This is a genomic window from Streptomyces sp. NPDC007945 (assembly GCF_042958885.1).
Taxonomy (GTDB): domain Bacteria; phylum Actinomycetota; class Actinomycetes; order Streptomycetales; family Streptomycetaceae; genus Streptomyces.
The window spans coordinates 1-55,258 of the sequence record NZ_JBIBJV010000004.1; the positions used below are offsets into that span (position 1 = coordinate 1).

Genomic DNA, 55,258 nt, shown 5'->3' on the forward strand with positions numbered 1-55,258 from the left:
GGTACTGCAGGGGGGACCCTGTGGGAGAGTAGGACGCCGCCGAACAATCATTGTGGGAAAGCCCCGCACCTTATGGTGCGGGGCTTTTCTGCGTTTCAGGGCCGGGTGTTTCCACTCCTGTGAAGTGCCCACGGAACGAGGGGCGTCGCCCTCCCTTCGTCAGGAGCCGGCCCCAGCGTCGGCAGCCGGCGCGCACTCATCCACCCGGTCGCCGAGGGCGAGCCGCCGCCTGGCCGCCACCCTCGCCACGGTGCCGCTGGCGGGCTTGGCGCCCGTCGCCCGGGCCGTGGAGTTACCCCTCGCGCCCCGACACCGGCTCGTCGACTCGCCCGCCCAGCACCCCCACCTTGCCCCCAACGGCCGCAGCGGCATGCACGCCGACGGCGCCGACAACGGCACCCACCACCCGTATCCGGGACCGCTGGAGCGCAGCCCCGAAATGCACAGCGAGCGGATCGTCCCGTCGGCGGCGAACCTCTTCCCCAGCGGGGTGCGCGACCCCCGTCACCTCCCGTCATGCGGGACCAGGGCCGGCGCGTCTGGGTGGGTCACCCGGCTCGGGCGCGTTGGGACCGTCGACCCCGCCACCGGGAGGCTGAGGGCGATCCGGCGCGAGGACGGCGGCTCCGTCGTCACCGGCCTCGCGCTGTACGCGTTCCGGGCCGACGGCGACGGGACGGCGCGGGTCGTCTGGCGGGAGGCGTACGACCGGGGGCGGGCACCAAGCCGGGTTCGGTGAACCATCGTGCGGGAGAGCGACGTGCGGTGGCCGTCCACCGTGCCGAGGGGCCCCGATCACGCGCAGGCCCGGCGGGACCGCGTGCATCGGGGTCCCGCCGGGCTCGTCGCAGTCCGCGACAGCGTCTTGGCCCGGGTCGCCGGGTCACTCCATGGGCGGCACCTCGCCGACCGTCGTGCGGACGTCGATCACCGCGAACGGGGCGCCCTGCGGATCGAGGAGGGAGGCGAAGCGGCCGAAGGGGCTGTCCATGGGGCCGAAGACCTTGCGGCCGCCGAGGCGCTCGGCCGCGGTGACGGCCAGGTCGCAGTTGTCGACGGCGAAGTAGACCTGGATGTAGTCCGGGACCTCCGGCGGGGAGTCGTCGGGGGTCATCCTCATCCGGCCGAGGAGCGGGTCCCCGCCGAGGTCGAAGACCTTGTAGTCCATGTCCTCGCCGGTCATCCTCTTCGCGCGGTAGCCGAAGACCTCGGTGAAGAAGGGATCCGACGCCTCGGGCCGGCGGGTGAAGACCTCGGCCCAGATGTAGGAGCCGGTCTCCCCTTCGAGTTCGAAGCCCTCGTGGACACCCGACTGCCACAGTCCGAAGACCACGCCCGCCGGGTCCGAGGCGATGCACATGGAGCCGAAGTCGCCCACCCGCATCGGCTCCATCAGGATCGTGCCGCCCGCCGCCCGGATCTTCCGCGCCGTGGCGTCGACGTCGTCCGAGGCGAAGTAGAGACACCAGGCGGACTGCGGCGGGGTGTCGCCGCCGGGCATCGGAGGGACTAGGGCGGCGACCGCCTTGCCGTCCTTGTACGCCTGGGTGTAGTTGCCGAATTCCGTCGACGCCTCGCCGAACGTCCAGCCCAGCACGTCGGCGTAGAAGGTCTTGGCGCCTTCGGCGTCGGTGAACATCGCGTCGGTCCAGACCGGGGTGCCCTCGGGTCGTGCGGCCATGACGAGACTCTCGCTTCCCATCGGGGACGTGGTGTGTGGCGCGGGGCCTTCGATCCACGCTAGTCACGACCGGCCTGGGCCGCGCGGTGGCGCGCAGGCTCGCTCAGCGCGGGAGCCGGGTGAGGCCGTAGCGGTGGAACGGTGCCTCCGGCAGGGCCAGGTCGGGGCGCCAGGCGGCGAGGACCTGCGCGGACGGCAGGAACAGGGCCGTCGGGAGCTCCTCGGGCGAGGTCCAGCGCCAGCACTCGATCTTCTCGGGCTCCGCCACGGCCGGGGTGCCCGTGAAGACGCGGACCACCGTCGCCGCCGTCAGCCGCGTCAGTTCCGAGGACGTCACGGTGTCCAGGAGGAGGCCGACGACCTCGACGTCGGAGGGTTCGGCGGTGAGCGTGGTTTCCTCGGACAGCTCGCGGGCCGCGGCCTCCTCGATCGACTCGCCCGGCTCGACCCCGCCGCCGGGGAGCTCCCAGACGCCCGAACGGTCCAGGCCGAGCAGGACCCGGCCGTCGGCGTCCAGGACGACGATCCCGGCGCCCAGCGCGGCGCGTGGCGTCGGCGGGCGGGTGTTGCGGGAGGCGGCGGCGGGATCGGAGGCGTACACGTCGGGCGTCATGCGCCCTGTCTACCAGCCGGCGCCGACACCGCGTCCCGCGGCGTCGGCGGGACGACGGCGACGGGGCAGGCCGCGTGGTGGAGCACAGCGTGCGCCACCGACCCCACCAGGAGCTCGGCGACGCGGTGGCGGTGGTGCCGGCCCACGACCAGCAGCGCCGCCTCGGCGGAGGCGTCCACCAGGAGTCCCGCGGCGTCGCCCGGAGCGACCGTGCGAACCAGCCTCACGTCGGGGCGCCGTTCCACGAAGGGGCGCAGCCGGGCTTCCTGCTCCCGCCGGGCCTCGGCCAGGAGCTCCTCGGTGTCGTCGGCGAGGGGCAGCGGCGGGGGCAGCTGGAAGGCGGGGGAGGGGGCCGCGGCCAGGACGGACGGGTTCGGCGGGAGGCGGAGCCCGGTCATCGCCTCCAGGGGGACGCGGCGCAGTGCGGCCGTCGCGAAGGCGAAGTCGATCACCTCGTCCGGGGTCTCCTCCGGGTGCAGACCGAGGAGGACGCGGCCGGCGGCCGGGCCGCTGTCCAGGGAGGCGGTCCTCGCCTCGTGCGGGACCACCACCAGCGGGCAGGGGGAGCGGGCGGCCAGGGAACGTCCGGTGGAGCCGAGGAGGAGGCTGGCGAAGCCGCCGTGGCCGCGGGAACCCGTCACCAGGAGACGGGCGCCCCGGGCCGCCTCCGGCAGCACCTCGGCGACCGTGCCGTCCAGGGACTCGTAGCGCACGGGGACGGCGTGGCCGCGCTCCTCCACGACGGTCCGCACCGCGTCGAGGACGGTGTCCCGCAGCTCCGGCTCGGTGCCGAGGGAGGCGATCCTGGCGGCGCCGAGCTGGAGGGCGTCGGAGCGGACGTGGGCGACGACGAGCGGGGCGTCCACGGCCTCCGCTTCGGCCAGTGCCCAGGACAGGGCGCGCAGACTGTGGCCGGAGCCGTCCACGGCGGCCACCACGGGCGGATCGCTGTTCACGTTCATGAGGGAATGCCTCCCTCGTCCGGCGCCGCGCCACGCCGGTGGGTCAGGAGCCGGTCAGGCGTCCTGCTCGCGGGCGGCGCGCTGGGCGTTGCGCTCCTTGATGCGGACGGTCTCCTTGCGGACGTCGGCCTGGGTGGCGCGCTCCTTCACGAGCCACTCGGGGGCCTCGGCCTTCAGGGCCTCGATCTGCTCGGTGGTGAGGGCCTCGGTGATCCCGCCGCGGGCCAGGCCCGAGATGGAGATGCCCAGCTTGGAGGCGACCACGGGGCGCGGGTGGGGGCCGTTCTGGCGGAGCTCCTTGAGCCAGGCCGGCGGGTTCGCCTGCAGCTCGTTGAGCTCGGCGCGCGAGACGACGCCCTCCTGGAAATCGGCGGGGGTGGCCTCGAGGTACACACCCAGCTTCTTGGCCGCCGTGGCCGGCTTCATCGTCTGGGAGTTCTGGTGCGACGTCATGGGTCAAGGGTATCGAGCACACGGAGCTCCTCCGACCACGGCCGCCCTCCGACCTGCGCGGACGGGCTCCGGCGCAGGCGGGGCGGCGGGTAATCTTGCGGGGTGACAGACTCCCCGCTTGCCCCCGCCCCCGACGCCGCGGCCTTCCGGCTCGCCTTCGTGCCCGGTGTGACGCCCTCGAAGTGGGTGCGGACCTGGGAGCAGCGGCTGCCCGACGTACCGCTCGCGCTGGTGCAGGTGACGCCCGGCGAGGCCTTCGGGGTGCTGCGGGACGGCGGCGCGGACGCCGCGCTGCTGCGGCTGCCGGTCGACGGCGAGGACCTGAGTGCGATCCCGCTGTACGAGGAGACCAGCGTGGTGGTCGTGCCGAAGGACCACCACTTCGCCGCCGCGGAGGAACTGACCCCGGAGGACCTGGCGGAGGAGCTGGTGCTGCACCCGCTGGACGACACGCTCGGCTGGGAGGCGTCGCCGCCCGGTCTTCCGGCGTTCCAGCGGCCGGAGACCACGGCCGACGCGATCGAGCTGGTCGCCGCGGGGGTGGGCGTGCTGGTCGTCCCGCAGTCGCTGGCCCGGCTGCACCACCGCAAGGACCTGACGTACCGCACGATCACCGGCGTACCCCAGTCGCGGGTGGCGCTGTCCTGGCCGAAGGCCGAGGAGGCGCCCGACCTGGTGGAGGAGTTCATCGGGATCGTCCGGGGCCGGACCGTGAACAGCACCCGGGGGCGGCGCGCGGAGGAGCGCAAGGGGCAGAAGGCCGATCCGAAGGCGGGTCAGAAGCCCGCGAAGGCCGCTTCCAAGCCCGCTCTGAAGGCCGCCGGGGCGAAGCCGGCGCGCTCGGGGAAGCCCGCCAAGGGCAAGGGCGGTGCCGCGGGCCGTGGCGGGAAGCCCCGCCGCGGCCGCTGAGCGGGGCCCTCGGCATACTCCTCCTGTCGATCAAGCGCCCACCGCGGTGGGCCGCGAGAAGAGGAGAAGCCTTTGGCCGCCAGTTTCAGGACCGTCGTCGAGGTGGCGCCCGCCCACCTGGAGGAGGCCCGGTCGATCGACCGGGTGTTCCAGGAGGCGATCGCCCCCGCCACCGTCAATTTCGACTTCGAGGCCATCCACCGGGCCGCCGCCGCCGTCCCGGACAGCACCATCGTCCGGATGGTGCGCGGCTGGGGGCTCAGGGAGCACGCGCCGCTGCTCGTCATGGTGCTCTCGCTGAAGGAGGCCGTCCGGCAGGCGCTGCCGGCCGAGTGCGCGGAGGCGGGCTTCTGGGAGACCGTGGAGCGGGAGCTGGTCTCCGCGTTCACGGGGCTGGGCGAGCAGCTGGGCGGGCCCGGTCTGTCGTTCTACGAGGAGTCCGAGGAGCGCACCCGCTACTACCGGGACCTGTTCTTCGCGCTCCAGGAGGAGGGCGCGGGCGGTGACGCGCTGCACGCGCTCGCGTTCTGCGTGGACGTGACCGTCGACCTGCCGAAGGAGCGGGTGCTCGGGCTCGGGCTGACCGACGCGGCGCCGTTCGCCGTCGGTCTCAACGCGATCGTGCTGAGGCGTCCGCTTCCCGTCGCCGTCTGATCCCCGTCGGCGCCGGCCCGCCGTCCCGGGCCGGATCCTCAGCGGGGCCACGGACCGTAGCCGTCCCCCGTACCGTCGTCCTCGTCGCCGCCTCCGCCGTTGGTGCCGTTGCGCCGGGCCACGAACGGGACCATGAACCAGCAGAGCGCCAGCCACAGCGCCATCACGACGACCAGCCACAGCGCGATCGTGTCGGCCAGGACCATGCGCATGATCAGCAGGAACGTCGAGACCATCGTCAGGTAGAGCAGCACCACGCCCACCAGGGTCAGGCGGCCCGCCCACGCCACCGCCTCCGGCTTGAGCCGGCGCCCCGCCACGAACCGGTGGACCGCGACCGGGGCGACGAGCGCACTTGTGGTCGCCGCTCCCAGACAGACCGTCACGACGTAGATGACCCGGTCCGTGGTTCCCAGCTCGGCGAAGCGCGGCTGGAAGACGACGGCGACGAGGAAGCCGAAGAGGATCTGGGTGCCCGTCTGGGCGACGCGCAGCTCCTGGAGGAGTTCGTTCCAGCGGCGGTCGGCGCGCTGGGCCCGGCTCTCTCCGCGTCCGTCGTCGGACCGGACGGTGTCTCCGGTGGCCATACGGGGCGAGTGCCCCCACCCCCGCCCCGTATGCCCTTCCCGCTCGGGTGCGTCTTCCCCGCGCACCCGGTCCTTGTCAGCCCGCGGCCCCGCGCAGCCGGCCGCGGCGGGCCGCCGCGACCAGGTCGGGAACCGTCGCGAGCTTGACGCGCGGCCGGCCCGTCGCCGCGCCCCGGGCGCGTTCGGCCCGGTCGATGGCGGCGAGGCCGCGCGCGTCGACGAGCCGCCCGGTGCGGCGGCGGGCGAGGCGGGCGAAGGCCTTCGCGGAGCCCGTCGGCTTCGGGAGGCGGCCGTCGACCGCGTCGGCGAGCAGGCTGCCGACGGTCTCCGCCGCGCAGGCGCGGTTGGCGCCGATGCCGCCGGACGGGCCGCGCTTGATCCAGCCGACGACATAGGTGCCGGTCATGCCCTCGACGCGGCCGGCGGTGTGCGGGACGGTGCCGGTGGTCTCGTCGAAGGGCAACCCGGCGAGTGGCACGCCACGGTAGCCGATGGCCCGGACGAGGAGGCCCGCCGGGATGTCGACGCTTCCGCCGGGGCCGCCGGCGCGGACCGCGCGCACCGCGTCCTCGCCGAGGGCCTCCTCGGGGGCCGAGTGGAAGCGGAGGACGATCCTGCGGTGGCCGGCCCGGGGGGCGGCGGCCCAGTCGACTTCCTCGCGGGCGGCGTCCGCGAGGAGGGCGGCCCTGTCGCCCGGGGCCGCCGCGTCGATGGCCTCGGCGATCCGGGGGTCGTGGGTGTCGACGACGAGGTCGACGCCGGGGAGGTGGCCGAGGGCGAGGAGTTCGGAGGCGGTGTACGAGGCGTCCTCGGGGCCGCGCCGGCCGAGCAGCACCACTTCGCGGACCCGCGAGCCGCGCAGGGCGGTGAGCGCGTGGTCGGCGATGTCGGTGCCGGCGAGGGCGGCCGGGTCGGAGACGAGGATGCGGGCCACGTCCAGGGCGACATTGCCGGTGCCGACGATCACGACCCGCTCGGCGTCGCCGAGGGCGACGGCCCCGGGCGGGGTCTCCGGGTGGGCGTTGTACCAGGAGACGAGGGAGGTCGCGGAGAGGCTGCCGGGCAGGTCCTCGCCGGGGATGCCGAGGCGGCGGTCGGACGGGGCACCGACCGCGTACACGACCGCGTCGTGGTGGGCGGCCAGCTCCTCGGGCGTGACGTCCTTGCCGATCTCCACGCCGAGCCGGACGGCGGCCCGGGGGTGGGTGTGGAAGCGGGCGAGGCTGTCGCCCGCGCCCTTGGTGGCCGGGTGGTCGGGGGCCACGCCGTAGCGGACCAGGCCGCCGGCGACCGGTAGCCGGTCGATGAGGGTGACCTCGGCGTTGGTGTGCAGGAGCAGGTCCTCGGCGGCGTACATGCCGGCCGGTCCCGTGCCGACGACGGCGACCCGGATCGGGGCGAAGTCGGAGGGCAGCGAGCGGTCGAAGGAGGGCTCGCCCCAGGGGTGGAAGGTGGGGGAGGCGAGGGCGGGGGCGGGTTCGCGGCCCTCGAAGTGGGCGGCGTTGATCGCCTCGTACCGCTTCAGGGGCCCGGTGAGCCGGTCGACCGGGAAGATGGCGTCGACCGGGCAGGCGTCGGCGCAGGCGCCGCAGTCGATGCAGCTCTTCGGGTCGACGTAGAGCATCTCGGTGGTGCCGAAGTCCGGCTCCTCGGGCGTCGGGTGGATGCAGTTGACCGGGCAGACGGCGACGCAGGTGGCGTCGGAGCAGCAGGTCTGGGTGATGGCGTAGGTCATGGTGGCGGCTCGGCTCGGCTCGTCGGGGTCGGACGCGGGGCGGACTCGGGTCGGCGTCGGGTCGGAGTCGCGGTCAGAGGAGGTGGGCGCGCCGGTAGAAGTGGACGGCCGGCCGGGTCAGCATGCCGACGTCGCCGAGGAACTCCATGAGGCCGGAGCAGCTGGCGCGCAGCCGGGCCTTGTAGTGCTCGTTGGCGGCGGCCTCGCGGCGGGCGCGCTCGGGGTCGAGGCCGGCCCGGACGTACACCTCGGGGTTCACCAGGCTGGTGATGATGTAGTACGCGGCGATGGCGACGACCAGCGCCTGGAAGTGGCGGCGGGCGCGGCTCGCGCCGGCGAGCTTGCGGCGGGTCTCGTCCCGGGCGAACTTCATGTGCCGGGATTCCTCGACGACGTGGATGTTGTTGATGGTCCGCACGAAGGGGACCACCCGCTCGTCGCGCATCCAGTCGCGCTGCATGACGTCGAGGACCTCCTCGGCGACGAGGATGCCGGCGTAGGCGGCCTCGCCGAAGCCGACGGTCTTCATGACCCGGCCGAGCTCCATGACGGCGCGCTTCGGCCGGTAGGCGGGGGCGCCGAGCTTCTGGGAGCCGCGGGCGAACATGATCGAGTGGCGGCACTCGTCGGCGATCTCGGTGAGCGCCCACTGGAAGCGGGGATCGGTGTGGTCGGTGCGGTAGATGTCCCGGAGCACCAGCTGCTGGAGGATCATCTCGAACCAGATGCCGGTGGAGGCGACGGAGGCGGACTCCTGGCGGGTCAGCTCCTTCTGCTGCTCCTCGGTCATCTCGTTCCAGTAGGCGGTGCCGTAGAGGCTGTTCCACTCGGGGCTCTGGCCGTGGAAGTCCTTGTCGAGCGGGGTGTCCCAGTCGACCTCGACGGCGGGGTCGTAGCTGAGCTTGGCCGCCGACCGGAGGAGCCGCTCGGCGACGTCGTCCTGGTCGTGGTGGTCCGGGCGAACGGTGCTGCTGGCCATCGTTGCGTCTCCTTGGGTCACGCGGTCGGCTCGTTCCCTGGCTTGTTAGACGCGGCGTCTAGCAAGCTTGTTAGACGGAACGTATAGCAAGGGTGTCGCGCGGGCTACCCCTCGGTACGGACTTTCTCGCGGACTTCCGTCCGGACGCGGTGTCCGGGTACGCGAAGGGGGCCGGAGCGCAGGCGCTCCGGCCCCCAGGGAGGGATCACGGGAATCAGAAGGTCAGGTTCCAGGCGTCGATCTTCCCGGTGTCCGCGCTGGCGTTGTCGTTCACGCGGAGCTTCCAGACGCCGTTCGCCACCTCGGAGGAGGCGTTGACGGTGTACGTCTGGGCGATGTTGTCGGTGGAGCTGCCCGTCCGGTTGTGCAGGACGTAGACCGAGCCGTCGGGGGCGATCAGGTCGACCTTCAGGTCACCGATGTAGGTGTGCTTGATGTCCACGCCCACCTTGAGGGTGGCCGGGGCGTTGCCCGTGACGCCGCTGACGGTGATCGCGCTCTCGACGGTGGTGTTGTCGGGGACGGTCACGTCGGTGAGGTTCTCGAAGTACTTCCCGGGCTGCGGGGTGGTCGAGCCGCTGACGGCCTTCAGGGCGTCGACGCGGCCCTCGCCGAAGAAGCTGTTCTTCGCCGCGGTACCGGTGCAGCGGGCGTCCGACGGGCAGGCCAGGTCGGTGGCCTGCTCGCCGAGCTTGGCCCGCAGGTCCGCCGGGGTGTACGCCGGGTTGGCGCTGGCCATCAGGGCGGCGACGCCCGCGACGTGCGGGGAGGCCATCGACGTACCGCTCAGCGAGGAGTACTTGCCGCCGGGGACGGTGCTGTAGACCGACTCGCCGGGCGCCGAGACCTCGATGACGTCACGGCCGAAGTTGGAGAAGGACGCCTTGGACGTGCCGCTGGTGCCGTTGGCGGCGACCGTGACCACGCCCGGCAGCTCGGCCGGGATGTCGAGGCAGGCGTTGGTGATCGTCCGGGTCACCGGGGTCGAGTCGTTCGGGCTCGACGAGTCGGTGGTCTTGTTCGCCAGGTCGACGTTGGAGTTGCCGGCCGCCGCGACCTGGAGCGAGCCCTTGCCCTCGGCGTAGGCCTGGGCACGGCCCACGCCCTCCAGGATCGCCGCCTGGTCGAGGTTGTCGGGGCAGTTGAACTGCCACGGGTCGGTGTAGTAGCTGTTGTTGGTGACCTTGAAGCCGTGGTCACCGGCCCACACCAGGCCGCAGATGGTGTTCTCGGCGAAGAAGAGGGTGCTGCCGGGCTCGGCGATGCGCACCGAGGAGATCTTCACGCCCGGCGCGACGCCGATGGCGCCCTTGCCGTTCTTGGCCGCCGCGACCGTGCCGGCCACGTGGGTGCCGTGCTGGTCGACGTCGCGCCAGGCGCCGATGCGGGTGTCCGCCTTGCCGTAGGCGCAGGAGACGGAGTCGGCGGCGTTGAAGTTCGGCGCCAGGTCCTGGTGCTGGTCGTCGACGCCGGTGTCCAGGATGCCGACCTTGACCGTGGCGGAGCCGGGGTTGACCGCCCAGGCCTGGTCGGCCTTGATCTGCGTCATGTCCGAGCGGACGGGCTCCGTCGACGGGGCCGCCGCCTGCGAGGGGTTGGCCGGGAGCGCCGGGTTGTAGGCGTCGGCGGGGACGTCCGAGGTGCGGGTCGCGCCGACCTTCTGCACGCCGGTGACGCCACGCATGGTGGTGGCGAAGGAGGCGGAGGTCGAGTGGGCGACGATCACGCCGATGGCGTCGAAGGAGGAGAAGACCGAACCGCCGTTCGCGGCCACGGCGTTGCGGACCGCCGTGGTGTCACCGGGGGTGGTGATCACCAGGTAGGCGCGGGTGCCGGCGGCCCAGGCGGCGGACGCCGCGGGGGCCTGCTGCGCGGTCCGCGCGTTCGCGGTGAACGCCGCGAGCGGCTCGTTGTCGACCGGGGCGGCCTGGGCGAGCGAGACCGGGCCCGAGAGCGCCAGGGCCGTGCCGAGGGCGGTCGCCGCGAGTCTCATCCGGCCGGATATGTGGGAAAACAATGCGTCCTCCGATGGCCCGGTGGCGCGGGTGGCGCCGGCCGGGCCCTGTGATGTGTGGGGTGGACGCAAGATCCCAGACGGGCGGGGGCGGAGGGAAGCCTTCTGTCCGACAAGCCCGTTCATGTAACAGAATCTTGACTTGAACATGGCGAATAGGGGGCGGTTCTCCTGCGCCGCCCCCTCTTCGCGGGATCACTTGCGCGGGGTCACGTGCGCGGGATCACTTCAGGTACGGACCCGCCGTGCCGATCTTCCCGGGGCCGTTCAGGACGTACACCCGGAGGTTCCCCTTGCCGGGCGCGCCGACCGTGAGCGTGCCCTGGGAGACCGTCCGCACGTCACCGGTGACGGCGTCGGTGTACGTGCCGTTCGGGATGCCGTTGTACGTGGCTCCGCCGGAGACCGTGACGAGGGCGAAGCTGTCCGTCGATCCGCTGGTGTAGCGACGCTTGAACGCCATGCCGCCCGAGATGCCCTCGGTGGAGTACTGGCCCATCTGGAGCGCCGGGATCGCCCGCCGGATCTCGTTGAGCCGCTGGACGTGCTTGACCAGGGGCTGCTGGAGGGTGGTCGCGACCTGGCCGCTCGCCGCGGAGACCTTCGAGAAGTCGGAGGCGGTGACGGTGCCGGCGAGGTGGGCGCCGTAGTACGCGCGGCCGGTGGTGGCCAGCGGGCAGCGGGGCCCGCAGTCGATCTTCTTCCCCTTCTGGAACTCGATCTCGGAGCCGTAGTAGAGCGTCGGGATGCCGCGGAAGGTCCACATCAGCGACATGTTCTCGGCCCAGGCGTCGGTGCCGCCGGTGTACCGCTCGCTCGACTTGTTCGGGCCGTAGTCGTGGCTGTCGACGTAGACGACGTTGTAGGTGGCGTCGTTGTAACTGTCGTCCGAGTCCTTGCCGTTGGAGAAGGCGTTGAACGCGTCACCGAAGTTCATGTGCATGCGCATGTCGATGACGTTCATGCCGGAGAAGCGGCTGTGGTCGGGCGTGTGGTAGCTGTTGCCGTTCAGGAAGGCGTTGGTGGAGGTGGGCTGGTTGCCGGTGCCCTGCTGCTGCTCGTAGTCGTACATCTCCAGGGCGGCCTTCGTGTCGTCGGCGTCGTACTCCTTGCGCTCCTTCCAGGTGAAGAACTGCGCGGAGTGGTTCACCGAGCCGCGGTTCCACTTGTCGTTGACGAAGGCCGCGACCTCGCCGAAGACGAAGAAGTTCCTCGCCGCCTCGGCGCCGTGCCGCTGGGTGACCCGTTCCTGGATCGCGGGGAGGAAGCGCCGGTTCCAGGTGGTGCGCGGGATGTGCACGGCGGTGTCGACGCGGAAGCCGTCGACCCCCATGTCGATGTACTTGTCGTACGCCCCGATCAGGTGGTTCTGGACGGTCGCGTTCTCGGTGTCGAAGTCCGCCAGGTCCTCGTGCAGCCAGCAGGAGCGGGAGTCCTCGCCCTCCCAGTTGCCGATCCAGCACTGGTGGAAGAGCGCCTTGGGGAACATGCCCGAGGTGGGGGTGGGCCACTGGCAGTTGTAGAGGGTGTAGCCCTCGGCGCTCTTCCCGCCGGTGGGCTTGCCCCAGTTGACGCAGGTGTTTCCGGTGGGTTCGGCCGTCGACCACAGGTCGCCGTTGTAGTACGACTTGCCGGTCTTCGGGTCGATCGTCAGGCCGTCGTACTCGAAGCCGGACTGCTTCTCGTCGTAGTACCAGCTCCACTGGGTGTCCCGTACGCCGTACACGGTCGGTGTGAACAGGCCCTTGGCGCCCCAGCGGGACGAGTGGTTGTAGACGACGTCCTGGTAGAGCTTCATGCCCTTGGCGTGGGCGGCGTCGATGAGGTCCTGGTAGGAGGCGCCCGCCGACTCCAGGCGCGGGTCGACCCTGTAGAAGTCGTAGCCGTGGTAGCCGTGGTAGTCGTAGTCCGAGCGGTTGAGCACCACCGGGGTGACCCAGACGGCGGAGAAGCCGAGGCCCTTGATGTAGTCGAGCTTCTGGATCAGGCCCTTGAAGTCGCCCCGGAACATGGGGTCGTCGTTCGCCGCGTTCCCCGACTTCACGTGCTGGCTGCCGCCCCGGTTGTTGGAGGCGTCGCCGTCGTGGAAGCGGGCGGTGAGGACGAAGTAGATCGGGTCCTTGCGCGGGTCGGTGCCGAGCGGCTTTCCGTTCGCGGGCGCGCCGGGCCTGTCGCCGGTGGTGGCGGTGGCCGGGGCGGAGGCGGCCGAGACGTTCCCGGCGGCGTCCACGGCCTTCACCGTGTACGTGTACGCGGTGCGTTCGGCGAGGTCCGTGTCCGAGAAGACCGTCGAGCCGACGTCCGTGACGACCGTGCCGCCGGTGCCGCCGGTGCGGGTGACCTGGTACTTCGTCACGCCCCGGTCGTCGGTGGCGGCGTTCCAGGAGAGCAGCACGGAGACGCCGTCGGCGGTCGCCGTGAGGCCGGCCGGCGCGGTCGGCGCCCGGGTGTCCGGCGGGGTGGCGGCGCACGGGTCGGTGGCGTTCGCGGTCACCACCCGGTCCCGGACCGCGGAGGTGCCGGTCCCGATCGTGTAGTCGGTGCCGCCGTTGTTGTCCCACACGCCGTTGCCGTTGTTGAACGCGGCCTTGAGGGAGCCGGCCGAGCCGAGGTCCAGCTCCCGCTTCCACCAGCCGGTGCAGGCCGGTGTCATGCCGACACCGGGGACGGCCGTCCAGGTGCCGCCGGTGGGTTGGTAGTGGACGTTCACCGTCGACCAGCCGAGGGAGGCCGACGAGTAGTACACGGTCGCCTTGTTCGCGGTCGGCGGGGGCGTGCCGGCGCAGGGGTCGGAGTGGGCGACGACGCCGTCCTTCACCGTGATGCTGCCCGTGCCGAGGGCGTAGTCGGCACCGCCGTTGTTGTCCCAGGTGCCGGTGCCGTTGTTGAAGGCGGCCTTGAGCCCGGTGGCGGAGCCGAGGCGGACGGTCGTCTTGACCCAGTCGGTACAGGCGGGCTCCATCGCGGTGCCGGGGACCGCGGTCCAGGAACCGCCGTCCGGCGCCCAATGGAGGTTGTAGGCCGACCAGTTCTTCGTCCTGGTCCAGTAGTGGACGGTCGCCGTGTTCTCGGCGACGGCCGCCGCGGGGGCGGCGTCGAGGGCGGGGGCGGAGGCGCCGGGCGGCGCGGCCATCAGGCCGGCGAGGCCGGCCGCGGCGCAGAGCAGCGCGAGCGCGCGCCCGCGCCGACGGGTGCGGGTGGGGGTCATGCGGGTCTCCAGACGGGGGCGCGCCGGATCAGGAGGCCGGCGGAGCGATGGGGATCGGCCCCCTGGAAGCGCGTGCGGAAAATTGCGGAAACTTCTTGCGTCGGCGGGAAGTTACCGCCGTGGGGCGGGCGCGTAAAGAGTCCGCGTCGAAGCGGTTCGAACGCCGGGACGCGACCCGTGTCCCGGGCGCGGGCTCAGTCCCGCTTCAGGTACGGCGCGAGGAGGGTGCGCCAGGCCGCGTCGATGCGCCGGTACTCCGCCGGGCAGAGCGCGGCGCGGTCACGGGGCAGCACCCCGTCCGGGTTGCCCTCCGCGTCCACCGCGTCGGCGAACCGCTCGGGATCGGAGCCGTACAGCCAGCAGGCCCAGTCGAAGAAGCGCTGTCCGTCGAGGGAGTGGACGTCGGAGTACGCCGCCACCCCGGGGTCGCCGCCCTCGGACGCCGCCCAGAGGGCGCCCCAGGCGTTGACGGTGGAGACCGCGTAGTCGGCGTGGCGCTCGTCGCCGGAGGCGAGCAGGAGCACGGCCAGTTGATCGACCGCGTCCTCCACCCGGCCGGTGACGGGCAGGTCGTAGAGGTCGACGAGGGCGTGACCGAGCTCGTGGAAGAGGACGCCGTGGGAGAGGCCGACGACGTCCTGGTCGACGGATTCTCCGGCGGCTGTCCGCCGGCCCGGGGCTCCGTCGCCCGCGGCACGGGCGAAGACCCGCCGGGCGTCGGCCACGAACCCGTAGCAGTAGGTGATCCGGCCGGTGCCCTCGTCCCAGAAGGGGTTGGGCGCCGCACAGCCCGCCGCGCGCAGCGGTACGTCACGGGGGAGGGCGATCCGCGCGTCGGCGTACCCGGCGGCGTCCTCCAGGACCCGCCGCTCGCGCAGGAAGGCGAGGGCGGCGCGCTCCTCGCGGGTGCGCGGCTCCTCGTAGGCGACGACGAGCCGGCCCGTGCCCCGGGCGGGCGTCGCCGGGGTCGCGGCGCAACCGGCGAACAGGGCCGTCGCGATCAGGGCGAGAGCCAGGCGGCGGACGCGGGCAGCGGCGGGCATCGGCGGCACCTCGTCTCGTGGGCGTCCCTGCCGACGAGCCTGGCCGGAGCGGCTGCCGGCGGCGAGCCCGCGGCGCCGGACGGGTGAGCCGGGAGGCCCGCACCGCCGACGGCCCGCGTCTCCTGGGCCAGGCGGCAGCCGGGCCGCGTACGGGGTCGAGAGCGCCGGCCCCGGGCCCGTACCCCTCAGTTCGTTCCGTCCGCCTCCAGGGTGAACAGCGCCCCGTCCGGGTCCCGCACCACCACGCGGCGCTCGTCGCCGGCGGCTCCCGGCTCCCGGGCACCGCCCCACTCGCCGCCCGGCACCACGAGTCCGCCGTGCTCCGTCACCGCCGCCACCGAGGCGGTCAGGTCGGGCACCCGGAACCGCACGAGCCAGCGCGGCCGCAGCTGCGGCCGGGACGAGGCGGCCTCCACCGGACCGCTGTCGAGCCGCGCCACCGGCACCCCGTTCCGGCGCAGCACCACCCGGTCCTCCTCGTACGAGGTGTCGCAGCCGCCGGGGCCGTCCTCCGCCCAGCGCAGCACCCCGCCGTAGAACACGGCGGCGTCGAAGGCGTCCCGGGTGTGCAGCTCCACCCACGCCGGAGCGCTCCGCTCGCCCACGTGCCAGCGCGACACCAGGCGCCCCTCCCACACCGCGAACGCGGCCCCGTCCCGGTCCGTCGCCAGCGCCACCCGCCCCTGCGGCGGATACGCCACAGGACCCACGCCCACCGTGCCGCCCCGCTCCCGGATCCGCGCGACCGCCGCGTCCGCGTCGTCCACGGCGAAGAACACCGTCCACGCCACCGGCACCGCCAGCTCCGCCGCCAGGGCGGCGATCCCCGCGACCGGCACCCCGTCCCGCTCACCCACCACGTACGACGAGTCCGCCTCCAGCTTGCCCGGCCGGAACGTCCAGCCCAGCACCGCGCCGTAGAACCGCTCCGCCGCGCCCAGATCCCGCGTCGCAAGACTCACCCAGCACGGCGCGCCCAGCGCCTCCGCCGTCATCGGCCCCGTCACCGGAACCACCTCCTTGCCCGGGCGTCCGCCGCCCGGACGCCACCCCGCGCGCCTTCCCCGGCGCGCGGGCCCGCACACCCCGCTTCACCCGGCCGGCCGTACGGCCGGGACGGCCTCAGGGCGCCGCCGGGCCGAGCCCGCGTGCCGCGTACGCCCGCACGTCGGCGTCCGGGTCGGCCGCCGCCGTCGCCAGCGCGGCCCGCGCCTCGGGTGCCGGAGCGTGCCCGAGCAGCGCGAGCACGGCCGCCTTGCGCACATCGGCGTTCCGGTCCGCGAGCGCCTTGGCCAGCGCGGGCACCGCCCGGTCCGCGGGCGCCGCCCCCAGCGCCGCCGCCGCGCCGGCCCGCACCTGCCACGCCGGATCGTCCAGCGCCGCCACCGCGCGCCCGGCCAGCGGCGGCGGGCAGCCGGCCGCGGCGAGCGCCCCGAAAGCCGCTCCGCGCACCAGCGGATCGGGATCGCCGAGCAGGGGAACCAGCGGCTCCGCCTCCGGCGCGGACACGGCCGCGAGGCCCTTCGCCACCGCCACCCTCACCTCGCGGACCGGATCGCCGACGGCGGAGGCCAGGGCGGTGACCGCGTCCACCGACACCAGCGCCCGCACCGCCTGCAGCCGAACCTCGGGCGCCGCGTCGGCCAGTGCGCCCGCGTACACCCCGGCGTCGCCGAGCCGGCGGGACCGCAGGACCTCGACCGCGACCGCCCGCACCGAGGGATCGGGCACCTTCAGGGCGGACCGCAGGCCGGCGGCCGACTCCCCGTCGGCGGGCAGCACCTCCGCGAGCTCGCGGAGCGCCGCGACGGCGGAGGCCCGCACCCCCGCGTCCCCGTCCCGCAGCCGGGCCGTCAGCGCGGGGCCCGTCCCGGCCGGCACGGTCTCCGCCAGAACGGTGACGGCCGCCGCCCGCACGTCGGGCCGCTCGTCCGTCAGATACGGCGTGAGCTCCGCCAGTTCGGGTGCCTCCTCGGTGAGCGCGAGGAGGGACACCAGCCTCGGGTCGGTGCCGGCGGGAGCGGCCGGTGCGGCCGCCCGGCCGGGCTCCTCGGCGGGGCGGGAGGTCGGCGGCGCCTCGCGCGGGCCCGCCGTCGCCACCGGCACCAGCGCCACCTCGCCGAGCGGCCGCTCCGGCCCGCCCGGCGGGGCGTACTCGGGCACCGGCACCAGGTACGGTTCCACCGGGCGGGCCGTGAACTCCATCGCCCCGCGCGCCGACCTGCGCAGGTCCAGGTGGTACAGCCACGCCGCGTCGTCCCGCTCCGGATGGTCGAGGCGCTCGTGGTACAGCCCCCAGCGGGACTCCGTCCTCGCCAGCGAGGCGCGGGCCGCCATCTCGGCGCAGTCCCGGATGAACGACACCTCCGCGCACCGCATCAGTTCGTGCGGTGTCCGGCCGCCCATCCCCGCGATCTCCACCGACATCCGCTCGAACGCCTCGACGGCGAGGGAGAGCCGCGCACCGGACTTCGGCGGAGCGACGTAGTCGTTCACGAACCGGCGGAGCTTGTACTCGACCTGCGGCTGCGGCGGCCCGTCCGGGTTCCGCAGCGGCCGGTACACCAGCTCGTGCGCGGCCTCCAGCTGCGTCCGGTCGAGTTCGCCCTCGTACGCGCGGTACCGCGCCGCGTCCTCGCCCGCCAGATCGCCGTAGACGAACGCGCCGATCATGTAGTTGTGCGGGACGCACGCGAGGTCGCCGGCCGCGTACAGGCGCGGGACGGTGGTGCGGGCGTGGGCGTCCACCCGGACCCCGGAGGCCGAGTGCCCGCCGCACAGGCCGATCTCGGAGATGTGCATCTCGATGTCGTGGGTGCGGTAGTCGTGCCCCCGGCCGGCGTGGAAGGTGCCGCGCGTGGGCCGCTCCGTGGAGTGCAGGATCGACTCGACCGCGCCGATCGTCTCCTCCGGCAGATGGCTCAGCTTCAGGTAGACCGGTGCCCGGTCGGAGGCCAGCTCGGTCGCGAACTCGGCCATCATGTGCCCCGACCAGTAGTCCGACTCGACGAACCGTTCGCCGTGCCGGTTCACCTGGTAGCCGCCGAAGGGATTGGCGACGTAGGCGCAGGCCGGGCCGTTGTAGTCCTTGATCAGCGGGTTGATCTGGAAGCACTCGATGCCGGTGAGGGCGGCGCCCGCGTGGTACGCCATCGCATAGCCGTCACCGGCGTTCGTCGGGTTCTCGTACGTGCCGTACAGGTACCCCGACGCGGGCAGCCCGAGCCGGCCGCAGGCCCCCGTCGCCAGGATGACCGCGCCCGCCCTGACGACGACGAACTCCCCGGTGCGGGTGTGGAGTCCGGCCACGCCGACGGCCCGGCCGTCCTCCGGGTGGGTGAGGACCCTGACCGGCATGACGCGGTTCTCGATCCGGATCCGCTCCCGCATCTCGCGCCGCCGCAGCTGCCGGTACAGGACCTTCTTCACGTCCTTGCCCTCGGGCATCGGCAGCACGTACGAACCCGAGCGGTGCACCTGCCGCACGGCGTACTCGCCGTGCTCGTCCTTCTCGAACTTCACGCCGTACGACTCCAGGCGCCGCACCATGTCATGGCCGCGCAGCGCCGTCTGACGGACCGTCGACTGGTCGACCAGTCCGTCGTTGGCGCGGGTGATCTCGGCGACGTAGTCGTCCGGATCGGCCCGGCCGGGGATCACCGCGTTGTTCACCCCGTCCATGCCCATGGCGAGCGCGCCGGAGTGCCGGACGTGCGCCTTCTCCAGGAGCAGGACGTCGGCGCCGCGGCCCGCGGCGGTGAGCGCCGCCATCGTGCCGGCGGTGCCGCCGCCGACGACGAGCACGTCGCAGGAGAGCTCGACGGCCTCGTCGAGGGAGGGCGCGGTGGTCAGGGGCGTGGTCACGACGGGCCTTTCCGGAAGGGGGAGTTCGCGGGCGCGGGGGCAGGGGGGTTCCGCCTGCGCGCGTGAGGGGGTTCGCGCACCCGCGCGAGGGGTTCGGGTGCGAGGGAGGTTCAGAGGGAGTCGAGGACGTGGCGGCGCAGCGCGCGGGTCGCCGGGGCGTCCCGGGCCGCGCGGTCCCGGGGGTGGGGGACGTCGAGCAGCGTGCCCGAGGGCAGCAGGGCGATCCGGTCGCCCAGATGGACGGCCTCGTCCACGTCGTGGGTGACGAAGACGACGGTGGCGCCGGTGCCGCGCAGGATGTCGACGAGCAGGTCCTGCATGCCGGTCCTGGTGTGCGCGTCCAGCGCGCCGAACGGCTCGTCCATCAGCACCGCGCGCGGACGGCCCGCCAGCGCCCTGGCCAGCTGCACGCGCTGCCGCTGCCCGCCGGACAGCTGGTGCGGCCACTTCGCCGCGTGGCCGGCGAGGCCCACCCGGCCCAGCCATTCCTCGGCGGAGCCGCGGCGGCCGGCGCGGTCCACGCCCCGGACGGTCAGCGGCAGTTCGACGTTGGCGCGCACGGTCCGCCACGGCAGCAGGGCGTCGTGCTGGAAGACCAGCGCCCGGTCGGCGCCGGGCCGCAGCACCGGCGCCCCGTCCTGGACGACGCGCCCCGCCCGCGGCGGCAGCAGGCCGGCGAGCGTCCGCAGCAGGGTCGTCTTCCCGCAGCCGGACGGTCCGACGACGGCCAGTACCTCTCCCGGCGCGACCCGCAGGTCAAGCGGGCCGGCCGCGGCGCCGTCCGGATGTCCGAGGACGGCCGCCTCCAGGGCCAGCTCGGCGCCGTCGGCCGCGGGCGGTGACGGCACGGGGCCCGCCGTGTGGAGCGGGGTGGCGGACGAGGTCGTCGGTGCCTTCATGCGACGGGCTCCTTCACGGCGGCGGGGTCCTGGCCGGGCCCGGGTCCCGCGTGCGGAGCCGGGGCCGGAGACGCGGGTGCGGGGCGGACGGCCCTCGGCGGATGGGGTGCGGGGCGGGGGAGCCAGGCGGTCGCGTACCGGCCGGCCCGTTCGATCAGCGTCGAGGTGAGCAGCCCGAGCGTGCCGATGGTGGCCATGCCGACGAAGACGCCGGGGTAGTCCACGACCGTGTAGTCCTGCCAGGTGCGGTAGCCGACCCCGTACTCGCCGGAGATCATCTCGGCGGAGATGACGCAGATCCACGCCACCCCGATCCCGACCGAGAGCCCGCCGAACACGCCGGGCAGGGCGCCCGGCAGGACCACCGACCACAGGACCCGGGCCCGCCCGCCGCCCAGGGTGAGGACGGCCTCCTCCCAGACCGGGTCCAGGGCCCGCACCGCGTGCCGGGTCGACACCAGGACCGGGAAGAAGGCGGCGGCGCAGGTGATGAAGACGATGCCCTGCTCGTTCGTCGGCAGCAGCAGGATCGCCACCGGCACCAGGGCGATCGCCGGGATCGGGCGCACCACCTCCACCAGCGGCCCCAGCAGGTCGGCCGCCCAGCGCGAGCGGGCGATCGCCGTCCCGGCGGCCACGCCCAGGACCGCCGCGAGCAGGAAGCCGGTGACGATCCGGCGCAGACTGTGCCCGAGGTCCTGCCAGTACGCGGCCGTGCCGACCCGGTCGGCGAGCGCCGAGGCGACCTCGCCGACCGTCGGGAACTGCTCGAACCGCAGCCACACGTTCACGTCGTACGCGGTCAGCAGCTGCCACGCGCCGAGCGCGGCGGCCAGCGCCCCCGCCCGGACGAGGCGGCGCCCCGCCCCCTCGGCCGCGCTCACGAGCCCGCCGCCCGCACCGCGTCCGCGTACGCGACGATCCGGGAGCCCGGGTGCGACGCGAGCCACCGCTCGGCCGCGGCCCGCGTCACGAACGCCCGCCACTGCCCGCCGTCCGCGACCCACACCGCCCGGTCCGCGAACCACGGCGTGCCGGTCACCGCGTCCGGCACGTACGCCGCCCGCACCGCCCCCCGCGGAGCCGCCGCGACCGCCGCCAGGAGCTCGTCCGCCGTGTCGAACACCCGGGTCGCCGAACGGCCGCGCAGCCACAGTTCCGGCTTCGCCGCCCCCGCCTGCGGAAGGCCGGGGGCGGTGACCGCCCGCTTCAGCGGGGCCGGGTCGACGAAGGCGTCCACGTCGACGTCCTTCACCAGACCGGCCTCCCGCAGCACCGGCACGTCCTCCCGGAGCGCGGCCAGCAGCTCGGGCCGCAGGGCGGGGTCGAAGGTCGCGATGCCCTGGGCGCCGTTGTAGAGGTACACGACCTCCGCCGGGAGGCCCGTCTCCTTCGCCACCGCCTCCGCCGACGCCACCGGCGCGGACCGCAGCCGGTCGGTGGCCCGTCGCTGCGCCCGCAGGAACGCGTCCAGCGCCCCGGCCCGCCCGCGCGCGAACTCCTCGCGGACGGTGACCCCGTGGAAGGTCGGCAGGTCGAGCTCCGCCCCGTCGTACAGCGCCTCCGCCTTGCCCTGGAAGGCGAGCAGCCCCGGCCAGGCGACGAACTGGGACAGGGCGTCGGCGCTGCCGCCCGCGAGGGCCGAAGCACCCACGCTGGGCTGCTGGTTGAGCTTGCTGATGTCCTTCGCCGGATCGAGACCGGCCCGTCGCAGCGCCCTCACCAGGGTGCCGTCGGCGGCGGAGCCGACGCTCGTCGACACCCGCTTCCCCTTCAGGTCCGCGAGCGTGCGGAGCCCCGAACCCGGTGCGGTGACCACCGTGTTGAGGCCGCCGCGCAGGTTGTAACCGGTCACCGCGACCAGCCGGGTCGGCTCCTTCAGCTGCCGTCCCCGGGCCGCGTTCAGGAGCAGGGGGAAGTCGCCCATCGAACCGATGTCGATCTTCCCCGCGGTCATCTGGGCCGTGATGGGCGCGCCCGTCGCGTAGTCCTGCCACCGGACCCGGTAGCGGACGCCGTCCCGCCGGCCCTGCGCGGCCAGCTCCTCCTCGAAGTAGCCGAGCGAGCGCAGCAGGGTGCCGGCGGTCACCGTGTTGATGGTCTTCGACTGGTAGCCCACGGTCACCGTCACGGTCCCGCCGGCCTCGTCGTCCGCGCCCGCCGGGCCCCCGCAGCCGGCGGCGAGCGGGAGCAGCAGCGCCAGGAGAGGCGCCCCGACGCGGGTGATTCTCTTTCCGGACATGGCAGTTGGGCCTTTCAGCGGAGCAGGTAGGGCATGTTGACGGTGACCGCGCCGGTGGGGCAGCGCGCGGCGCACGGACCGCAGTACCAGCACTCGTCCACGTGCATGTAGGCCTTGCCGTCCTCCTCGCGGATCGCGAGCGAGTCCAGCGGGCACATGTCGACGCAGAGGGTGCAGCCGTCGATGCAACGGGACTCGTCGATCGTCACGGGCACGTCGGCGCGCTGGGGCACCAGAGGCATGGGGGCTCCAGGGTGAAAGTGGGGGTGAGGGGGTCGGTCAGAGGGAGCGGCGCAGGACGCCGCTCATGGTGATCCGGTCGCCGCGGAAGCGGATGAACTCCAGGTCCACCGGCCGGCCGCACGGCAGATGGGTGAGCCGTTCGAGGAGCAGCAGGGCGGCGCCGCGCGGGGCCTGGAGGACCGCCGCCGCGTGCGCGTCGGCGTTCACCGCCTCCAGGGTGATGTCGGCGTGGCCGAGCGGCCCGCCCGTCAGCTGCTCCAGGAGCCGGAACACGTCCGTGTGCTCCAGGTCGCAGCCGAGGAGTCCGGCGCCGATGTCCATCGGCAGGTACGACAGGTCGAGCGACAGCGGCAGCCCGCCGAGCCGGCGCAGCCGCTCCACGCACAGCACGTCGGCGCCGTCCGGCAGGCCGAGCCGGTGGGCCACCGGGCCCGGCGCCCGCACGGGACCCAGGTTCCGTACCTCGTTGGTGACCGTGCCGTGCTCGCGCAGCGTCTCGGCGAGGCCCTGGAGCCGGTCCAGGCCGTGCGGGTACTTCTCGCCGACGACGACCGTCCCGACCCCGGGCTGCCGCTCCACCAGGCCTTCGCCGCGCAGCAGGTCGAGGGCCTGCCGCACGGTGTTCCGGCTGGTGTGGTGATCGGCGGCGAGCACGTCCTCCAGCGGCAGCACCCCGCGGGCGAAGGCGCCGGTCAGGATCTGGTGCCGCAGCAGGTCGGCGAGCTGCCGGGCCCGGTCCGCGCGCAGCCGGCGACGGCGGGCGGCGGCGACCGGGAGGGCGGTGGGGGTGCGTTCGGCGGGCATGGCAGGGAACGTAACCGGGGTACGGCCCCGATGGTGTTGCCGCAGTATTGCGCCACCGGAAGCCCGCCGCGTACGGCGCTGACCTGCGAGGACGCATCGGCGGGGCGGACATCCGCCACCCTCGTGCCCATCAGGCGGACGGTCGGCCGCCCAGCATCCGAACACCCGGCGGCCCGTGCCCTCAGGCGGCGCGTGGCTCCGACAGCGCCCGCGTGAGGTGGTGGTGCAGCAGGCCGAGGGGCGGGCGGTCCGGAGGGAGGAGAACGGCGGCCAGCTTCCAGTAGCGGGCCATCACCGTCGTCTCCTCCCGGGCCAGCAGACCGGCGAGGCGGCCGCGGAAGGCGGGGGAGTCCGACTCGCCGAGGGCCCGGGCGTACGCCTCGGCGAAGCAGTCCAGGACGCCCCGCCCGGCGGGCGGCCGACCGGCCAGCACCTCCGCGCCCGCCAGGTCGTACGCCTCCGCCAGCCCCTCGTACAGGACCGCCGCCCGGTACCGCTCGCCCGGCAGCGGCGGGCCCGGCGCCCGCTCCGGCCGCGGGTCCGACACCAGGCCGCGCAGCAGCGCGAAGGCCCGCACCTGGTCGGGCGTCGGGTCGTCCGGCGGCAGCGGCACCACCTCGTCCAGCACCCGGGTCACCAGGGGCGACGGCAGCCGCACCGGCAGCGAACGCCGCCAGAACCGGACCACGGCGTCCGTGTCCGGCGGCAGCTCACCGGCCCCCAGCAACGGCAGCAGCTCGGCGCGTTCGGCACCCTCGCACTCCGCGAGGAGCCGCAGCGACGCCTCCCGCCACGCCAGCGCCGCCCGCTCGCGCGCCACGCCCCGCAGCTCCCCGGCCACCACGTCCGCCAGCCGGCCCTCGTCCTCGAGGGCCCGCGCCACCTCCGGCACGGCCAGGCCCAGGGCGCGCAGCGAGCGGATCTCCCGCAGCCGGACCAGCGCGCCGGGGCCGTACCGCCGGTGGCCGCCGCCACTGCGCCCGGCCTCCGGGAGCAGCCCCCGGTCCGAGTAGTAGCGGACGGTCTTCACCGTCACCCCGGCCCGCCCGGCCAGCTCGCCGATGCTCCACGTCCCGTCGTCCGCGCCCGTCACCCCGCACCTCCGCCGCCTGCCCCGGCCGTCCGCGTCCGGGGTGGAATCTCCCCCAGGGGGAGTTCCTAGTCTGCCGGAGGCCGCTGGGGCCACGAGACGCGAGGAGGCGACGATGACGACGTTCGTACTGGTGGGGGGCGCGTTCACCGGCGGATGGGTGTGGGACGGGGTCGCGGAGCGGCTGCGGGAGGCGGGGGCCGCGGTCCTTCCGGTGACCCTGGACGGCGGACCTGAGGCCGGACTCGGCACGCACGTGGAGGAGTTGACCGCGCTCCTCGACCGGACCGACGAGCCGGACGTCGTCCTGGTCGGACACGACTACGGCATCCACCCCGTCCTCGGCGCCGCCGACCGCAGGGCGGACCGCGTCTCCCGGGTGGTGTACGTGGCCGCCGGGCTCCCCTCGGACGGGGACCCGGCCCTGCTGCTCGTCCGCGACGAGGAGGTCCGCGCCCGCCTCGGCCACGACACCTCGCCGCTGCCGCCGCCCCGGGGGCGCGCGTGGGCACGCTGGGGGAGCCTCGACGGGCTCACCGCCGAGGACCTGGCCCTCCTGGACCGGCTCGCGGTGCCGCAGCCGGCCCGCACCCTCACCGAACCCCTCCGGCTCGGCGGCGGCCTCGACCGGGTGCCGGCCGCCGCGGTGATGTGCACGGGTGACGGGCCGGGCGTCGACGTCGTCGAGATGCTGGTCCGCACCGGCCCGCCGCGGTTCCGGAAACTGGCCGGGCCCGGTTACGCCTTCCTCGAACTCGCCGCCGGGCACTGGCCGATGCTGTCGCATCCGGCCGAACTCGCCGACCTGCTCCTGCGGGCCGCCTCGGGCGAGGGGCGCCGCATCACCCTGGGAGAGGACTTGCCCTCCTACGAGCAGCAGGAGTTCCTGCTGCCCACGCCGGAGGTGCCGTACGAGCGGCACGGACGCCTGGACGTGTACCCGCCCGACACGGAGGGGCGGTGGCCGGCCGTCCTCCTCGTCCACGGCGGGCCCGTCGACGCCGACCGCGTCCCCACCCCGCGCGACACCCCCTTCTACCGGGGCTACGCCCGCCATCTGGCCGGCCTCGGCGTCGTCGGCGCCACCGTGGACCACCGGCTGTACGCCCTCACCGACTACGCCCGGGCCGCCGACGACGTCACCGAGGCCCTCGAACGGCTCCGTGCCCATCCCGCGGTCGACCCCGACCGCATCGCGCTCTGGATCTTCTCCGGCGGCGGACTGCTCGCCGCGCACTGGCTGGCGTCGCCCCCGGCGTGGCTCCGCTGCCTCGCCCTCTCCTACCCCGTCCTCGCCGCCCCGCCCGGCTGGGAGACCGTCGAGTCCCGCTTCCGGCCCGTCGACGCGCTCGCGGGCGCGGGGCCGCTCCCCGTGGTCCTGGTGCGCGCCGGGCGGGAGCACCCGGCGTTCGCGGCGACGGTGGAGGCGTTCCTCGCCGCCGCGGGGAAGCACGGCTCCGACGTCGAGATCGTCGACGTGCCCGAAGGGCGGCACGGCTTCGAGGCACTCGATCGCACCGACGCCTCGCGGGACGCCGTCGGCCGCGCCGTCCGGGCCGTGCTGCACCGGGTGAACGGCGCGGCGCGACCGGCCGGGACCGTGGCGCCGCCCCCCGACGGCACCACGACCTCATGACCGGCCGGCCACCTGGGCCGGGTCCCAGCCCCTGCGCGGCACCGAACCCAACAGGAGCCGAGTGTAAGGGTGTTCGGGTTCGCTCAGGACGCGGTCGGCCGAACCCGCCTCCACCACCCGGCCCGATCTGAGGACGAGTACGTCGTCCGCGACGTGCCGCACCACCGCCAGGTCGTGGGTGACGAAGAGGTAGCCGATGCCGGCCTCGCGGCGGATCTCCCGCAGCAGCTCCAGGATCTGCGCCTGGATCGACACGTCGAGCGCGGCGACCGCCTCGTCGAGCACCAGCACCCGCGGTTCCACCGCCAGCGCGCGGGCGATCGCGACGCGCTGGCGCTGCCCGCCGGAGAGACCGCGCGGCAGCGCGGAGGCCTCCCGGGCCCCGAGTCCGACCCGGTCCAGCAGCTCGGCGACCCGGGCCTCGCGGGCGGCGGCGTCCAGCGGGGTGTGCAGGCGCAGCACCTCGTCGAGACAGCCGCGCACCGGGATCCTCGGGTCGAGCGACAGGTAGGGGTCCTGGAAGACCATCTGGATCTCCCGGGCCCGGGCGAGCCGTTCGGCCCGGCCCCGGGCGCGGGCTGAACGGTCGCGGCCGTCGAGCCGGACCGCGCCGCCGTCGGCCCGTTCCAGGCCGACCAGCATCCGCACCGTGGTCGTCTTGCCGCTGCCGGACTCGCCGACGATCGCGAGCGAGCCCCCCGCCGGGAGCGCGAACGACACCCCGTCGACGGCGACATGGTCGCCGTACCGCTTCCGCAGGCCCTCCACGACGAGCCCCGTCTCCATCGTCGTCGTCACAGCGAGATCCCTTCGTCGGCTCGGAGGCACGCGGCGAACCCCTCGCCGTGGCGCTCCAGTTCGGGCCTCTCCTCCCCGCACCGCGCCACCGCGTGCGCGCAGCGGGCCGCGAAGGCGCAGCCGGGCGGAGACTCCGCCAGCGACACCGGACGGCCCGGGATCGCGCGCGGCGCGGGCGCGCCGGCCTCGATCCGGGGCGTGCAGGCCAGCAGACCGGCGGTGTACGGGTGGCGGGGGCGGTCGAACAGCTCGCCGGTGGCGCGGGTCTCCACGATCCGGCCCGCGTACATCACGTACACCCGGTCGCAGATCGCCGAGGCCAGCTCCAGGTCGTGGGTGACGAAGAGCATGCCGGTGCCCCGCTCGGCCCGGAGCCGCGCCAGGATCGACACGACCTCGGCCTGGGTGGTCACGTCCAGGGCGGTGGTGGGCTCGTCGGCGACGAGCAGCGCCGGCTCGGCGGCGAGCGCGGCGGCGATCACGACCCGCTGGAGCATGCCGCCGGAGAACTGGTGCGGGTGGCGGCGCAGCGCCCCGCGCGGATCCCGGATGCCGACCGCGGCGAGGAGTTCCTCGGCGCGGGCGGTGGCCTTCGCCGCCGGGGTGCCGGTGGCGCGCAGGCCCTCGGTGAGGAAGTCGCCGACCCGGCGCAGCGGGTTGACGGAGGCGCGCGGGTCCTGGAAGACCATGGCGACCTCCCGGCCGCGCAGCGCGGCGAGCCGCGCCCGGTCCATGGTGAGGACGTCGGCGCCGTTCACCCGGACCTCCCCACTGGCGCGGGCCCCCTTGGGCAGCAGCCCGAGGACGCTGCGGCAGGCGACGGACTTGCCGGAGCCGGACTCGCCGACCAGGCCGACGGTCTCCCCGGCGCGCACGGTCAGGCTGACGCCGTCGAGGATCGGCCGGGCGGCCCGGTCCTCGGGGAGCCGCAGTCCGAGGCCGTCGATCTCCAGGACGGGCGGGGGTGTCTGCTGGGTCATGGGGTTCACTTCTCCCGACGGGCGACGCGGTCGGCGAGGCCCTCGCCGACGATGCCGAAGGCGACGACCGCGAGCACGACGCACACGGACGGCGCGAGGGCGGGCAGCATCGCGCCCTGGAGCACGGCGCCCTGTCCCTCGTTGATCATGGCTCCCCAGTCGGCCGTGGGCGGCTGCACGCCGAAGCCGAGGAACGACAGCGCGGCCAGGTCCATCAGCGCGTAACCGAAGTTCATCGCCGACTGCGCGAAGACCGTCGGCGCGATGTTCGGCAGCAGGTGCCGGACGCAGACCGTCCAGCCGGACCAGCCCTGCACCACGTACGCCTCGATGTACGGCCGCGCCTTCTCCTGGCGGGCGATGCCGCGCACGAGGCGCCCCACGTACGGGGTGTACGCGACGGCCATGGCGATCACGGGGGCGGTCATGCCGGGGCCGGTGACGGCGACGAGCAGGATCGCCAGCATCAGCCCAGGGACGGAGAACACCAGGTCCATCGCCCGGGACAGCAGCGTGTCCGCCCAGCCGCCGCGCCAGGCCGCCACCACACCGAGGAGGGTGCCGAGCAGGGTGGAGACGGCGACCACGAGGAGCGGTCCGAGGAGGCCCGTGCGGGCGCCGTGGAGCAGCCGGGACAGGATGTCGCGCCCGGACTGGTCGGTGCCGAGGAGGTGGTCGCCGGAGGTGCCGACCAGGCCGGCTCCCAAATCCAGGGCCTCGGGGTCGTACGGGGCGATCAGCGGCGCGCACACGGCGACGAGGACGAGCGCGGCGAGCACCGCGACCGAGGCCGTGAAGAGCGGACCCTGCCCGAGGAGGCGCAGCCTCCGCAGGCCGGGCCTGCGGTACGGCACCGTGGTGAGGGTGGTGGTCATCAGGAGCCTTCCCCGGGGGAGAGACGGGGGTCGATGAGAGGGGCGAGGAGGTCGACCGCGAGGTTGACGAGGACGAACGCCGCCACGCTGAGCAGGGTGACCGCCTGCACGACCGCGAAGTCCTGGGCGGTCACCGACTGCACGAGCAGGGAGCCGAGTCCGGGCACGTCGAAGGCGGTCTCCACGATGGCGGTGCTGATCAGCAGCCCGGCCAGCATGGTGCCGCCGACGGTGACGACCGGACCGAGCGCGTTCCGCAGCACGTGCCGGCGGACCACGGTCCGGCCGGCCACGCCCCGCGCGCGGGCCACCTCCACGTGCTCGCGCCCCAGTTCGTCCAGCATCGCCGAGCGCGTCACCCGGGCGAGCAGGCCCGCGAAGGTGAGGGCGAGCGCGACGGCCGGCAGCGTCAGCTGGTGGAGCCGTGGCCCCAGGCCGTCGGCGGCCCCGCCGCCCGGCCCGGGGAACCAGCCCAGCCGCACCGAGAAGACCGAGACCAGGGCGATCGCGGTGACGAAGGACGGGGTGGCGGTGGCCACGCCCGTGCCGATGAGGACGGTCCTGTCGACCAGGCCGGGGCGCAGCGCGGCGAGGACGCCCGCGCCGACACCGAGGACGGCGACGAGCAGCGCCGCGTACCCGACGAGGAGGGCGGTGCCGGGCAGCCGCGAACCGAGGAGCGCGGTGACGTCCTGGTGGTACTGGGCCGAGCGGCCCAGGTCGCCGCCGAGGACGCCCCCGAGCCACGTGCCGTACTGGACCACCAGCGGCTCGTCCAGGTGGTGTTCGGCACGCAACGCCGCCACGGCCTCGGGGGTCGCGGGGCGGCCGTGCAGCAGGAAGGTGACCGGATCACCGGGGGCGAGGTGGACGGTGCCGAAGACGACGAGCGAGGTCACGAACAGCACCGCCACCAGGCCGAGGAGCCGGCCGACGAGGAAGCGGGTCATGACTGCGCGGCCCCGATCGTCGCGGCCCACGGGTAGTAGAGCTGGGCGATGCCGGTCGGCGCGCCGGTGATCCGCTTGCCGAGGAAGACCGAGTAGGGCGCCTCGTACACCGGGATGACCGGCAGCTCGCGCAGGGCGATCTCCTGCACCTCGGCGGTCAGTTCGGCGCGCTTGACCGGGTCGTACTCGGTGTTGGCGCGGTCGAAGGCGAGGTCGTACTCGGCGTCGGACCAGTTGCCGTAGTTCCCGAAGTCCCCGGTGCGCAGGTACTGGTAGAACTCCAGCGGGTCCGGGGTGTTGTCGTAGCCGTTGGTGATGACCAGGTCGAGCCCGTCGCGGGCGGCCGGGTCCACGAAGATGCTGCTGTACGCGTCCGGGGAGACCGGCCGCAGCTTCACGTCCAGGCCGATCCGGCGGCCGGCGTCCTGCACGGCGTGGGCGACGACGCTGATCTCGGGGGCCATCGAGCTGGTCGCGAGGGTCACCCTCCTGCCGGTGGCGCCGGCCTCCTCGACCAGCTTCTTCGCCGCCGCCACGTCGTGGACGGGCTCGGGCAGCGTGTCGTAGAGCGCGGCCGTCTTCTCCGGGACGAGCGACCAGGCGCCGCGCGCGGCGGGGGCCTTGGCCGGGACGCCGACCCCTCCGGCGGCGGCCTTCACGATGTTCTTCCGGTCGAGCGCCATCGACAGCGCCCGGCGGACCCGCACGTCGCCGAGGGCGCCCTTGAAGTTCGTGACCGCCAGGTCGGCGGCGGCCGTGTTGGGGCCGAAGAGGAGCGAGCCCTTGCCGCTGGTGCGCAGTTGGGCGAAGGAGGAGGACGGCACCAGGTAACCGCCGTCGGCGGTGCCGGAGAGGAAGGCGTTGGCGCGGGCCGCGGCGTCCTCGACGAAGGTGAACCGCACCGACTCCGACTTGGGGCTGAGCTTCCCGTCCCAGTAGGCGGCGTGCTTCTTCAGGGTGATGCTGTCGCCCTGCGCCCACTTCTCCAGCGCGTAGGGGCCGGTGCAGTTCAGCTCGCCCTCGGGGGTGCCGTACTCCTTGCCCTCCTTCGTGAGGGAGGCGGCGCTGACGACGGTGCCGGGGGAGGCGGCGAGCATCTCGTGGAAGAGCGCGTCGGCCTTGCCGAGCCGGATCGTCACCTCCAGCGGGCCGGTCTTCTCGATGGACTCGACGGTCTTGAAGGCGGAGCCCCACGGGGAGCCGGTGGCCGGGTCCATGTGCCGCTTCAGGGAGGCGACGGCGTCGTCCGCGGTCATCACCGTGGCGTCGTGGAACCTGACGCCGGATCGCAGGGTGTAGACGAGGGTCCGCGGGTCGGGGCGCGACCACTTCACCGCGAGGCCGGGTTCGATCCTGAGGTCGGGGGTGACCCGCAGCAGCTGCTCGCAGACGTTGGCGAGGACGGTGTTCGGCGGGTAGTCGTACGCCAGGGCGTAGTCGAGCGTGTACGGCTCCGCGTACAGCGACCACGTGAAGGAGTCGAGCGGGCCCTTGGCGGCCGGCGAGGTGGGGGAGACCTTGTGGTCGGCCCCGTTGCCGGCGCCCTGGCGCGGCTGCGTGGCGCCGGAGCAGGCGGTGAGGGAGGCCGCGACGGCGGCGGTACAGACGAATGCGATGAATCTGGGCGTGCGCATGCAGACCCACCCCTTTACGGGTGTAGTGACGGGCGCTGGGGGATGCAGCGAGTATTGATGCGGGAACGTTCCCGCACAAGGGTTCCGGCAGGTTTGCGGGAACGGTTTTCCCGAGGTCAGCGGGATGGCAGCATCAGCACCATGACCGAAGCCTCAAAGCATGTCGGAGCGACCCCGGAGCGTGGCGGGCACCCCGCGGGACGGGAGGGCGGCGGGACGGGGGGACGACACCCGGGCGGTGGCCGGGCGACCGCCCCGGCGCCGCAGGCCCCACCCCGCGTCCGGCTCGTCGACGTCGCCCGCGAGGCCGGCCTCTCCAAGACCACGGTGTCGGCGGCCCTCAACGGCACCGGCCGGCTCTCCCCCGGGGTGCGGGAGAAGGCCCGCGAGACCGCGCGCCGCATGGGCTACCGGCCCAACGCCACCGCGCGCCAGCTGCGCGCGGGACGGGCCCGGCTCATCGGCTACGTGGTCGGCGAACTCGCCGACACCCCGTGGACCTTCCTGGAGTCGCCGTACTTCGCCCGGCTCACCGGCGCCACCGCCGCCACCGCGCTCGCACGCGGCTACGCGCTGGTGCTGCTGCCCGCCGGCTCGCTGCAGAGCGAGTGGGCGGCGCTGCCCCTCGACGCCGTGGTCGTCGCCGACCCCGTCGCCGACGACCGGATCGTCGAGGACCTGCTCGCCGCCCGCATCCCGGTCTTCAGCGACCGGTCCGTGGAGGGCCGTCCCGGCGCCCACTGGGTGGACGTCGACGCGGCCGCCGCCGTCGAGGAGGCCCTGGGCCATCTCCACGCCCAGGGCGCCCGTCGCCCGGTCCTCGTCGTCCCGGACAGCACCACCCGCTTCCACCGCGAGGTGGAGGCCGCGCACCGGGCCTGGTGCGCCGCGCACGGACTGCCGGAACGGACCGTACGCGCCGCCGAACCCGGCAACGGACCGGTGATCCAGGCCGTGGAGACCGCCCTGGGCACCGGAGCCGACCGGCCCGACGCGCTCCTGGTGGTCGCCGAGGCCAGCCCGCCGCTCGTCCTCGACGCGGCCCGCCGGCACGGCTACGACGTGCCCGGCGACCTCCTCCTCGTCTGCGTCGGCGAGGACGAGACCGCCCTGCACACCCAGCCGCCGGTGACCACCCTCAGCCTCCGCCCCGACGCCGTCGCCGAGGCGGGGATCGCCCACCTCGTCGCGGTGCTGGAGCAGGGGCTCCAGGAGACCGGCGGGGCGCTCGTGCCGGTCAGGCTGGAGGTGCGGGGGTCGTCGGTGCGGGTGGGGTAGACGCGCCCGGAGGGGACGCGGACCCCGGGTCCGGGCAGCCCCGTCAGCCCTCGTACACCAGCCGCCCGCCGACGTACGTGCGCTCCACGCGGGCCTCGGCGATCTCGTCGGCCGGCGCGGCCAGCACGTCCCGGTCGAGGACCACGAGGTCGGCGAGGTGGCCGGCGATCAGGCTGCCCGCGTCGTCGTGACCGTTCACGTGCGCCGCTCCGGCCGTGTACGCGGTGAGCGCGGAGAGCGGGTCGATGCGCTCCTCCGGGTAGAAGACCTTGCCGTCGGGGGACTCCGGGCCGCGGCGGTTCACGGCGACGTGGATGCCCTCCAGCGGGTTCGGGCTGGAGACCGGCCAGTCGCTGCCGGCCGCCAGCGTCGCCCCGGACCGCAGTAGCGAACCGAACGGGTACTGCCAGGCGGCCCGCTCCTCGCCGAGGAACGGGATGGTCAGTTCGTCCATCTGCGGCTCGTGCGCCGCCCACAGCGGCTGGATGTTGGCGATGGCGCCGAGCGCGGCGAACCGGGGGACGTCGGCGGGGTGCACGACCTGGAGGTGGGCGAGGTGGTGACGGTTGCCGCGACGGCCGTTCGCCGCGACGGCCGCCTCCACCGCGTCGAGGGCCTCCCGCACCGCCCGGTCGCCGAGCGCGTGGAAGTGCACCTGGAAGTCGAGCGCGTCGAGCTCGGCGACGTACCCGCGCAGCGCCTCCGGGTCGACGAAGCTGAGACCGGTGTTGCCGGTCGCGCAACCGCAGCCGTCGAGGTACGGGGCGGTCATCGCGGCCGTGAAGTTCTCCGCGATGCCGTCCTGCATGATCTTGACCGAACCTGCCCGGAACAGCCCCGAGGTCAACCGCTCCCGGCGGTCCACCAGTTCGGCGATCTGCTCGGCCCCGCGCTCGCGGTCCCACCACAGCGCACCCGTCACCCGGGCGGTCAGCGAACCGTCCTTCGCCGCCGTCAGATAGGCGTCCGACGGGTCGGGCATGCCGTTGAACGAGCCGAGCAGGGCGTCCTGCCAGCCCGTCACGCCCAGCGAGTGCAGCAGCCGCTGCGCCCGCAGCAGCCCCGCGAGCCGGTCCTCGGCGGTGCTCGCCGGCACCAGGCGAGAGACCAGACCGGTGGCGCCCTCCTGGAGCATGCCGCTCGGGGTGCCGTCGGCCTCCCGCTCGATCCGGCCGTCCGCCGGGTCGGGGGTCGCGGCGGTGAGCCCGGCCAGTTCCAGGGCCCGGGTGTTCGCCCAGGCGCCGTGGTGGTCCCGGTTCGACAGCAGGACCGGCCGGTCGGGGACCACCGCGTCGAGCAGCTGCCGCGTCGGCAGACCGCCCGCGAAGCTCTCCATCGACCAGCCGCCACCGGTGACCCACTCCCGGTCGGGGTGGGCCTGCGCGTACGCGCGGATCCTCGCGAGGTACTCCGCCACGTCGACGCTCTCGGTGAGGTCGCACTCGGCGAGCTCGGCGCCGCCGCCGACGGCGTGGATGTGGGCGTCCTGGAAACCGGGCAGCAGCAGCCGGCCCGCCAGGTCCACCACCTCGGTGCCGGGGCCGATCAGCTCGCGCACCTCGTCGTGGCCGACGGCCGTGATCCGGTCGCCGGTGACGGCGAGCGAGGTGGCCCGGCTCCGTGCCGGATCCAGGGTGAGGACGGGACCTCCGGTGAAGACCAGATCGGCCTGGGGCATACCAGCTCCCTTGCGTGCGGCCGCGCCGGGGCGGGCGCGGGGCGGGCGACGCCGGCCGCCGGGCGGGGGATGCCCCGCGGCGGGCGTCGGACGGAGTCCGGGCCGGCCGCGGCCACCGGATCGCACCGGCGCCGCCGCACGGCTGACGGGCGCCATGGAAGCCCGCGAGCCGTTTACACGTCAATGGTGTTGACGTAAGGTCCCGGCCATGTCCGCACGTGTCGTCCCCGAAGACAGCCGCCGGCGCCGCCGCCCCACCAAGCAGGGCGCCGTCCTCTCCGAACGGCTCATCGTCGACACCGCGCTGCGCCTCGTGGCCCAGCACGGCGCCGAAGCCCTCTCCGTACGCAGGCTGGGCGCGGCCCTCGGCGCCGACCCCAGCGCCCTCTACCGCTACTTCCGCAACACCGACGCGCTGCTCCTCGCGATCGCCGACGAGCTCATCGGGCGGGCGCAGGAGGGCTGGGAGGCGACCGGCGACTGGCGGACCGACCTGCGGGCGATGGGCCTGCGCATCCACCGCTCGTACCTGGCCCAGCCGCAGGCCGCCCTGCTGGCCGCGCACCGCACGACCGGCCGCCCGCACGAGACGCGGGCGGTCGAGAAGATCCTCGGCATCCTGCGCGACGGCGGCTTCCCGGATCCGCTGGCCGTCCGCGTCTACCACGCCTTCGTGGACCAGGCGTTGGCCTTCGCCGCCCAGGACGCGGCCGCGGCCGCGCTGCCGCGGGCGGCGGGGGAGGCGGACCGCGAGGTGTGGGGGCAAGTCTACGGCCGCCTCCCGGCCGAGACCCATCCGCACATCGCGGCGACGTTCCCCCTCCTCGTGGCCGACATGCGCGACAGCGGCTACCCGTTCGCCCTGGAGCTCATGCTGACGGCCCTGGAGACCCTGCACCCGGACGCGGCGGGGAGCCCGAGACGCACCCGAGCGAACCGCTCCTGAATGGACGTCAGGAAACGGGCACCGGCGTGTGCCGCCCCACCGCCGCCAGATCGGCCGAGATCAGTCCAGCCGTCTCCCGCAACTGCGGAAGGACCGCCGCGAGGCTCTCCTCGGGTCGGCAACGGCCCGCGTTCAGGGCGATGTTGAGCGCGGCGACCACCCGGCCGGCGCCGTCGCGCACCGGAACCGCGATCGATCGCAGCCCTTCCTCCAGCTCCTCCTCCACCCAGCCGAAGCCCCGTTCGGCGGTCACCGCCACGGCCTCCCGCAGCTCACCGGGACCGGTCAGGGTGCGAGGCGTCAGCGCCTCCGGCGTGATCCGGCCGAGCCGCCCGTCCCGTTCGGCCGCCGGCAGGGCGCCGAGCAGCACCCGCCCCATCGAGGTGGCGTAGGCGGGCAGCCGGGTGCCCACCACGATGTCGATGCGCATGATCCGGCTGCCGGCGACCCGTGCCACGTACCGGATGTCGTCCCCGTCGAGCACCGCCACCGACGCCGACTCCCGCACCGTCCGCACCAGGCGGACCAGGTGCGGGGTGGCGATCTCGGGCAGGGTGAGCGCGGCGAGCCGGGCGTGGCCGAGTTCCAGGACGCGCGGCAGGAGCACGAAACCGCCGGGGTCCTCGCGCACGTACCCCAGGTGGCACAGGGTGATCAGCGACCGCCGGGCGGTCGCCCGGGGCAGCCCCGCGAGGCGCGCGAGATCGGTGAGCCGGGCGGGCCCGCGGACGGCCCCGAAGGCGCGCAGCACGTCGAGCCCCCGGGCCAGTGACCGGAGGAACCCGGCCCCCAGCTCCTCCTTCGGCGCACCCCCGGTGGGCACCACCGCCCGAGGCTCCGCCTCCGGTGGTACGGCTCCGAGGGCGAGCGCCGCCTCCATCGCCGCGACGGTCTCCCGCAGGGGTGACAGGGCGAGCGCCTCCAGGGCGGCGGCGTCGTGCCGGCTGGTGTGACTGACGACGCTCACCGCGCAGACGACGGACCCGGCCGGATCCCGTACGGGCAGGGCGACGGAGACGAGCCCCGGCTCGATCAGCTGGTCGTCCACGGCCACGCCCCGCTCACGCGCCCGCCGCACCCGCTCCGCGAACCCGCCGTCCCCGCCCGGACCGCCCTCCTCGGCGGCGAACAGCGCGCCGGGCGCGCACCGCTCGGCCGGCAGCAGGTCCCCGGGCCGGAACGCGAACGCCAGGGCCCGTCGCCTGCTCGCCTGCGCCAGGAAGCGCACCCCGCCCCCGTCGGGCACGGCCAGCGACACCGGCTCGTCGAGCCGCTCGGCGAGCGCGGCGGCGTGCGGCCCGAGGAGCGCGGGCAGCCCGCAGAAGTCCAGATAGGCGTTGCCGAGCTCGGCGGCCCCGGGCGCGAGCAGCAGGTCGCGTCCCTCGGTCCGCAGCACCCCGAGGACCGTGAGGGTGGTCGCGATCCGGTCCACGGTGGCCCGTGCGAGCCCCGTCTCCCGTGCCACCTCCCCGATCCCGCGCCGGCCGCCGTCCCCGGCGACCACGGCCCGCACCACGGCGAGCCCCCGCTCCAGCGGCCCGACGACCTCGGCCGGCCTCGTCGTCATGCCCTCTCCCTCCCTCCGCAGCGCGCGGGAGCACCGTACCCGGCCTGCGGGCACGCCCGAGGGGCGGGCGTCCGCGCGGGACGCCCGCCCCGGCAGGGCGCGGTGGGGTCAGGCGTAGAAGCGGTACACCGCCTGGGCGACGCAGGCCGGCTTGTCGGAGCCGTCGATCTGCACGGTGAGGTCGACGGTGACCTCCACGCCGCCGCGGACGTCGTCGACGGAGGCGACGCGGCCGTGGGCGCGGATCTTCGAGCCGACGCGGACGGGGGAGGGGAAACGGACCTTGTTCAGGCCGTAGTTGACGGCCATCGACACGCCCTCGACCTGGAGGAGCTCGCTCCACATGGGGATGAGGAGGGAGAGGGTGAGGTATCCGTGGGCGATGGTGCCGCCGAACGGGCCGCTCGCCGCCCGTTCCGCGTCGACGTGGATCCACTGGTGGTCGTCGGTGGCGTCGGCGAAGGTGTCGACGCGGGACTGGGCGATCTCCACCCAGGAGCTGTGGCCGAGGTCGGCGCCGGCCCGGGCGCGGATCCCGTCGAGGCCGTGGACGGTGAGGGACATGGGGTTCTCCTGGGGTCAGTGGGCCGGGTCGCTGCCGTAGTGCTCCCGGAGGGGGCCCTTCAGCAGCTTGCCGGTGGCGTTGCGGGGCAGTTCGGGAGCGAGGACGACGCTCCGCGGGAGCTTGTAGCGGGCCAGCAGGCCCCCGAGGTGGGCGAGGAGCTCCTCGGCGGTGGGGGCGGTGCCGGGGCGGAGGACGACGACCGCGCGGCCCACCTCGCCCCAGCGGGCGTCGGGGACGCCGATGACGGCGGCCTCGGCGACGTCGGGATGGCGGAGCAGGGCGTCCTCCACCTCGGCCGGGTAGATGTTCTCCCCACCCGAGATGATCATGTCCTTGAGGCGGTCGACGAGCGTGACGTAGCCGTCGACGTCGACGGTGGCGACGTCGCCGGAGCGGAAGCGGCCGCCGTCGAGGAAGGCGTCGGCGGTCGCCCCGGGGAGCCTCCAGTAGCCCGGGGTCACGTTCGGCCCCGCGACCACGACCTCGCCCTTCTCGCCGGGCGCCGTCTCGGTGCCGTCCGGGCGGAGCACGGTGACGTCGGTGAAGAAGTGCGGCACGCCCGCCGTACCGGCCTTGCGGGCCGAGTCGGCGCGGTCCAGGACCAGCGCGCCGGGAGACGCCTCCGTCATCCCGTATCCCTGGACGAAGGCGAGCCCCCGTTCCAGGTACGCCCGCGCGGTCCGGATCGGGACGGGCGCGCCGCCGCACAGGAGGAGGCGCAGACCGGTGAGGTCCGCGTCCCGCCAGCCCGGGGCCGCGGCCATCGCGTCGTACATCGTCGGCACGCCGAACAGGGCGGTGACGCCGTGGAGTCCGATCAGCCGCAGGGCCCGTTCCGGGTCGAAGGCCGACTCCAGGAGGACCGTGCCGCCCTTGAGGAGGGTCGGCAGGCAGCTCATGTTGAGGGCCCCGGTGTGGAAGAGCGGGGCGGCGACGAGGGCGACCTCGTCCCCGGCGAGATCCGTGTCCACGACGACGTTGAGGCTGTTCCAGACGATGTTCCCGTGGGTGAGGACCGCGCCCTTGGCCCGGCCCGTGGTGCCCGAGGTGTACATGATGAGGCAGACGTCGTCGTGTCCCACCTCCTCGTCGATCGGCTCCGCCGACGAGGCGGCCAGCACCTCCTCGTAACGGCGGCCCGGGCCCCCGCCCTCGGCGGAGAGGAGGGCGTCGTGGGCGTCGAGCCCGGCGGCCGCGGCCAGTTCGGCGGCCTTTCCGTCCGGCTGGCGCGCGTGCACCAGCAACCGGCTGCCGGAGTCGTGCAGTTGGAAGGCCAGCTCGGCGACGGTGAGGCGGTTGTTGAGCGGGACGAAGACCGCCCCGAGGATCCCGGACGCGAACAGCGTCTCCAGGAACGCGGGATGGTTCGGGCCCAGGAACGCGACCCGGTCCCCGCGTCCCACACCCGCGCCCCGCAGGACGTGGGCGAGGCGGGTGGAGCGGTCGTGGAGCGTCGCGTAGTCGTACGCGCGCCCCTCGTGGAGGACGGCGGTGCGGCGGGGTGTCCTCCGGTTCCGGCGGGCCGGCCAGGATCCGATGCCCTGGTTGCGCATGGAGTCCCCCTCAGGTGGTGGTGAGACCGAGGAGCCGGGCCGCGTTCTCCTTGAGGATCTTCGGCCGGACCTCGTCCTTGATCGGCAGGCCGGCGAAGTCGGCGAGCCAGCGGTCCGGCGTCAGCAGCGGATAGTCCGAGCCGAAGAGGACCTTGTCCTGCAGCAGGCTGTTCGCGTAGCGGACGAGCTGCGGCGGGAAGTACTTCGGCGACCAGCCGGACAGGTCGATGTACACGTTCGGCTTGTGCGTCGCGACCGCGAGCGCCTCGTCCTGCCACGGGAAGGACGGGTGCGCGAGGACGATCCGCATGCCGGGGAAGTCCGCGGCGACGTCGTCCACGTCCATCGGGTTCGCGTACTTCAGCCGGATCCCGCCGCCGCCCGGCGCGCCCGCGCCGATGCCGGTCTGCCCGGTGTGGAAGACCGCGATCGCGCCCGCGTCCTCGATGGCCTCGTACAGGGCGTACGCCATCCGGTCGTTGGGGTGGAAGGCCTGGAGGTTCGGGTGGAACTTGAAGCCCTTGACCCCGAACTCGTCGACGAGCCGCCGGATCTGACGGACCGCCGCCTTCCCCTTGTACGGGTCGACGCCCGCGAACGGCACGATCACGTCCGGATTCGCGGCGGCCGCCTCGGCGATCTCCTCGTTCGGCACCGGCGGGGTGCCGGTGGCGGACTCCGCGTCCACCGTGAAGACCACGCAGGCCATCGACCGCTCGCGGTAGTACGCGGCGATCTCCGGCAGCGTGGGGTGGCGGTGCTCCGCCTTGAAGTACGCGCCTGCGGCGGCGTCCAGCTCGGCCGAGAGCGACGCCCCACCCTTGGCGGACACCTCGGCGTGGGCGTGCATGTCGATGGCGACGAGCGCGTCGAGGTCCACGGCGCCGCTCACAGGACCGGCGCGGGGATGCCGTAGGACTCCGGGGCGCGGCCGACCGACACCGGCCAGGCGGCGGCGATCGCCTCCGCGCTCCAGCCGCCGTCCGCGTACGCCACCGCGATCTCCCGCGGGTGCGACCAGAGGGCCAGCTTGTCGCCGCCGATGCCGATGCACTGGCCGGTGACGCCGGCGGAGGCGTCCGAGGCGAGGAAGGCCACCAGGCCCGCGACGTCCTCGGGCGTGCCGAAGCCCTCGCCCTTGCGCAGGCTGTCGGGGAACGGCGTGCCGTCCTGCTCCAGCGCCTCGACGTGCGGCGCGAAGACCGGGATGGTCTTGGTCATGGCGGTGGCGGCGACCGGGATGACGGCGTTGGCGGTGATGCCCGCGCGGCCCAGCTCCATCGCCCAGGTGCGGACCATGGCGGCGATGCCGGCCTTGGCGGCCGCGTAGTTGGTCTGGCCGAAGTTGCCGCGCTGTCCGGCGGGGGAGCCGGCGACCACGATCCGGCCGCCGTCGCCCTGCTCGCGCATGCGCTCCACGGCGGCCCGGACGCAGGTGAAGGTGCCGCGCAGATGGACCCGGACCACGGTGTCGAAGTCGTCGTCGGTCATCTTCCACAGCACGCGGTCGCGGAGCACCCCGGCGTTGGTGACCATCGTGTCGATGCGGCCGAAGGCGTCGACGGCGCGTGCGACGAGCGCCTCGGCGGCCTCCGTCCCGCCGACCGGGACCACCTCGGCGACGGCCCGGCCGCCCGCCTCGGTGATCTCCTTCACGGCCGTGGCGGCGGCGTCCGCGTCGACGTCGTTGACGACGACGGCCGCGCCGGCGGCGGCGAGGGCGCGGGCGTAGGCGAGGCCGAGACCGCGGCCGCTGCCGGTGACGACGGCCACCTTGCCGGTGAGGTCCACCGGGGGCGCCGGGTTCACCTGGGGAGAAGTCATGGACGGGTCCTTCCCGTGGGTCGAGGGTCGCCGGGGGCGGGGCGCGGGATCGCCGCCTCGCTCACGCACCGGCGGCGCCAAAGCTAGGCACATTCTCGTCTGCGGTCAATAAAATGCCGAATATTTGTCGACCGGTCCGTCCACCCGGACCCCGCCCGCCTACGCTGTCCCCGTGACCCCACCCGCCCCGCAGCGCACCCCGGAAAGCGCGCCCGAAGCCCCCGAACGCGGCTCCGCGCCCCGCCCCCAGTCCCTGATGCTGAGCTTCTTCGGCATCCATGTGCTCGGCACCGGCACCGCGCTCTCCTCGGCGAGCGTCATCGACGCCCTCGCCCGCGCCGACGTCGGCGAGGACGCCGTCCGCTCCACCCTGACCCGCATGGTCGGCCGGGGGCTCCTGGAGCGGCACCGGCGCGGCCGCCGCATGTACTTCTCGCTGACCGACCGCGCCGCGACCGTCCTCGCCGACGGTGAGGAACGCGTCCGGCGCGCCGGCGCCGTCAACCACGCCTGGGACGGCACCTGGACCCTCGTCGGCTTCTCGCTCCCCGAGTCCTGGCGCCGGGAGCGGCACGACCTGCGCTCCCGGCTCGTCTGGGCCGGCTTCGGCCCGCTCCAGAGCGGCCTGTGGGCGGCGCCCGGCCGCGTCGACGTCGGACCGATCGCCGCGGAGCTCGGGCTCGGGGACCGTATCAGGGCCTTCCACGGGCAGGCCGCCGCGCCGACCGAGGCCGGCCCCCTCCTGCGCACCGCCTTCGACCTCGACGCGATCGCCGCCGACTACCGCGCCTTCCTCGCCCGTTGGGGCGACGGCGAACCCGCCCCCGCCGAAGCCCGCGACGACCTCGGACGCCAGCTGCTGCTGCACACCGACTGGCTGGAACTCGTCCGCCGCGACCCGTACCTGCCCGCCGAGCACCTCCCCGACCAGTGGCCGGCCGAGGCCGCCGAGCACACGTTCCGGACACTCTCCGACCGGTACGACCCCGGCGCCCGCCGCATCGCGGAAGGCCTCCTCGACCGCTGGGACCCGCAGGCCTGAGGCGCCCCGCGCCCCACCGGAGCACCGCCCCCGGGTCTTACGTCAACACCATTGACCTTGTCCGGCGCGGCCGGGTCTCATGGGCGGCACCTCGGAGGGAGCCCCGCGACCGGGCTCCTCCGCGACCCGGAGGACACCCCCATGGACCACCTGCACGCGCTGCGGGACGCCGCGCCCACCCCGTTCTGGCTCGACGACGACCGCCGCCCCCGGGCCACCCCCGCCCTCGTCGGGGCCACCACCTGCGACCTCCTGGTCGTCGGCGGCGGCTACGCGGGACTGTGGACCGCACTCCTCGCCAAGGAGCGCGACCCCTCCGCCGACGTCGTCCTCGTCGAGGCCCAGGAGGCCGGCCACGCGGCCTCCGGCCGCAACGGCGGCTTCTGCGAGTCGAGCCTCACCCACGGCCTCGGCAACGGCCTGGACCGCTGGCCCGGGGAGATCGCCGCCCTCGAACGCCTCGGCCGCGACAACCTCCAGGCCATGGAGGACGCCATCGAGCGGTACGGCATCGACTGCGACTGGGAACGGACCGGCTCCCTCCTCGTCGCCACCGAACCCCACCAGGTCCCCTGGCTCGCCGAGGAGGCGGAGACCGCCGAACGGTACGGCGCCACCACCGCCCTCCTCGACCGCGACGCCGTCCGCGCCGAGATCGACTCGCCCACCTTCCTCGGCGCCGTGTGGAACAAGAGCGACACCGCCATGGTCAACCCGGCCCGCCTCGCCTGGGGCCTCAAGCGGGCCTGCCTCGACCTCGGCGTCCGCGTCCACGAGCACACCCCGGCGCTCTCCCTCGACGCACGCGGCGCGACCGTCGCCGTCCGCACGCCCTACGGCCGGATCACCGCCCGCCGCGTCGCCCTCGCCACCAACGCCTACCCGTCGCTGGTGCGCCGCCACCGCCTCTACACGGTCCCCGTCTACGACTACGCGCTGATGACCGAACCGCTGAACGAGGAGCAGCTCGCCGCCGTCGGCTGGCGGAACCGCCAGGGCTGGTCCGACCCCGCCCACCACTTCACCTACGTCCGGATCTCCGCCGACCACCGGATCCTGTGGGGCGGACACGACGTCGTCTACCGCTACGCCGGCCGCGTCCGCGCCGAGCACGACCGGCGGCCCGAGACCTTCGCCACCCTCGCCCGCACCTTCTTCCGCACCTTCCCGCAGCTGGAGGGCGTCCGCTTCAGCCACGCCTGGGGCGGCGCCATCGACACCAGCACCCGCTTCTGCGTCTTCTTCGACACGAGCCACCAGGGCAAGGTCGCGTACGCCGCCGGCTTCACCGGTCTCGGCGTCGGCGCCACCCGCTTCGGCGCCGAGGTGATGCTCGACCTCCTGGCAGGCGACCGTACCGCACGCACGGACCTCGCCCTCGTCCGCCGCAAGCCGCTGCCCTTCCCGCCCGAGCCCGTCCGCTCGATCGGCATCGGCCTCACCCAGCGCTCGCTCACCCGCTCCGACCGCAACCAGGGCCGCCGCGACCTGTGGCTCCGCACCCTCGACCGCGTCGGTCTCGGCTTCGGCAGCTGACGGCCCCGACGGCCGCGTACGCTGACCTCCGGACCCGGGAGGACACGGTGAAGGACGGACGGCTGCTGCACGTCTTCGACATGGACGGGACGCTGCTGAGGGGCAGCTCGGCCAGCCTGGAGATCGCCGCCCGCCTCGGCTGCCTGGACGAACTCCGCGCCCTGGAAGCGGAGTTCGCAGAGGGACTCGTCGACACCCGGGGCTTCGCGGCCGCCCTGTACGGGCTGTGGCGGGGGCTGACCCCCGGTGTCGTCGCCGAGGAGTTCGACGCGGCGCCGTGGATCGGCGGCCTCCCGGAGGTCCTCGCGGACATCCGGGCCCGGGGAGACCGGGCCGTCGTCGTCACCATGTCACCGGACTTCTTCGCCGACCGGCTCCGCGGCCTCGGCGTCGACGACGTCATCGCCTCCGGCTTCCCGCCACTGCCCTTCCGGACGGCGCCCGACCCGGGGCGGATCCTCGTCCCCGAGGACAAGGTGACCGCCGTCGACCGCCTCCGCCGCGCCCTCGGCCTGGAGCGCGACGCCTGCGTCGCCTACGGCGACTCCGGCTCCGACGTGCCCCTCTTCTCCGTCCTCCGCCACACGGTGGCCGTCAACGCCACCCCGGGCCTGCGCGCCCTGGCCGGCGCCGGGTACGACGGGGACGACCTGGAGGCCGCGTACGCCCTGGGCAGACGGCTGCGCGCCCGCGCCTGAACGGCCGGGCGCGGGCGCGTGGTTCACCGGGGTGCCGTCGCTACCAGGTGACGGTCCTGCCGCCGAGGGTCACGGTGAGCGAGCCGTTCGCGGCGAAGGACCAGCCGAGGGCGCCGCTGTGATTCACGCACCGCGAGCCGTTCGTGCCGGACCAGAACTGGTTGGTGGAGTCGACGTCGCCCACGAGCTTGTCGTTGGTGCCGGAGCTCGTGCCGCGGCAGGAGGTGTTGCCGCGGAACACCGAAGTGCCCGCCTCGAAGGTGTAGTTGCGCTGCGCGTTGTCGATCGAGATGTTCTCGGAGACCTTCAGCGAGCCGGGATTGCTGTTGTAGGTGAAGCCGTGCTTGCCGTTGCGGTAGGCGATGCTGCGGCGCACGACGTGGTCGACGGCGATGGACTCGCCGCCGAGCTTGTAGCCGTTGCGGTCGCCGTTGGCGTTCACGGTGCCGTCGGAGAGGGTGCCGTTGACGTACGCGAGGGAGTTCTCGATCGTCACCGGGTCGATCGGGCCGGTGTCCGGCTTGGTGTAGAGGTCCCAGCCGTCGTCGATGTTGTGGTGGGCGACCGCGTACCGGAAGACGTTCCCCGGCCCGGTGGTCAGCTTGGCGGCGAAGCCGTCGGCGTTCTCGCCGGCCGTGTCGGCGTTGTCGTGCGACTCGACGCTCACCATGAGGTTGCGGGCCGGCCACTGGTCGCGCGGGGTGCTCGAGGCGATCCGCCCGAGCTGGAGGCCGGTGTCGCGGTTGAAGCGGGTGACCGTGCGCTCGATGACGTTGTCGCTGCCGCCGACGTAGATGCCGTTGTCGCCGGCCCGCTGCACGATCAGCCCCTTCACGTGCCAGAAGTCGCCGTTCAGGGCGAGTCCCCGGTTGGAGGACGACTCGGTCATCGCCGAGAAGTCGAGGACCGGCGTCTCGCCCGGGTAGGCGGCGATCGTCTTGCGGGCGGCGGAGGTGCCGTTGTTGCCCGGCGCGACGGTGATCGTCTGGGCGTGCGCGTACGTGCCGCCGCGCAGATAGATCGTGCCGCCGGCGCCGATCCGGGTGATCGCGGAGGCGAGCGTCGTCGGATCGGCCTCGGTGCCGGCGGCGCCCGCGGTCCCGGCGGGCGACACGTAGAGGGCAGGCCCGGACGGGGCGGGTGCGTCGGTGGTGGTGAGTTCGACGTGGTCGACGTTGGGCAGCCCGACGGCCGCCGTCGGGTTCAGCCGGACGGTGTTGGACCCGGCCGCGACCGGCACGGTGAAGGTCTTCGTCGTCCAGCCGGTCCAGGTGCCGGTGGACGCGAAGGACGCCCCGGCGGCCACGGTCGAGCCGTTGACGGCGATGTCGGCGGGGCGGTTCGTGGTCGTCCCGTTGGCGTACCGCACGGAGAGCGTCGCCGTCCCGGCGGCGGGTGCGGACACGGTGAACTGGGCGTACGCGCCGGCGGCGTTGGTGCCGTTGCAGAATCCGCTTCCGGAGAACCCGGACCAGTCGGAGTCGATCGTGCCGGTGCAGACGGCGGGCGAGGCCTCGGCCTCGTACCGCCCGGTCGCGGCCTGGGCGCCGCCGGCGGCGCCCAGCGCGACGAGGGTGCCTGCGACGAGGCCCACGCTGACGGCGAGGGGAGTGGTGCGCATCGGTGTCTCCTGGTGGGGGAGGCGGCTCGGACACGTGGAAAGCGCTTTCTCTGCGCCTGAGGTGACGCTAGGGCGAGTGTCGGAGACACGTCAATATGCGTGTACGTGATTGTGGTTCAGAGATGTGAACGGAGGGGGGTGGCTGATGCGGCGGCGGGGGCGGGGGCGGCCGGGCCCGGTCGGTTCTTGGGTTCTTGGGTTCTGGGGGGGGTGGCCGCGACGACCTGGCGGAGGGCGGTCGGTGGCACGTTGTTGTTTCCGCGTGCGGCGGCTCCCCCGTGGCGGGGGGTGAAGGGGCCGGAGAGGGGTCAGTCGGTGTCGAGCTGGTGGTCGGCCCAGACGTAACTCTCGGGCAGGAGGCCGGTGATGGGGACGGTGCGAAGACGGTCGCCCCGGCCGACGATCACGTTGACGGTCGGGAAGTAGTCGAGGAGGACCTGGCGGCACCGGCCGCACGGCGGAACGACTCCTCGGTCCCGGTCGCCCACCGCGACGATGGTCGTCAGGTCGTACACGCCCTGAGCGGCTGCCGCGCCGAGGAGGACCAGCTCGGCGCAGGGGCCGCCCGTGAAGTGATAGGCGTTCACGGCGGTGACGATCCGCCCGTCCCGGGCGCGGCCGGCGGCCGCCATGGTGTGGTTGTCGCCCCGGCAGCGGGTGCGGGCGACGTCGGCCGCCGCCTGGACGAGCGCGTCGTCGACCGGCTTCTCGGCCGCGGCGGCTGGGCGCGGGGTCCTGTTCCCTGTCGCCCTTCCCGTCGTGTTCGCCGTCGTCTTCTCCGTCATCGGTGTGCCTTCCGCCAGGTGGTACGGGGAGCCATGGCGTCGGCGCCGGCGTTGGCGGCCATCCGGCGCAGCACCTTCAGCGCCGCCACGTACTCCTCGTCGCTGATGCCCTCGTGGACCTCGGCGCGCAGGTCGGTGGCCAGCGCGCGCACGCGCACCCGGGCCGCCTCACCCGCGTCGGTGAGGTGGAAACGGTCGTCGGCGTCCGCCCGCAGCCACGCGCGGTGCAGCAACTGGTCGACCACCCGCGGGATTTCGTGCGGTCCGTCGGCGAGCGGCGTCAGCTCCTCGGCCACCTCCTGCCGAGTCGGCGGGACCGGACGGTACGTGACGTGGTTGAGCACCCAGTACTGCGGCTGTGTCACGTCGATCCGCGCCATCTCGTCCCGCAACCGCCGTGTGACGGCCGCGTGGACGAGCCCGCTCCAGTAGCCCACGGGCTGGGAGGCGAGCGCCTCGTCGGCGGCGGCCGGGTCGGCCGGTGCCTGGTCGGTGGAGGGTGGGGCGGCTGCGGAGGACGTCGACGGTTCCATGATCGTGACGCTACCCGCTCCGGCGGGGTCACGGGGGCGCGGGGGCACGGGAGCGAGAGAGGGCGGGAGCACGGGGGCGAGGGGGCACGGGGGCGAGGGGGCAAGGCAGCAAGGGGACGAAATCCGATTGACCGGGGCCCGGGGCGGCGCTGGACTGGGGCATGGCACCTCGGAGCGTGGTGCGGTGCGGGCTGCGGGGAGGCTGCGGAAAGCGATGGAGATCCGTTCTACGACCGGCGAGGACCTCGATGTCTTCGTCGACACGCTGCATGCCGCTTTCGGGCTCGTCCGGGAGACGCCCGGCGGGGACGGCGCCGGGCTGTGGTGGTCGGCGATCGAGCCCGACAGGAACCTGCTCGCGCTGAGCGCGGACGGAAGGCCGATCGGTACCGCCGGCGCGTACTCCTTCGAACTCACCCTGCCCGGGCGGGCCGTCGTCCCCGTCTCCGGCGTGACGGCCGTGGGCGTGCTGCCCACGCACCGACGGCAAGGCGTCCTCAGTGCCCTGATGCGCCGACAGCTCGCCGACCTGCGCGAGCGCGGCGAGATCCTCTCCGTGCTGCTCGCGTCCGAGGCGCTCATCTACCGCAGGTTCGGCTACGGGCCCGCGACGTACACGACCCGGATGACCGTGCAGCGACAGCGGGCGGCCTTCGCGCCGCCCCGGCCCGCCGGCCCCGGCGCCGACGACACCCGGCCGGGCTCGGTCGAGCTCCTGCGCAGGGCGGAGTGCGGCGCGATCCTCGAAGAGGTCTACGACCGGTACCGCCTGGCCCAGCCCGGCGCCCTCACGCGCCCGCACCGCTGGTGGGAGCTGGGCGCCGGTCAGCCCCCGGTCGCGCGGACACCGCGGTACGTGGCGCTGCACCGGGACCCCGACGGAAACCCGGACGGCTACGCCTCGTACGCCGTCGACGCCGGCACCCTCACCGTCGACGAGATCGTCGCCACCGACGACACGGTCTTCGCGGACCTGGCGCGGTACGCCCTCGACCACGACCTCGTCACCCAGGTCTTCTTCAAGCACGTCCCGCGCGACCATCCGCTGCGCCACCGGCTCGCGGACTTCCGGGCCGGGGACGTGAGCCACGACACCGACTGGCTGTGGGTGCGCCTCCTCGACGTCCCGCGCGCGCTGGCCGCGCGCGCGTGGGCCGCGGACGGCGAGCTCGTCCTGGACGTCGACGACCCCTTCCTCGGCGAGCGCACCGGCTACCTCCTCACCGTCCGGGACGGCAAGGCCGACTGCACCCCAACGGACCGCCGCCCCGACCTCTCCCTGGACGTGAGCGACCTCGGCTCCCTCTACCTGGGCGGTACGACCCCGAGCACCCTGGTCCGCGCCGGCCACATCCGCGCCCATCACCCCGCGGCGCCGGGCCTGGCGGACGCGCTGTTCCGCACGGACCGCCCTCCGCACTGCCTGCACTGGTTCTAGGACGCAACTGGTTCTAGGACGGAAGGGCCGGGGCCGGGGCGCACGGCAGGAGCCGCAAGCCCCGGGTCGGTGTCGGGCAGGAACCGTACGGCCCCAGTCGGCGTCGGGCAGGAGCCGCGCGGCCGGGACCGGGCGTGGGCAGGGCCGCCGACCGCCGCCGGGATCGGGGCGGGCCGGGGCCGTACGGCGAGCGGTCACGCCGGTACGGGTCTCAGGCGCCTTCCGGCCAGGCGTCGCTGCGCCATTCGCGTTCCTCGACGCCCCGGTCGCGGTGGGCGGAAAGCGCGGCGGCGAGGTCTCCGTGGACCGTGACGACGACCTCGCCGTCCCCGAAGTCGCCGTCGGTCCCGGACGCCCCGCTCCGCGGCACGGCCGCGAGTTCGAGCCCCCGGCCCTCCGCGGCGAGCCGGAGGGCGGCCTCCGACACGGCGAGGCGGCCTCCGTCGGACCAGCCGCGCAGCGCGGTCAGGTCCAGCACGACGGGTCCCGTGCCCCGGGCGAGCGCCCAGCCGACGGCCCCCTGGAACCGTCCCACGGCCTCCTGGCCAAGGAAGCCGGCCAGGGAGAGCACACCGAGGCCGGGGTGGATGGTGTAGCGCCACTCGATGGTCATCGTCGTCTCTCCTTGCTCCCGGCCATGTCCCGGCCGTCCGCAGCATCCTCACCCGAGAGTCCGTTCGCGCGCACGACGGTCCACGGATCGGTCACCCGTCCCGGGACGCCCTGCCGTGCTCGCCGCTCCCTACGATGGGCGCATGGTGGATCCACCCCGTCGACCACGGGACGCACGTGAAGCACGCGAAGCACGTGAAGCGAGTGACGTACGCGAAGCCGGTGACGTACGCGAAGCCGGTGACCGGCGGGAAGGGCCCGACGCGCGGGAAGAGCGCGAGGTTCGCGAAGGGCGTGAGCGGGCCGTGACCCCCGTCCACCCCCGGACCCCGGGGGCGCCGGAGCTCGCGGCGGCGGCGGAGGTGTTCGGGCTGCTCAGCGACCCGACGCGGCTGCAACTGCTGTGGGTGCTGACGCGCGGGGAGGCGGACGTCACCGCGCTGACCGAGGCGTGCCGGGCGGCCCGGCCCGCGGTCAGCCAGCATCTGGCGAAGCTACGGATGGGCGGGTTGGTGCAGGCGCGGAAGGAGGGGCGGCGGGTGGTGTACGCGCTTCCGGACGGGCACCTGAAGCGGCTGGTGGTCGAGGCGCTGAACCGGGCCGACCACGTGGTGACGGGCGAGCCCTGGCACGACTGAACGCGCGGCCCATCCGCCACGGGCACTCGCCCTGACGCATACATGTGCGCACCCATGCACATGTCGGCTACCGTGAAAGGGACCGCATCCCGCTGCCGAACGAGGGCGTCCCATGCTGTCCGTCCTGCGCGACCGCACCTACCGACACCTCTTCCTCGCCCAGACCGTCGCCCTCACCGGGACCGGCCTCGCCACCGTGGCGCTCGCGCTCCTCGCGTACGACCTCGCCGGGGGGCGGGCCGCCGCGGTCCTCGGCACGGCGCTCGCGCTCAAGATGACGGCGTACGTCGCTCTGGCACCGCTCGCCGGCCCGCTGGCCCGCCGGGTGCCGCGCCGCACGCTGCTCGTCGGGGCCGACCTCGTACGCCTGCTCGCCGCGCTGGTCCTGCCCTTCGTGGACCGGGTCTGGCAGGTGTACGCGCTCGTGCTGCTGCTCCAGGCCGCCTCGGCGGTCTTCACGCCCGCCTTCCAGGCCACCGTCCCGCGCGTCCTGCCCCAGGAGGGCGACTACACCCGGGCCCTCGCCCTCTCGCGGCTCGCCTACGACCTGGAGAGCCTCGTCAGCCCGGTCCTCGCCGCCGCCCTCCTCGCGCTCATGCCGTACGGATGGCTGTTCGCCGGCACCGCCGCCGGGTTCCTCCTCTCCGCCCTCCTCGTCCTGCCCCTGCGCCTACCGGCCGACGCGGAGGAATCCGACCGCGATCGAGTCCGAGTCCGTGACCTGGATCGAGTCCGAGTCCGAGAGGATGCCCGAGATCGAAGCCCTGTTCGTGGCCGGGAGCGCGACCGAGGCCGGGACCGCGATCTCGACCGAGACCGACTCCGGGAGCCTGAGCGCGTCCGAGACCGCGCCCGGGAGCGCGCCCGGAACCGCAGCCGTACCCACCACCGCAGCCGCGCCCGAGACCGTGCCCCCGGCCCGGTGCGAGTCCGAGACCGCACCCCCGAGCGCACCCCCGGCCTCGTCCGAGTCCGAGACCGCACCCCAGGCCGCCCCCGCCGCCCCGGACGTCGGCCGGGGGGTCGGCCCGCGTCCGTCCGGGGCCTCGGTGTCCGGGTCCTGCTGGCGACCCCTCGGCTGCGGGCCCTGCTCGCGCTCGACCTGGCGGTCGCCGCCGCCGGGGCGCTGGTGCTCGTCGACACGGTCGTCCTGGTGCGGGACGGCCTCGGGCGCTCCGCCGGGGACGTGCCCCTCGCCCTCGCCGCGTACGGCGCCGGGTCGATGGCCGTCGCCCTGTTCCTCCCGCGCGTCCTCGCGCGCACCGGCGACCGCGCTGTCATGCTTCCCGCCGCCGGAGCCCTCGCCGCCGCCCTCGGTCTGCTGACCGGCGGACTCGCCTCCGGGTGGGCCGACGCCCACCCGACGGTCGCCTGGCCCGCGCTGCTGGTCCTGTGGCTCTGCCTGGGCGCCGCGACCTCCGCCGTCCTCACCCCCGGCGGGCGGCTGCTGCGCAGGTCCGCCGCCGCGGCCGACCTGCCCGGGCTCTTCGCCGCCCACTTCTCCCTTTCGCACGGCTGCTGGCTGCTCACCTACCCGCTGGCCGGCTGGCTCGCCTTCCGCGCGGGATTCGCGGCCTCGGCCGCGGCCCTCGGTGTCGTCGCCCTGGCCGCCGCGCTCGCCGCCGCCCGGCTCTGGCCCCGCCGCGACCCCGAGGAACTCGCCCACACCCATCCCGAACTCCCGGCCGATCACCCCCACATGGCCGACCCGGCCGGCGGCGACCCGGTAGGGGTACACGTGCACGCCTTCCGCATCGACACCTTGCACCGCCACTGGCCCGCCCCCGCGGGGTGAGGGAAATCCGGTCGATCCGGGAGCCCGTGCCTGGGAGAGTGGCGCGGGTCCGCCGCAGCCGCCGAGAGGAATCCCCGTGCCCCGAGCCGTCCAGCTCATCCGTTCCGCTTCCCTGTCCGACGTCGCCGAGTACGCGTACGCGGCCACCGCGCCGGCCGAGGCCCGGCTGGTCTTCCTCGCCGGCGCCTGCCCCCTCGACGCCGACGGCACCACCGTCGCCGTCGGGGACGTCCGCGGGCAGGCCGCCGCCTGCGTCGCGAACCTGCGGACCGCGCTGAAGGACGCCGGAGCCGGCATCGAGGACGTCATCAGCACCCGGGTGCTCGTCGCGACGACCCGTCAGCAGGACCTGGTGGCGGCCTGGGAGGTGGTACGGGACGCCTTCGGCGACCACGACGTGCCCAGCACCCTGATGGGCGTCACCGTGTTGGGGTACCACGAGCAGCTCGTCGAGATCGAGGCCGTCGCCGCCGTGCTGGACGCCTGAGCGGCCGTCACGCCGGGCGGCGCGTCCACAGCGTCAGGTCGCTGGACGTCGCGACGACGAGGGTCTGGCCGGACGGGGAGAAGCCGGCGGCGCGCAGCGTCGACCAGGTGGAGTGGAAGACGTGCCACCAGCCCTCGGTGTGCGGCGGACGGTGCCAGTCGCCGCCGTTGTGGGAGAGCAGGATCCGGTGGTGCGGCCAGTCGGGGGCCTCGACGTCCAGGGACCAGCCGTCGCCGCTCGTACGGTGCAGCCCGCCGCCGAACAGCCCGGCGACCCGCACCCGTCCGCCGGCGAGCGGGCCGATCCAGGGACACGTCAGGTCCGGCGTGCCGTCCGGTCCCTCGTCCTCCGGGTCCCGGTCCCGTGCGATCCGCTCGCCCGTCACCGCGTCGAAGACCCCGTACCCCTGGGTCGAGACGACCATCACCAGGTCGTGGCCGGTGGCGGGGTGCACGCCGAACCCGACGCCGGTGAGCCCGCCGACGGCCGCGTGGTCGCCGAAGACGCTCCGCCACGGCGCGGGCGCGGGGACGACCGGCGCGGCCAGGAGGCGCAGGCGCAGATTCTCCTGGTGGGGGGAGAGGCTGGGGACGACGGCCGGGAAGCCGGTGATGGGGTTCGCCCGGGAGCCCCGGGAGGGGGTCCCGGGGGCGTCCTCGGGGCCGTGCGGACCGCTGTTCCTTCGCATGCCCCGATGATGACGGACCGCTTGGTCACCGTTTCCCGGGGGGTGGACCCCGCCCTGCCCGCCCGCCTCCCTGGCGGGTCCTCCCTGGCCGGTCCTCGCGGGTGGCGGCCGGAAGGTGACGGTGGGGGAGGGAGGGGTGGTTCATGGGGGTTCGGCAGGGGATCGGGGGAGTCCTTGTGTCCGCTGCGTGTCGGATCCATGACAAGGCGCCAACTTCCTTGATCCGCCCGGGCGGTGAGGCACAGGCTTCTGCCCACGCCGATCGGAGCGAGCTCCTTCCGGCGGAGCGTGCGACCGCACGCGACGCACCCCCCGCACCGTGCCCGCCCGACCCAGGGCGCGCCGCCCAGAGGAGGAACCCCTCACCATGGCACTCCCCACCCACCGCACCTCGCGCCGGAACCTGATCGCCGCCACCACCACCGCGGCCTCCGCCGCCGTCGCCGCCGCGCTCGTCACCGGCCTTGCCGTGGCCCCCGCGCAGGCCGCCCCGGTGCCGGCCCCCGAGGGCGTCGTCGTCGCCGCGGGTTCCCCCGACGCCGTCGAGGGCAGCTACCTGGTGACCCTGAAGCCGGGCGCGGGATTCGCCGCCGGGTCCGCGAAGGGCCGCGGGCTCATAGCCGGTTACGGCGGCAAGGTCGGCAAGACCTTCGGCGCCGCGCTCAACGGCTACACCGTCAGCCTCGACGCCGCGGCCGCCCGCCGGCTCGCCGCCGACCCCGCCGTGGCCACCGTCGAGCAGAACCGCGTCGTCCGCGCCGACGCCACGCAGAGCAACGCACCCTGGGGCCTCGACCGCATCGACCAGGCGGCCCTGCCGCTCTCCGGCACCTACACGTACCCCGACAGCGCCGGCGCCGGGGTCACCGCGTACGTCATCGACACCGGCGTGCGCGTCAGCCACAGCGAGCTCGCCGGCCGCGCGGTCGACGGCTACGACGCCGTCGAGGGCGACAACGTCGCCCAGGACGGCAACGGCCACGGCACCCACGTCGCCACCACCATCGCCGGCTCCACGTACGGCGTCGCGAAGGCGGCCAAGGTCGTCGCCGTCCGCGTCCTCGACGCCAACGGCTCCGGCACCACCGCGGGCGTGGTGGCCGGCATCGACTGGGTGACCGCCCACCACCCGGCCGGAGCCCCCGCGGTCGCCAACCTCTCCCTCGGCGGCGGAGCCTCCACCACCCTCGACAACGCCGTCAAGCGTTCCATCGCCGACGGCGTCACCTACGCCGTCGCCGCCGGCAACTCCGGCGTCAACGCGCGCAACTCCTCGCCCGCCCGCGTCACCGAGGCCCTCACCGTCGGCGCCACGGACAGCGCGGACGCCAAGGCGAGCTGGTCCAACTACGGCGCCGTCCTCGACCTGTTCGCCCCCGGCGTCTCCATCAAGGCCGGCTGGCACACCGGCGACACCGCCACCAACACCATCTCCGGCACCTCGATGGCCACCCCGCACGTCGCCGGAGCCGCCGCCGTCTACCTCGCGGGCCACCCGGCCGCCACCCCCGCCCAGGTCGCCACCGCCCTGGTGAACGGCGCCACCCCCAACAAGGTGACCAGCCCCGGCACCGGCTCCCCGAACCGCCTCCTGCGCCTCGTCCCGTAAGCGCTCCGCCCCCTCCAGTGCCCTGAACACGGGTGACGCCGCCTCGCACAACGCCTTGAGGCCCGGATCCACAGGGATCCGGGCCTCAAGGCACATCAGTAGCGGGGACAGGATTTGAACCTGCGACCTCTGGGTTATGAGCCCAGCGAGCTACCGAGCTGCTCCACCCCGCGTCGGTGACCCCGACTCTACGCCATCCCAGGCACCCCCGGTGACCACGTCCGCCGTGGTCCCGCCCCCGCGCCCTCCGGGACCGGAGCCCGGCGCTCTGCTGCTGAGCTACACGTCGATGGGGGGAGACGCTGGTGAGCGCCCCGGCGCGACGGGGATTCCGTCGCGCCGGGGCCGGGGGAGGGAGCGGGTGGGGGCGGGCTCAGGGGACGATCAGGTCCGGTACGAGCGCGCGGAGTTCCGCCACGGGCAGGACGCCGTCGCGGACGAGGACCGGCGTTTCGCCGCTGAGGTCGACGATCGACGACGAGATCGCGCCGGCGGTGCGCCCGCCGTCCAGGTAGACCGCCACGGAGTCGCCGAGCATGGCCTGCGCGGCGTCGCAGTCCTGAGGGGACGGGTGGTCCGTGAGGTTGGCGCTGGAGACCGCCAGCGGGCCCGTCGCCGCGAGCAGTTCCAGGGTGAGGGGGTGGTCCGGCATCCGGACCGCCACCGTGCCGCCCGTCTCGCCCAGGTCCCAGTCGAGGGACGCGCGGTGACGGACCACCAGGGTCAGGCCGCCCGGCCAGAACGCCTCGATCAGCGCCCGTGCGCCGTCGGGAAGTTCGTCGGTCAGCTCGCCGAGCGCGGCGGCCGAGTCGACCAGGACGGGGGAGGGCTTGTGGCGACCGCGGCCCTTCGCCGCGAGCAGCGAGGCGACCGCCTTCGGGTCGAAGGCGTCCGCCCCGACCCCGTACACCGTGTCCGTCGGCAGGACGACGAGGTCCCCGCGGCGCACCGCCGCCGCGGCCTCGCCGAGGCCGGCGGCGCGGGCCACCGGATCGGAGCAGTCGAAGCGGGACGTCACGCCGGAGTGCCCTCCTCCACGACGGCTCCGCGCGTGGTCACGAGACGGGCGCTGCCGCCGGCCAGCTCGTAGCCGAGGCCGACGACGGCGACCTCACCGGCCGCCACCTGCTCGGACAGCAGCCGGGAGCGGTCCAGGAGCAGGTCCACGGTGTGCCGGATGTGCTCGTCGATGATGTCGCTGTCCGCGGTCAGACCCGCGGTACGCGCCGCCAGGACGCTCGGAGTCACCCGCTCCACGACGTCCCGGACGAAGCCGCGCGCCGCGAAGCCGTCCTCCACGGCCGCGCGGGCCGCGGCGACCGCGCCGCAGGAGTCGTGGCCCAGGACGACCACGAGTCGTGCGCCGAGGACGCTCGTCGCGTACTCCACGCTGCCGAGGACCTCGGAGCCGATGACGTGGCCGGCGGTGCGGACCACGAAGAGGTCACCGAGCCCGCGGTCGAAGATGATCTCGGCCGCGAGACGGGAGTCGGAGCAGCCGAGGATGACGGC

The 55,258-nt window shown here is 74.4% G+C and carries 50 protein-coding genes, 1 tRNA gene and 1 pseudogene (1 of these 52 cut by a window edge); 15 read left to right on the forward strand and 37 right to left on the reverse strand.

The window, feature by feature from the left end; genetic code table 11:
* Window positions 1–250: 250 nt before the first annotated feature.
* The gene (locus tag ACFZCF_RS14145; protein ID WP_391286686.1) at window positions 251–739 is read left to right on the forward strand and encodes a hypothetical protein; all 489 of its coding nucleotides are present in this window, start codon (window positions 251–253) and stop codon (window positions 737–739) included.
* 144 nt (window positions 740–883) lie between these two features.
* Here the strand turns inward: ACFZCF_RS14145 and ACFZCF_RS14150 are convergent, their stop codons facing one another.
* The 4 genes from ACFZCF_RS14150 to ACFZCF_RS14165 all read right to left on the reverse strand — a co-directional run bounded on the left by ACFZCF_RS14150 (window position 884) and on the right by ACFZCF_RS14165 (window position 3,709).
* Complete coding sequence (locus ACFZCF_RS14150) at window positions 884–1,681, reverse strand: VOC family protein (RefSeq protein WP_391286687.1); 798 nt, start codon at window positions 1,679–1,681, stop codon at window positions 884–886.
* A 103-nt stretch (window positions 1,682–1,784) separates the two neighbouring features.
* Window positions 1,785–2,294: an NUDIX hydrolase gene (locus ACFZCF_RS14155; RefSeq protein WP_388448157.1), complete on the reverse strand. Its 510-nt coding sequence runs from the start codon at window positions 2,292–2,294 to the stop codon at window positions 1,785–1,787.
* Entirely contained in the window at window positions 2,291–3,256 is a 966-nt protein-coding gene (locus ACFZCF_RS14160; protein WP_388448155.1) for a universal stress protein, read from the reverse strand. Before ACFZCF_RS14160 ends, ACFZCF_RS14155 begins: the two co-directional genes overlap by 4 nt.
* A 54-nt stretch (window positions 3,257–3,310) precedes the next feature.
* Window positions 3,311–3,709 carry a DUF5997 family protein gene (locus ACFZCF_RS14165; RefSeq protein ID WP_388448153.1) on the reverse strand — a complete coding sequence of 133 codons (399 nt, stop codon included), beginning with the start codon at window positions 3,707–3,709 and terminating at the stop codon, window positions 3,311–3,313.
* Between the two features lie 102 nt (window positions 3,710–3,811).
* Here ACFZCF_RS14165 and ACFZCF_RS14170 point away from each other — a divergent pair, with 102 nt between their 5' ends.
* Together ACFZCF_RS14170 and ACFZCF_RS14175 are read left to right on the forward strand one after the other, a co-directional pair.
* Window positions 3,812–4,618: a LysR substrate-binding domain-containing protein gene (locus tag ACFZCF_RS14170; protein ID WP_391286688.1), complete on the forward strand. Its 807-nt coding sequence runs from the start codon at window positions 3,812–3,814 to the stop codon at window positions 4,616–4,618.
* Window positions 4,619–4,690: 72 nt separating this feature from the next.
* Window positions 4,691–5,272: a Type-2Aa cytolytic delta-endotoxin gene (locus tag ACFZCF_RS14175; RefSeq protein WP_388448150.1), complete on the forward strand. Its 582-nt coding sequence runs from the start codon at window positions 4,691–4,693 to the stop codon at window positions 5,270–5,272.
* Window positions 5,273–5,310: 38 nt separating this feature from the next.
* Here the strand turns inward: ACFZCF_RS14175 and ACFZCF_RS14180 are convergent, their stop codons facing one another.
* The 14 genes from ACFZCF_RS14180 to ACFZCF_RS14245 form a co-directional block, all read right to left on the reverse strand.
* Window positions 5,311–5,859 carry a DUF6328 family protein gene (locus ACFZCF_RS14180; protein WP_388448148.1) on the reverse strand — a complete coding sequence of 183 codons (549 nt, stop codon included), beginning with the start codon at window positions 5,857–5,859 and terminating at the stop codon, window positions 5,311–5,313.
* A 76-nt stretch (window positions 5,860–5,935) separates the two neighbouring features.
* Window positions 5,936–7,594 (reverse strand): FAD-dependent oxidoreductase, encoded by a 1,659-nt coding sequence (locus ACFZCF_RS14185; protein WP_391286689.1) that lies wholly within the window; start codon window positions 7,592–7,594, stop codon window positions 5,936–5,938.
* Window positions 7,595–7,667: 73 nt separating this feature from the next.
* Window positions 7,668–8,573, reverse strand: a complete 906-nt coding sequence (locus ACFZCF_RS14190) for a diiron oxygenase (RefSeq protein ID WP_388448144.1) — start codon at window positions 8,571–8,573, stop codon at window positions 7,668–7,670.
* Between the two features lie 214 nt (window positions 8,574–8,787).
* Window positions 8,788–10,566 (reverse strand): S8 family serine peptidase, encoded by a 1,779-nt coding sequence (locus ACFZCF_RS14195; RefSeq protein WP_391286690.1) that lies wholly within the window; start codon window positions 10,564–10,566, stop codon window positions 8,788–8,790.
* A 244-nt stretch (window positions 10,567–10,810) separates the two neighbouring features.
* Window positions 10,811–13,795, reverse strand: a complete 2,985-nt coding sequence (locus ACFZCF_RS14200) for a carbohydrate binding domain-containing protein (RefSeq protein ID WP_391286691.1) — start codon at window positions 13,793–13,795, stop codon at window positions 10,811–10,813.
* A 194-nt stretch (window positions 13,796–13,989) separates the two neighbouring features.
* Window positions 13,990–14,838 (reverse strand): DUF4344 domain-containing metallopeptidase, encoded by an 849-nt coding sequence (locus tag ACFZCF_RS14205; protein WP_391286692.1) that lies wholly within the window; start codon window positions 14,836–14,838, stop codon window positions 13,990–13,992.
* A gap of 185 nt (window positions 14,839–15,023) precedes the next feature.
* Complete coding sequence (locus tag ACFZCF_RS14210) at window positions 15,024–15,854, reverse strand: VOC family protein (protein ID WP_388448136.1); 831 nt, start codon at window positions 15,852–15,854, stop codon at window positions 15,024–15,026.
* Between the two features lie 106 nt (window positions 15,855–15,960).
* A complete protein-coding gene (locus tag ACFZCF_RS14215; RefSeq protein ID WP_391286693.1) occupies window positions 15,961–18,702 on the reverse strand; it encodes a fumarate reductase/succinate dehydrogenase flavoprotein subunit in 2,742 nt (913 codons plus the stop codon).
* A gap of 110 nt (window positions 18,703–18,812) precedes the next feature.
* Entirely contained in the window at window positions 18,813–19,601 is a 789-nt protein-coding gene (locus tag ACFZCF_RS14220) for an ATP-binding cassette domain-containing protein (RefSeq protein ID WP_391286694.1), read from the reverse strand.
* Window positions 19,598–20,485: an ABC transporter permease gene (locus tag ACFZCF_RS14225; RefSeq protein WP_388448130.1), complete on the reverse strand. Its 888-nt coding sequence runs from the start codon at window positions 20,483–20,485 to the stop codon at window positions 19,598–19,600. Before ACFZCF_RS14225 ends, ACFZCF_RS14220 begins: the two co-directional genes overlap by 4 nt.
* Window positions 20,482–21,843, reverse strand: coding sequence for an ABC transporter substrate-binding protein (locus tag ACFZCF_RS14230; RefSeq protein ID WP_391286695.1), 1,362 nt, complete (start codon window positions 21,841–21,843; stop codon window positions 20,482–20,484). Before ACFZCF_RS14230 ends, ACFZCF_RS14225 begins: the two co-directional genes overlap by 4 nt.
* A gap of 14 nt (window positions 21,844–21,857) precedes the next feature.
* On the reverse strand, window positions 21,858–22,085 hold the full coding sequence (locus ACFZCF_RS14235) for a ferredoxin family protein (protein WP_030497738.1): 228 nt from the start codon (window positions 22,083–22,085) through the stop codon (window positions 21,858–21,860).
* Between the two features lie 37 nt (window positions 22,086–22,122).
* On the reverse strand, window positions 22,123–22,890 hold the full coding sequence (locus ACFZCF_RS14240; RefSeq protein WP_391286696.1) for a UTRA domain-containing protein: 768 nt from the start codon (window positions 22,888–22,890) through the stop codon (window positions 22,123–22,125).
* Window positions 22,891–23,071: 181 nt separating this feature from the next.
* Window positions 23,072–23,983 (reverse strand): MerR family transcriptional regulator, encoded by a 912-nt coding sequence (locus ACFZCF_RS14245; protein ID WP_388448123.1) that lies wholly within the window; start codon window positions 23,981–23,983, stop codon window positions 23,072–23,074.
* A gap of 112 nt (window positions 23,984–24,095) precedes the next feature.
* Between ACFZCF_RS14245 and ACFZCF_RS14250 the strand changes: the two genes are divergently transcribed.
* Window positions 24,096–25,616 (forward strand): alpha/beta fold hydrolase, encoded by a 1,521-nt coding sequence (locus tag ACFZCF_RS14250; RefSeq protein WP_391286697.1) that lies wholly within the window; start codon window positions 24,096–24,098, stop codon window positions 25,614–25,616.
* Here ACFZCF_RS14250 and ACFZCF_RS14255 read toward each other — a convergent pair.
* Genes ACFZCF_RS14255 through ACFZCF_RS14275 form a run of 5 tightly spaced genes read right to left on the reverse strand, consistent with a single transcriptional unit; the run spans window position 25,611 to window position 30,853 of the window.
* Window positions 25,611–26,402 carry an ABC transporter ATP-binding protein gene (locus tag ACFZCF_RS14255; RefSeq protein WP_388448188.1) on the reverse strand — a complete coding sequence of 264 codons (792 nt, stop codon included), beginning with the start codon at window positions 26,400–26,402 and terminating at the stop codon, window positions 25,611–25,613. The genes ACFZCF_RS14250 and ACFZCF_RS14255 overlap by 6 nt on opposite strands.
* Before the next feature lie 8 nt (window positions 26,403–26,410).
* On the reverse strand, window positions 26,411–27,394 hold the full coding sequence (locus ACFZCF_RS14260; protein WP_391286698.1) for an oligopeptide/dipeptide ABC transporter ATP-binding protein: 984 nt from the start codon (window positions 27,392–27,394) through the stop codon (window positions 26,411–26,413).
* Between the two features lie 5 nt (window positions 27,395–27,399).
* Window positions 27,400–28,269: an ABC transporter permease gene (locus tag ACFZCF_RS14265; protein ID WP_388448117.1), complete on the reverse strand. Its 870-nt coding sequence runs from the start codon at window positions 28,267–28,269 to the stop codon at window positions 27,400–27,402.
* Entirely contained in the window at window positions 28,269–29,219 is a 951-nt protein-coding gene (locus tag ACFZCF_RS14270; RefSeq protein WP_391286699.1) for an ABC transporter permease subunit, read from the reverse strand. The genes ACFZCF_RS14265 and ACFZCF_RS14270 overlap by 1 nt, the downstream gene beginning before the upstream one ends.
* Complete coding sequence (locus tag ACFZCF_RS14275) at window positions 29,216–30,853, reverse strand: ABC transporter substrate-binding protein (protein WP_391286700.1); 1,638 nt, start codon at window positions 30,851–30,853, stop codon at window positions 29,216–29,218. Before ACFZCF_RS14275 ends, ACFZCF_RS14270 begins: the two co-directional genes overlap by 4 nt.
* Window positions 30,854–30,994: 141 nt before the next feature.
* Here ACFZCF_RS14275 and ACFZCF_RS14280 point away from each other — a divergent pair, with 141 nt between their 5' ends.
* Window positions 30,995–32,131 carry a substrate-binding domain-containing protein gene (locus tag ACFZCF_RS14280; RefSeq protein WP_391286701.1) on the forward strand — a complete coding sequence of 379 codons (1,137 nt, stop codon included), beginning with the start codon at window positions 30,995–30,997 and terminating at the stop codon, window positions 32,129–32,131.
* Between the two features lie 43 nt (window positions 32,132–32,174).
* Here ACFZCF_RS14280 and ACFZCF_RS14285 read toward each other — a convergent pair whose 3' ends face one another.
* Window positions 32,175–33,809, reverse strand: a complete 1,635-nt coding sequence (locus ACFZCF_RS14285; RefSeq protein ID WP_391286702.1) for an amidohydrolase family protein — start codon at window positions 33,807–33,809, stop codon at window positions 32,175–32,177.
* 208 nt (window positions 33,810–34,017) lie between these two features.
* On the opposite strand from ACFZCF_RS14285, the gene ACFZCF_RS14290 reads away from it, so the two are divergent.
* Window positions 34,018–34,755, forward strand: coding sequence for a TetR family transcriptional regulator (locus ACFZCF_RS14290; RefSeq protein WP_391286703.1), 738 nt, complete (start codon window positions 34,018–34,020; stop codon window positions 34,753–34,755).
* Between the two features lie 7 nt (window positions 34,756–34,762).
* Here ACFZCF_RS14290 and ACFZCF_RS14295 read toward each other — a convergent pair whose 3' ends face one another.
* From ACFZCF_RS14295 to ACFZCF_RS14315, 5 genes are all read right to left on the reverse strand, one after another.
* Entirely contained in the window at window positions 34,763–36,322 is a 1,560-nt protein-coding gene (locus ACFZCF_RS14295) for an IclR family transcriptional regulator C-terminal domain-containing protein (RefSeq protein WP_388448105.1), read from the reverse strand.
* 108 nt (window positions 36,323–36,430) lie between these two features.
* Entirely contained in the window at window positions 36,431–36,886 is a 456-nt protein-coding gene (locus tag ACFZCF_RS14300) for a MaoC family dehydratase (RefSeq protein ID WP_388448103.1), read from the reverse strand.
* Window positions 36,887–36,901: 15 nt separating this feature from the next.
* Window positions 36,902–38,440 carry an AMP-binding protein gene (locus ACFZCF_RS14305; RefSeq protein WP_391286704.1) on the reverse strand — a complete coding sequence of 513 codons (1,539 nt, stop codon included), beginning with the start codon at window positions 38,438–38,440 and terminating at the stop codon, window positions 36,902–36,904.
* A gap of 10 nt (window positions 38,441–38,450) precedes the next feature.
* Complete coding sequence (locus ACFZCF_RS14310) at window positions 38,451–39,290, reverse strand: amidohydrolase family protein (protein WP_388448186.1); 840 nt, start codon at window positions 39,288–39,290, stop codon at window positions 38,451–38,453.
* Window positions 39,291–39,328: 38 nt separating this feature from the next.
* A complete protein-coding gene (locus ACFZCF_RS14315; protein ID WP_388448099.1) occupies window positions 39,329–40,264 on the reverse strand; it encodes an SDR family oxidoreductase in 936 nt (311 codons plus the stop codon).
* A gap of 172 nt (window positions 40,265–40,436) precedes the next feature.
* Here ACFZCF_RS14315 and ACFZCF_RS14320 point away from each other — a divergent pair, with 172 nt between their 5' ends.
* The 3 genes from ACFZCF_RS14320 (at window position 40,437) to ACFZCF_RS14330 (ending at window position 43,540) form a co-directional block, all read left to right on the forward strand.
* On the forward strand, window positions 40,437–41,306 hold the full coding sequence (locus ACFZCF_RS14320; RefSeq protein ID WP_388448097.1) for a PaaX family transcriptional regulator C-terminal domain-containing protein: 870 nt from the start codon (window positions 40,437–40,439) through the stop codon (window positions 41,304–41,306).
* Window positions 41,307–41,447: 141 nt separating this feature from the next.
* Complete coding sequence (locus ACFZCF_RS14325) at window positions 41,448–42,842, forward strand: NAD(P)/FAD-dependent oxidoreductase (RefSeq protein WP_388448095.1); 1,395 nt, start codon at window positions 41,448–41,450, stop codon at window positions 42,840–42,842.
* Between the two features lie 47 nt (window positions 42,843–42,889).
* Window positions 42,890–43,540 (forward strand): HAD-IB family phosphatase, encoded by a 651-nt coding sequence (locus ACFZCF_RS14330; protein ID WP_391286705.1) that lies wholly within the window; start codon window positions 42,890–42,892, stop codon window positions 43,538–43,540.
* A 40-nt stretch (window positions 43,541–43,580) separates the two neighbouring features.
* Here ACFZCF_RS14330 and ACFZCF_RS14335 read toward each other — a convergent pair whose 3' ends face one another.
* The 3 genes from ACFZCF_RS14335 to ACFZCF_RS14345 all read right to left on the reverse strand — a co-directional run bounded on the left by ACFZCF_RS14335 (window position 43,581) and on the right by ACFZCF_RS14345 (window position 46,479).
* The gene (locus tag ACFZCF_RS14335; protein WP_391286706.1) at window positions 43,581–45,161 is read right to left on the reverse strand and encodes a carbohydrate-binding protein; all 1,581 of its coding nucleotides are present in this window, start codon (window positions 45,159–45,161) and stop codon (window positions 43,581–43,583) included.
* Window positions 45,162–45,469: 308 nt separating this feature from the next.
* On the reverse strand, window positions 45,470–45,946 hold the full coding sequence (locus tag ACFZCF_RS14340) for a cytidine deaminase (protein ID WP_391286707.1): 477 nt from the start codon (window positions 45,944–45,946) through the stop codon (window positions 45,470–45,472).
* Window positions 45,943–46,479: a MarR family winged helix-turn-helix transcriptional regulator gene (locus ACFZCF_RS14345; RefSeq protein ID WP_391286708.1), complete on the reverse strand. Its 537-nt coding sequence runs from the start codon at window positions 46,477–46,479 to the stop codon at window positions 45,943–45,945. The genes ACFZCF_RS14340 and ACFZCF_RS14345 overlap by 4 nt, the downstream gene beginning before the upstream one ends.
* Window positions 46,480–46,693: 214 nt before the next feature.
* On the opposite strand from ACFZCF_RS14345, the gene ACFZCF_RS14350 reads away from it, so the two are divergent.
* Window positions 46,694–47,917, forward strand: a complete 1,224-nt coding sequence (locus ACFZCF_RS14350; RefSeq protein ID WP_391286709.1) for a GNAT family N-acetyltransferase — start codon at window positions 46,694–46,696, stop codon at window positions 47,915–47,917.
* Window positions 47,918–48,128: 211 nt separating this feature from the next.
* On the opposite strand, the gene ACFZCF_RS14355 is transcribed toward ACFZCF_RS14350, so the two are convergent.
* Window positions 48,129–48,530, reverse strand: coding sequence for an anti-sigma factor antagonist (locus ACFZCF_RS14355; protein ID WP_391286710.1), 402 nt, complete (start codon window positions 48,528–48,530; stop codon window positions 48,129–48,131).
* A 304-nt stretch (window positions 48,531–48,834) separates the two neighbouring features.
* Here ACFZCF_RS14355 and ACFZCF_RS14360 point away from each other — a divergent pair, with 304 nt between their 5' ends.
* From ACFZCF_RS14360 to ACFZCF_RS14375, 4 genes and pseudogenes are all read left to right on the forward strand, one after another.
* Window positions 48,835–49,167, forward strand: a complete 333-nt coding sequence (locus ACFZCF_RS14360; RefSeq protein ID WP_388448081.1) for an ArsR/SmtB family transcription factor — start codon at window positions 48,835–48,837, stop codon at window positions 49,165–49,167.
* 112 nt (window positions 49,168–49,279) lie between these two features.
* Window positions 49,280–49,852: pseudogene (locus ACFZCF_RS14365) on the forward strand (MFS transporter); the annotation flags it as partial.
* 501 nt (window positions 49,853–50,353) lie between these two features.
* Window positions 50,354–50,962: an MFS transporter gene (locus tag ACFZCF_RS14370; RefSeq protein ID WP_391287086.1), complete on the forward strand. Its 609-nt coding sequence runs from the start codon at window positions 50,354–50,356 to the stop codon at window positions 50,960–50,962.
* 76 nt (window positions 50,963–51,038) lie between these two features.
* Window positions 51,039–51,449: a Rid family hydrolase gene (locus ACFZCF_RS14375; RefSeq protein WP_391286711.1), complete on the forward strand. Its 411-nt coding sequence runs from the start codon at window positions 51,039–51,041 to the stop codon at window positions 51,447–51,449.
* A gap of 7 nt (window positions 51,450–51,456) precedes the next feature.
* Here the strand turns inward: ACFZCF_RS14375 and ACFZCF_RS14380 are convergent, their stop codons facing one another.
* Window positions 51,457–52,137: a hypothetical protein gene (locus ACFZCF_RS14380; RefSeq protein WP_391286712.1), complete on the reverse strand. Its 681-nt coding sequence runs from the start codon at window positions 52,135–52,137 to the stop codon at window positions 51,457–51,459.
* A gap of 367 nt (window positions 52,138–52,504) precedes the next feature.
* On the opposite strand from ACFZCF_RS14380, the gene ACFZCF_RS14385 reads away from it, so the two are divergent.
* Window positions 52,505–53,746, forward strand: coding sequence for a S8 family serine peptidase (locus tag ACFZCF_RS14385; RefSeq protein WP_391286713.1), 1,242 nt, complete (start codon window positions 52,505–52,507; stop codon window positions 53,744–53,746).
* 99 nt (window positions 53,747–53,845) lie between these two features.
* On the opposite strand, the gene ACFZCF_RS14390 is transcribed toward ACFZCF_RS14385, so the two are convergent.
* From ACFZCF_RS14390 to ACFZCF_RS14400, 3 genes are all read right to left on the reverse strand, one after another.
* Window positions 53,846–53,919 (reverse strand) — tRNA-Met (locus ACFZCF_RS14390).
* Between the two features lie 200 nt (window positions 53,920–54,119).
* Complete coding sequence (locus ACFZCF_RS14395) at window positions 54,120–54,764, reverse strand: L-threonylcarbamoyladenylate synthase (protein ID WP_391286714.1); 645 nt, start codon at window positions 54,762–54,764, stop codon at window positions 54,120–54,122.
* Window positions 54,761–55,258 carry the 3' portion of a carbonic anhydrase gene (locus ACFZCF_RS14400; RefSeq protein ID WP_388448071.1) on the reverse strand. It continues 135 nt past the right edge of the window, so only the last 498 of its 633 coding nucleotides appear in the window; its start codon lies off the right edge, out of view; it ends in the stop codon at window positions 54,761–54,763. The genes ACFZCF_RS14395 and ACFZCF_RS14400 overlap by 4 nt, the downstream gene beginning before the upstream one ends.

What these genes read in the sequence shown, in the direction of transcription:
- ACFZCF_RS14295 (WP_388448105.1), bottom strand. Translation starts at nt 36,322, where the DNA reads ATGACGACGAGGCCGGCCGAGGTCGTCGGGCCGCTGGAGCGGGGGCTC.
- ACFZCF_RS14265 (WP_388448117.1), bottom strand. Translation starts at nt 28,269, where the DNA reads ATGACCACCACCCTCACCACGGTGCCGTACCGCAGGCCCGGCCTGCGG.
- ACFZCF_RS14280 (WP_391286701.1), top strand. Translation starts at nt 30,995, where the DNA reads ATGACCGAAGCCTCAAAGCATGTCGGAGCGACCCCGGAGCGTGGCGGG.
- ACFZCF_RS14255 (WP_388448188.1), bottom strand. Translation starts at nt 26,402, where the DNA reads ATGGAGACGGGGCTCGTCGTGGAGGGCCTGCGGAAGCGGTACGGCGAC.
- ACFZCF_RS14160 (WP_388448155.1), bottom strand. Translation starts at nt 3,256, where the DNA reads ATGAACGTGAACAGCGATCCGCCCGTGGTGGCCGCCGTGGACGGCTCC.
- ACFZCF_RS14165 (WP_388448153.1), bottom strand. Translation starts at nt 3,709, where the DNA reads ATGACGTCGCACCAGAACTCCCAGACGATGAAGCCGGCCACGGCGGCC.
- ACFZCF_RS14155 (WP_388448157.1), bottom strand. Translation starts at nt 2,294, where the DNA reads ATGACGCCCGACGTGTACGCCTCCGATCCCGCCGCCGCCTCCCGCAAC.
- ACFZCF_RS14385 (WP_391286713.1), top strand. Translation starts at nt 52,505, where the DNA reads ATGGCACTCCCCACCCACCGCACCTCGCGCCGGAACCTGATCGCCGCC.
- ACFZCF_RS14380 (WP_391286712.1), bottom strand. Translation starts at nt 52,137, where the DNA reads ATGCGAAGGAACAGCGGTCCGCACGGCCCCGAGGACGCCCCCGGGACC.
- ACFZCF_RS14275 (WP_391286700.1), bottom strand. Translation starts at nt 30,853, where the DNA reads ATGCGCACGCCCAGATTCATCGCATTCGTCTGTACCGCCGCCGTCGCG.
- ACFZCF_RS14230 (WP_391286695.1), bottom strand. Translation starts at nt 21,843, where the DNA reads ATGTCCGGAAAGAGAATCACCCGCGTCGGGGCGCCTCTCCTGGCGCTG.
- ACFZCF_RS14290 (WP_391286703.1), top strand. Translation starts at nt 34,018, where the DNA reads ATGTCCGCACGTGTCGTCCCCGAAGACAGCCGCCGGCGCCGCCGCCCC.
- ACFZCF_RS14270 (WP_391286699.1), bottom strand. Translation starts at nt 29,219, where the DNA reads ATGACCCGCTTCCTCGTCGGCCGGCTCCTCGGCCTGGTGGCGGTGCTG.
- ACFZCF_RS14240 (WP_391286696.1), bottom strand. Translation starts at nt 22,890, where the DNA reads ATGCCCGCCGAACGCACCCCCACCGCCCTCCCGGTCGCCGCCGCCCGC.
- ACFZCF_RS14180 (WP_388448148.1), bottom strand. Translation starts at nt 5,859, where the DNA reads ATGGCCACCGGAGACACCGTCCGGTCCGACGACGGACGCGGAGAGAGC.
- ACFZCF_RS14345 (WP_391286708.1), bottom strand. Translation starts at nt 46,479, where the DNA reads ATGGAACCGTCGACGTCCTCCGCAGCCGCCCCACCCTCCACCGACCAG.
- ACFZCF_RS14300 (WP_388448103.1), bottom strand. Translation starts at nt 36,886, where the DNA reads ATGTCCCTCACCGTCCACGGCCTCGACGGGATCCGCGCCCGGGCCGGC.
- ACFZCF_RS14355 (WP_391286710.1), bottom strand. Translation starts at nt 48,530, where the DNA reads ATGACCATCGAGTGGCGCTACACCATCCACCCCGGCCTCGGTGTGCTC.
- ACFZCF_RS14200 (WP_391286691.1), bottom strand. Translation starts at nt 13,795, where the DNA reads ATGACCCCCACCCGCACCCGTCGGCGCGGGCGCGCGCTCGCGCTGCTC.
- ACFZCF_RS14220 (WP_391286694.1), bottom strand. Translation starts at nt 19,601, where the DNA reads ATGAAGGCACCGACGACCTCGTCCGCCACCCCGCTCCACACGGCGGGC.
- ACFZCF_RS14185 (WP_391286689.1), bottom strand. Translation starts at nt 7,594, where the DNA reads ATGACCTACGCCATCACCCAGACCTGCTGCTCCGACGCCACCTGCGTC.
- ACFZCF_RS14305 (WP_391286704.1), bottom strand. Translation starts at nt 38,440, where the DNA reads ATGCGCAACCAGGGCATCGGATCCTGGCCGGCCCGCCGGAACCGGAGG.
- ACFZCF_RS14325 (WP_388448095.1), top strand. Translation starts at nt 41,448, where the DNA reads ATGGACCACCTGCACGCGCTGCGGGACGCCGCGCCCACCCCGTTCTGG.
- ACFZCF_RS14260 (WP_391286698.1), bottom strand. Translation starts at nt 27,394, where the DNA reads ATGACCCAGCAGACACCCCCGCCCGTCCTGGAGATCGACGGCCTCGGA.
- ACFZCF_RS14350 (WP_391286709.1), top strand. Translation starts at nt 46,694, where the DNA reads ATGGAGATCCGTTCTACGACCGGCGAGGACCTCGATGTCTTCGTCGAC.
- ACFZCF_RS14315 (WP_388448099.1), bottom strand. Translation starts at nt 40,264, where the DNA reads ATGACTTCTCCCCAGGTGAACCCGGCGCCCCCGGTGGACCTCACCGGC.
- ACFZCF_RS14250 (WP_391286697.1), top strand. Translation starts at nt 24,096, where the DNA reads ATGACGACGTTCGTACTGGTGGGGGGCGCGTTCACCGGCGGATGGGTG.
- ACFZCF_RS14235 (WP_030497738.1), bottom strand. Translation starts at nt 22,085, where the DNA reads ATGCCTCTGGTGCCCCAGCGCGCCGACGTGCCCGTGACGATCGACGAG.
- ACFZCF_RS14335 (WP_391286706.1), bottom strand. Translation starts at nt 45,161, where the DNA reads ATGCGCACCACTCCCCTCGCCGTCAGCGTGGGCCTCGTCGCAGGCACC.
- ACFZCF_RS14190 (WP_388448144.1), bottom strand. Translation starts at nt 8,573, where the DNA reads ATGGCCAGCAGCACCGTTCGCCCGGACCACCACGACCAGGACGACGTC.
- ACFZCF_RS14195 (WP_391286690.1), bottom strand. Translation starts at nt 10,566, where the DNA reads ATGAGACTCGCGGCGACCGCCCTCGGCACGGCCCTGGCGCTCTCGGGC.
- ACFZCF_RS14205 (WP_391286692.1), bottom strand. Translation starts at nt 14,838, where the DNA reads ATGCCCGCCGCTGCCCGCGTCCGCCGCCTGGCTCTCGCCCTGATCGCG.
- ACFZCF_RS14150 (WP_391286687.1), bottom strand. Translation starts at nt 1,681, where the DNA reads ATGGCCGCACGACCCGAGGGCACCCCGGTCTGGACCGACGCGATGTTC.
- ACFZCF_RS14340 (WP_391286707.1), bottom strand. Translation starts at nt 45,946, where the DNA reads ATGACGGAGAAGACGACGGCGAACACGACGGGAAGGGCGACAGGGAAC.
- ACFZCF_RS14285 (WP_391286702.1), bottom strand. Translation starts at nt 33,809, where the DNA reads ATGCCCCAGGCCGATCTGGTCTTCACCGGAGGTCCCGTCCTCACCCTG.
- ACFZCF_RS14310 (WP_388448186.1), bottom strand. Translation starts at nt 39,290, where the DNA reads ATGCACGCCCACGCCGAGGTGTCCGCCAAGGGTGGGGCGTCGCTCTCG.